Below are 48,417 nucleotides of genomic sequence, written 5' to 3'. Positions count from 1 at the left end.
CCGGCCGGGAGGCGGACCGTGAAGAGTGCGCCGCCGTCGTTGGTGACGGCAATGGTGCCGCCGAGCCGGTGCACGGCCTGCCGAACCAGTGCCAGCCCGAGACCGCGAGTTCCTGCCGTGCCTTTGGAGCTGGAGCCCAGCGTGAAGATCGTGCCGAGCTGGGCCTCGCTCAAGCCGGGCCCACTGTCGCCGACCTCGATGTCAACAAAGCCGGCGTCGTCGCCCGCTGTGTGGATCGAAAGCGAGACGGACCGTTCCTCCGAGGAGGCGGCGGCATCGAACGCGTTGTCCAGCAGGTTGCCGATGATCGTGACGAGGTCCCTCGGATCCATGCCGTGGGTTTCGAGGGTGCCTGCAACATCGATGTCCAGGTGCAGCCCCCGTTCGTTCGCCTGCGCCGCCTTGCCCACCAGGAGCGCGGTGATGAACGGTTCGTCGATGGCGGCCACCACCTCATCGGTGAGCTGCTGCGACTGCTGAAGGTCCCTCGTCGCAAACTCGAGGGCCTCCGTCCCGCGATCAAGTTCGATGAGGGACACGATGGTGTGCAGACGATTGGCGTGCTCATGGGTTTGCGCCCGAAGCGCTTCGGTCAGGGTACGCATGGTCTGAACTTCGTCCGAGAGGGCCTCCAGCTCGGTGTGGTCGCGGATGGTGGTCACTGTGCCCAGGGGCTTTGTTCCCGACGCCGGGACGGCCGGTTCCTGGTTGACCACCAGCACACGGTCATCGGTGACATGGATTTCGTCCACCGCGCGGCGGCCGCTCGCCAGCAGCTCGCGAATAGAGGGCGAGAGTCCGACGTCGGACGCGGGCTTTGGCTCGCCCGGAACCGACGGCGGCAAGTTCAGCAGCGCTGCGGCCTGGTCGTTGTAGAGCACCAGATCCCCCCGAAGGTTGGTCAGCGCCAGGCCGTCACGCACGGAGTGCAGCACTGAATCGTAAAACACGAACATGCGCGAGAGCTGTTCGGTGCCAAGGCCGAGCGTTGCCCGGCGAAGGTGGCGGCTCAGCACCAGGGAAACGATTGTTCCGGCGGTGAGCGCACCGGCTGCAATGAGCCAGACGAGCGGCAACTGCGCATTGCGCGCAATGGACACGGTGTCCACGGTGACACCGGCCGAGACCAGGGCGGTGACGGTGTTATCCGGTGTAGTGACCGGGACAATCGCACGGACTGACGGTCCCAGTGTCCCCGTGAACAACTCGACGTGAGGGACTCCGCCAAGCGCCTGCTCAACCGATCCGATGTACTGGCCGCCGATCTCACTGGGGTTTCGGTGGGTGTAGCGGGTGCGGTCGGTGTCCATAATGGTCACGAAATCGACGCCGAGCTCATCCATCACTTCCGCTGCGTAGGGCTGCAGGAGGTCCGAGGGATTCGGTGACTGCACCGCTTCAAGGACGAAGGGATCGTTGGCGAACGTCGTGGCGACTGCGAGCATGCGCGCCGATGCGGAATCGAAGGTGTTGTCCTCCGCATCGAGGTAGAGGACCCAGGAGATGGTCGTGGTCAGCGCGAGGACGAAGACGAGTTGGCCAATGAAGAACTGACGTGCCAGGCTCCAGTTCCTCACTCGGATCACGCTCCTTCCGCCTGCGACGGCGCCCGTTCTTCTGGCAGTTGCCCAGCATTGTTCACGGTCCGGCGAACAGTATGAACGCAATCGTGACCGGCATCACTCTAGCGCTCACGATGGTTAGGAACCGGCCATCGGGCCGCCTACCAGCATAAGGAGTAAATAGCATGGCGAAGATGCCTGCACAGTCTGCCGCTTCGGTCGACAAACCCCGCAAGAAGGTGGATAAGACCCACTTTCTCTACATTGCCGTCATCGTCGCCGTCATCGCCGGCGCAATTCTTGGCCTCGCTGCGCCTGAGGTTGCCAAATCACTCAAGCCCATCGGCACGGCCTTCATCGGTCTGATCAAGATGATGATCGCCCCGATCATCTTCTGCACCATCGTGCTGGGCATCGGGTCCATTGCGAAAGCGGCAACTGTCGGCAAAGTCGGCGGTCTGGCCCTCGGATACTTCATGCTGATGTCCACGTTCGCCCTGGGAATCGGCCTCGTGGTCGGAAATATCGTCAAGCCCGGTGCAGGCCTGGACATTTCCGGCGCCACCTATGAGACGGAGAGCAAGGAAGCTGAGGGAACGGTTGACTTCCTGCTCGGCATCATTCCGGACACCCTGCTGTCCTCGCTGACCGGCACCAGCATCCTCCAGACACTCTTCGTCGCCCTGCTGGTCGGTTTTGCGCTGCAGAAGATGGGAACGGCCGGTAAGCCGATCCTGCGCGGCATCGGCCACATCCAAGCGCTGGTCTTCCGCATCCTCATCATGGTCATGTGGCTCGCACCGATCGGCGCCTTCGGGGCCATTGCCGCCGTCGTCGGTGAAACCGGAGTCCAGGCCATTGTGAGCATGTTCACCCTGATGGCCGCGTTCTACGTCACCTGCATCATCTTCATCGTCGTCATCCTCGGCGGTCTCCTCAAGATCGTCACCGGCATCAACATCTTCAAGCTGATGAAGTACCTGGGCCGCGAGTACCTGCTCATCTTCTCGACCTCGTCCTCGGAAGCAGCACTGCCCCGCCTGATCGCGAAGATGGAGCACCTGGGTGTCTCCAAGCCGGTAGTCGGTGTCACGGTTCCTACCGGCTACTCCTTCAACCTTGACGGCACCGCCATCTACCTGACCATGGCATCGCTGTTCGTTGCCTCCGCCCTCGGTACCCCGCTGGCGCTCGGCGAGCAGATCTCGCTGCTGATCTTCATGATCATCGCGTCGAAGGGTGCAGCAGGTGTCACTGGCGCAGGCCTGGCCACCCTGGCAGGCGGCCTGCAGTCGCACCGCCCCGACCTTGTGGACGGCGTCGGCCTCATTGTGGGCATTGACCGCTTCATGTCCGAGGCACGCGCACTGACCAACTTCACCGGCAACGCCGTTGCCACCGTGCTGATCGGTACCTGGACCAAGGAGATCGAGCGCGGTCAGGTGGACGAAGTGCTGGCCGGCCGCCTGCCCTTCGACGAAGCGACCATGACTGCCGGTCACTTCGAAGATGCCAAAGCGGACACCGCCGAGGACGGCGCAGAAACCAAGACCGACATCGCCGAAGCCCACATCACCGGCCGCGAAGCGGAAAGGGTCGGCGCCACGCGCTGATCCCCCCGTTGAATTGTCAGGACACGCCCCTTTTGCAGGCTCATAGGGGGCGTGTCCTGCTGTTTCATTGACCTCCACCGCCAGCCAGGCTCTCAAGCTTGAACCTCAAGTTGAGACTCAAGGCTCGCGCACCGCGAACACTACATTTCCACGGCTCCGGAGGGGAGCGGTTGTAACGTGGGGAAGCAAGCGAACAGTAACTTGTTACTGGACAAGCACTAGACGGAAGCGTGGATAGATACGTGAGTAGCGAACAGGGTTCCACAACTCTGAAGGACGCAACCGACTCAGAGATTGGCCCCACCGGACGTCCGGTCACCGAATTTCCCGAACCGCCGGTGCTGGCCTCCCATGGCCCAGCCCGCGTCATCGCCATGGTGAACCAGAAGGGTGGTGTCGGCAAGACCACGTCCACCATCAACCTGGGCGCCGCGCTCGCAGAAGCGGGCCGACGTGTCCTCCTCGTAGACTTCGATCCGCAGGGTGCGCTCTCCGCGGGCCTCGGCACCAACCCGCATGAGCTCGACGTCACCGTCTACAACGTCCTCATGGACCGCAAGGTCAACATCGAGGACGCCATCCAGCGCACCGGCGTCGAGAACATCGACCTCCTCCCCGCGAATATCGACCTCTCCGCCGCCGAGGTGCAGCTGGTCAATGAGGTCGCCCGCGAGCAGGTCCTGGACCGCGCATTGCGCAAGGTCGAGGACAACTACGATGTCATCCTCATCGACTGCCAGCCATCACTCGGTCTCCTGACAGTCAACGCGTTGACCGCGGCGCATGGTGTCATCATTCCGCTCATCTGCGAGTTCTTCGCGCTGCGCGCCGTTGCGCTGCTGGTTGAAACCATCGAGAAGGTTCAGGACCGCCTCAATCCGCGACTACAGGTCGATGGCGTCCTCGCAACCATGTACGACGCGCGGACCCTCCACAGCCGAGAGGTCATCGCCCGTCTCGTGGAAGCCTTCGGAGACAAGGTCTTCGAAACGGTCATCAAGCGCACCATCAAGTTCGCTGATGCCACCGTCGCCGCAGAGCCGATCACCACCTACGCCGGTAACCACTCCGGCGCGGATGCCTACCGCAACCTCGCCCGGGAGCTCATCTCCCGCGGCGGCGCGCCTTAGCAGGCACCCCGCCTGATGGCGCAGGACGCTCACGACGACGGCGGCGCCCCCCTCGCGCTGCCGGAGCCTGAGAAGGCCGGGCGGTTCGAAGTCCGGCTCGACAACTTCAACGGACCGTTTGACCTTTTGTTGAGCCTCATCTCCAAGCATGAGCTGAACATCACCGAGATTGCCCTCGCGAAGGTCACCGACGAGTTTATCGGCTACATCCGCGCTTTCAGTGCAGCCGGGGACAGTTTTTCACTGGACGAAGCAAGCGAATTCCTTGTCATCGCCGCGACCCTCCTGGATCTCAAAGCGGCGCGGTTGCTGCCATCGGGGGAAGTTGAGGACGAGGAGGACATCGCACTGCTCGAGGCCCGTGACCTTCTCTTCGCGCGCCTGCTGCAATACAAGGCATTCAAGGAAATCGCCCGGCAGTTGGGCACGCGCCTCGCCGAAGAGGCCGGACGCTTCCCGCGTGAGGTAGCGCTTGAACCGCAGCTCGCCGCAATGATGCCCGAGCTCACCTGGCGAATGTCGCCGTCGGACTTTGCCGCGATCGCCGCGAAAGCGCTGGAGCCCCGCGAACCGGCGCCTACCGAAGTGGGCATTGGTCACCTCCACGCTCCGGCAGTAAGCGTCCGCGAGCAAGCCGACATCATCGGGCACCGCCTGCGGGAGCAGGGAGTCCTGTCCTTCCGCCAGCTCACGGCAGACGCGGACTCACTTGTTGTCGTCGTCGCCCGTTTTCTTGCCCTGCTGGAAATGTTCCGGGACATGGTCATCACCATGGACCAGGCCGCGCCGCTGGGGGAGCTGACTGTCCGGTGGTCGGCGGGGGAGCGGGACTGGTCAGCGGAGCGCATCAGCGAGGAATACGATCAGGACGTGTCGCCGGTTGTGGATGAGAACGCAGAAGGAGGAGTCCGTGAGCGAGCGAACTGAAACACCTGACGGCACTCGCGGTGAGCCGGGCGAGGGGTCGGTGACTGACGTCGCCTCTTTATCCGGCGGAGTGCCGGCCGCAGTCGAGGCCGTGCTCCTTGTCGTTGAGGAACCGGTGACCGAGATGCAGTTGGCCACAGCGCTGGAAGTTCCTGTCCAGCAGGTGCAGGAAGCGCTCGCGGAATTGATGGCCGAGTATGACGGCTATACTGGTCAGGGCCCGGAACCCGGACCAACGCGGCGTCGGGGTATTGAGCTCCGAAATGTCGCCGGCGGGTGGCGGTTCTATACGCGCAGCGAGTTCGCTGCCGTCGTCGGACGGTTTGTTCTCGACGGACAGAGTGCGCGGCTTTCGCAGGCAGCTCTGGAAACCCTCGCCGTCATCGCCTACCGGCAACCGGTCTCACGCTCGCGGGTGTCGGCAATCCGCGGGGTGAATGTGGACTCCGTGGTCCGCACCCTTGTTCAACGTGGACTTGTCGCCGATGTTGCTACCGATCCGGAGACCGGCGCGGTGCTCTACGGAACAACACCGCTTTTTCTGGAAAGATTGGGTATTGGCACCGTTGCCGATCTGCCCAAGCTTTCTCCGCACCTGCCCGGACTGGAAAACCTGCAGGACTTCGATCACACCACGTACTGACGTACAACAGCTAAGGACTTTCAATGACACAGGCGCCCCGCTCCGGATCCGGAAGGAACCGCGACGGCCGTAATCCTGCCTCCGATTCCGGGGGCAAGCCCGCCAGGGACGCCGGTGACGCGAAGCCCGCACGCGCAGGCAGGGAGTACGACGGCCCCAAACGCACCGGTGCTCCCAAGAGTGCGGGCGCAGGCGGTTACAAAGGAGCCGGTGCTGGCAAGAGCGCAGGCGGTTACAAGGGTGCCGGTGCTCCGAAGAGTGCGGGCGCAGGCGGTTACAAGGGTGCCGGTGCTCCCAAGAGTGGCGGCGCAGGCAAGGGCGCTCCGAAAGCAGCGCGCAGCGGTCAGCGTGGTGCTTCCGCCGGGTCAGCGCCCTTTGGCAAGGAGCGGTTCGGCCGCAATCTCGGCGCAGTGCACCGCCCCCGCCGCCCCAAGGCTCCGCCCGTCGACCGGCTCGATGTGCACAATCCCGACGGCGTCCGCCTGCAGAAGATCATGGCGTCCGCCGGCGTCGCCTCCCGCCGGGTGTGCGAGGACATGATCCGTGACGGCCGCGTCGAGGTTGACGGCACCATAGTGACGGACCTCGGCGTGCGCGTCGATGCATCGACCGCAGCGATCCACGTCGATGGCCTCCGTCTTCAGCTCAACGAGACCATGATGTACTACGCCTTCAACAAGCCCAAGGGTGTCGTTTCCACTATGGAAGACCCCGAAGGCCGCCCCTGCATCAGCGACTTCCTGAAGAACCGCAAGGGCGAGCGTCTCTTTCACATCGGCCGCCTCGACGTCGCAACCGAAGGCCTGCTGCTGCTGACCAACGACGGAGAGCTGACCAACCGCCTGACGCATCCGTCGTTCGAGGTGCCCAAGACCTACCTGGTGCAGGTCCGTGGCCCCATGGCCCACGGCATCGGCGCCCAGATGAAGGAAGGCATCGAGCTGGAGGACGGCATCGCCCGGGTCGATTCCTTCAGGCTTGTCGATTCCACTCCTGGACACGTGCTCGTGGAGGTCGTTCTCCACTCGGGCCGCAACCGCGTGGTGCGCCGCTTGTTCGATGCCATCGGGCACCCGGTCGAGCGTCTGGTCCGCACCCAGTTCGGTCCAATTCGCGTCGGCGACCAGCGTCAGGGCAGCATCCGCGTTCTCGGCCGTCAGGAAGTTGGGCACCTCCTGGCCGCTGTGGAGATGTAGCCGATGACCGTAACAAACGGAGGCACACACCTGTCGGGGCCCGTGCTTATCGTCGGCACCGGGTTGCTCGGCACCAGTATCGGGCTCGGTCTGCGCGCGCGGGGAATCGATGTTGTCCTGTCGGACATCTCCCCGTCCACCCAGGCGGTGGCGCAGGACATCGGAGCCGGCCGGCCGCTTGAGCCGGCTGATGCCGCATTCGCGCCGGAACTCGTGGTTGTTGCAGCGCCGCCTGACGTCACCGGTGCGCTCGTGATTGATGCGCTGGCAGCCTATCCGGCCGCCGTCGTCGTCGATATTGCAAGTGTCAAGGATGCGGTGCTGAAGCCGGTTCTGGAAGCAGCCGACGACGACGCCCTCTCACGCTATGTAGGCACCCACCCGATGGCGGGGCGCGAAAAATCCGGGCCGGTAGCGGCCCGCGCTGAGCTTTTCACGTCCATGCCGTGGGTGATCTGCGCATCCCAGCGCAGTGCGCCGGAAGCGGTACGCACGGCCGAGGCCCTGGCTATCGACCTGGGCGCAGTCGTATCGCGGATGTCCGCCGAGGAACATGACCAGTCAGTTGCGGTTATTTCACATCTGCCGCAGGTGTTGTCGTCCCTCCTGGCGAGCCGGCTGCAGGACACGCCCGCACACGCGCTGTCCCTCGCCGGGAACGGGCTCCGGGACGTGACGCGTATCGCCGCGAGCGACCCCCGGCTGTGGGTCCAGATCCTGTCGGCGAATGCCGGCCGGCTCGTGGAGATTCTCTACGGGGTGCGCGAGGACCTGAACCGGCTGATCAGGACGCTCGAAAATCCGGCGGGGGAGGGCGCCCGCCTGGACATGGCACAGCTGATGGCCGAAGGAAACATCGGCCAGGCACGTATTCCAGGCAAGCACGGCACACCGCCGGAAGCCTTTGCCCGGCTTACCGTGCTGGTCGATGACGTTCCGGGGCAGATCGCGCGGTTGCTCACCGACATCGGGGAAACCGGAATCAACCTTGAGGACCTCCGCCTGGAACATTCACCTGAGCGGCAGGTGGGCATGGCCGAGGTCTCCGTACTGCCCGGCAAGCGGCACGAGCTCACCGATTTCCTGACGAACCGCGGTTGGAAGGTGGTCCAGTGACTGCATCTCTCGCCCACTTCCGATTGGGCAAATCACTTGTCGTGGCCATCGACGGGCCGTCCGGTTCGGGCAAGTCCAGCGTCAGCCGGGAAACTGCCCGACGGCTTCACGCGGCCTACCTCGACACCGGCGCAATGTACCGTGCGGTGACACTTCACTGCCTCGAGAAGGGCGTCGATTTCTCCGACGCCGGCGCGGTGGAACGAGCCTCCCGTGAACTCGATCTGTCCATCAGTACCCGGCCGGATACCGAGTCAGTATTGATCAGCGGAATCGACGTCACGGACGCCATCCGCGAACCGCAGGTTTCGCAGGCCGTCAGCGCCGTCGCGACCACCCTCGGTGCGCGCAGCGAACTGATCCGCCGGCAGCGCCAGATCATTGCCGACTCCCACCACCGCATCGTGGCAGAAGGCAGGGACATCACCACCGTCGTCGCCCCTGACGCGGAAGTACGCATCCTGCTGACCGCCAGCGAGGAGGCGCGGCTTCGGCGACGCGGGGATCAACTCGGCGGTACCCAGACAGTCGAGCAACTGAAGCAGCAGGTCCTTGCGCGTGACGCAAAGGACTCCTCAGTGGTGAATTTTCAGCAGGCCGCAAACGGTGTAGTTACCGTTGACTCATCGGACCTGGATTTTGAGCAGACAGTGGCGGCGGTGCTCGACGTCGTTCGCACTGTCGCCCACCAATAAAACGAAGGATCGCGAAATATGAGCGAGAACCAGACCGGACTTGAGGAAGAGTACGAGCCCACGGGCGAGGACTCCGTAGCCGAACACATCCACGCCCTGGATGATGCGGAGGCTGAGCGTCGTGCTGAATCGCTGCGCGCCGGTCTGGAGGACTATGAGCTGGACGAGGAGGACGCAGCCCTCCTCGCGCAGGAGTTGGGCGATTACGACGACGACGCCCCGGTCCGGCTGGATCCGGTCCTTGCGATCGTCGGGCGTCCCAACGTCGGCAAGTCGACGCTCGTTAACCGCATCCTCGGACGCCGCGAGGCAGTCGTGGAGGACACTCCGGGTGTCACGCGTGACCGCGTGATGTACTCGGCCACCTGGAACGGCAACGACTTCACGCTGGTGGACACCGGCGGTTGGGAACATGATGCGCGCGGTATTCACGCTCGCGTCGCCGACCAGGCTGAGGCCGCCGTCGACCTCGCCGATGCCGTGCTGCTTGTTGTGGATGCAACGGTCGGGGCTACCGCCACCGACGAGGCGATCGTGCGGATGCTGCGGCGCAAGAAGAGGCCGGTCATCCTGGTCGCCAATAAGGTCGACGACATCCAGAATGAGGCCGATGCCGCAGCGCTCTGGTCGCTTGGCTTCGGCGAGCCGATGCCGGTGTCCGCGTTGCACGGCCGCGGTACGGCGGACATGCTGGACAGGGCTGTTGAGCTCATGCCGGAGTTTTCCGAGCACGGCGGACTGGAGCGTTCCGGCGGCCCGCGCCGGGTTGCGCTGATCGGGCGTCCGAACGTCGGCAAGTCCTCACTGCTGAACAAGTTGGCAGGTACCGAGCGGGTTGTCGTTGACCCGTTGGCCGGCACCACGCGCGATCCCGTGGACGAGATGATCGAGCTCGGTGGCCGTGTGTGGCGCTTCGTCGATACTGCGGGCATCCGCCGACGCCAGCATATGGCGCAGGGCGCCGATTTCTATGCGTCGCTGCGCACTCAGTCCGCGCTGGAGAAGGCGGAGGTCGCCGTCGTCCTCCTCGCGGTTGATGAGGTGCTCAGTGAGCAGGATGTGCGGATCCTCAATCTGACCATTGAATCCGGCCGTGCGCTGGTGCTCGCGTTCAACAAGTGGGACCTGCTCGACGACGAACGCCGCCGCTACCTGGAGCGCGAGATCGAGCAGGACCTGGCGCACGTGGAGTGGGCGCCACGCGTCAATCTTTCCGCGATGACCGGCTGGCACAAGGACCGTCTTGTACCTGCACTTGATCGGGCGCTCGAGTCCTGGGACAAGCGCATCCCCACCGGCAAACTGAACGCGTTCCTTGGTGAGCTCGTTGCAGCCCATCCGCACCCGGTGCGCGGTGGAAAGCAGCCGCGCATCCTGTTTGGGACGCAGGCCTCATCGCGTCCTCCGCGTTTTGTCCTCTTCACCACCGGATTCCTCGACCCGGGATACCGCCGGTTCATCACGCGCCGCCTGCGTGAGACGTTCGGTTTCGAGGGGACGCCGATCGAGGTTTCGATGCGCGTTCGGGAGAAGCGCGGACGCAAGAAGTAGATGCATCGTCGCCCTGCACCGGTTCGCTGGTCAGGGCAGCGATAGGATAGGATTCTTGAGGTGGTTCGGACCGTATGTCCGCGCCAATCGGGATGTGGCGCAGCTTGGTAGCGCACCTGACTGGGGGTCAGGGGGTCGCAGGTTCAAATCCTGTCATCCCGACAGCGAGGTCCCGGAAACTTACGGTTTCCGGGACCTTTTTCCTTCCCCGGGCGTCCTTCGGGGCGGAGTTTCCGCTCCCCGCTACCTGGACATGGCGCCGGTGATTTCCTGCGCTGAGAGCCTGCGTTCGCCTACGTAATAGAGAACTGAGCCGGCAGGCAGCGGCGAGTCCCATCCGGGATTGATGACGGCTCCTTCGTGTTGAACTGCAAGCACCGTCGTAGTGAACTTTCGCCCCAATGCTTCCTGCACCTGGCCGAAGTTCATGGTCGACAGCGTGTCAGGCAGCGTTGTGCTGTAGGTATTCCTGCCCCCATGGGACATCAGGTCCGCGTAGACAATTGCAATACCCGGGTCTTGGAGTTCTTCGATAGCGAGACGCGGTGAGTGCCACTGGACGCAGCGGACGTCGTCGTCCACGTAGGAGAAGTTGCGGGCGCGGCTCATATCCCGCAACGTGACAACGATGTGCGCGTCGGGGTTTACGTGCGTGGCAGCCACAGTGATGGTCAGCGCTTCATTATCATCCCGAGCGTCGATGAGGATCCGCGTTGCGCGATGGACCCCGGCACGCTTCAGCACGCCTTCTTCGGCGAGGTCACCGCGGACAAAGCCGAGGTTGGCGTGGTCCGACATGGGGTTTTCGGCGACGTCTTCCCAGGTGCATAGCGCCACTGGGTCAGCGCTGTCTGCCAGGATCTCCTGCACCAGCCGTTCGGTGCGGCCGGGCGTGTAGCCGACAATCACCAGGTGGTCCGACATATCGAGGTCTGACTGACCCTTCATGCGCCGTCCTTTCGCGTTTTCGATCGCGGTTGCGATGCGGGTGAATAGCGTGGTCAGGGTAACGATGCCGCCGATGATGACGTAGACGCCAACAAGGTGCCCGCCGACTGTAGTGGGAAAGAAATCGCCGTAACCGACAGTGGAAGCCGTAACCATGAACCACCACCAGTAGTTCTCTGGTGACGTGATGGTGTTGCTGGATGGCTCTGCCCATGCCATGAGCGGCCAACTGGTCAGGAACACTGTAAGGATAATGAGACCCGGCGCCACCCAGATGCGGGAGCGGCCAAGTCGGCGAATCAAGCGGGAGAGTACAAACGGCACCCGGCGTTCCTTCCTGGGGATGGGCGATCACTTTCTGACCCTATGCCCTTGGGCCCGGCACGCTTCGAGCCCGTGAAGATTCAGTGGAACGTGTCCGGGCGTGAGAAGTTGGATGTGTGAATAATGTCCCGAAGAAGGCAAAGCCGGCGCGGCCGCAGCTTATTTTTGATGTCGTGAGTGCTTCCTGGCTGACCCCTCACATGGTGCGGGTGACACTTGGTGGACCTGCATTCGACCAGTTTCAGCGCAAGGACGTCACTGACAGCTATGTGAAGCTCTTGTTCGCGAAGCCGGAACTCGGACTTGAGCCGCCCTACGATCTCGCTGCGCTTCGTGAACAGCTGCCGCCCGAGGACGTTCCGGTCACCCGTACCTACACGGTTCGGCAGGTCAATTCGATTGACCGGACCATCGACATCGATTTTGTCGTTCACGGTGATGAGGGCTTGGCCGGTCCCTGGGCGGCCCAAGCAAAGCAAGGAGACCCGATCGCATTGATGGGCCCGGGTGGAGCCTACGCTCCTGACGCGAATGCCGACTGGCACCTATTTGCCGGTGATGAGTCAGCGCTGCCTGCCATTGCCGCGGCCCTTGAGTACCTGCCGGAGGAGGCTGTGGGCGTTGCTTTCCTTGAGTGCGGCGGAAACGACGACGTCCTCGAGCTCTCGAAACCGTCCGGTGTAGAGATCGTTTGGGTTCACCGTGACGCGCGTGATGACAGGACGAAGTCGCTACTCGCCGCTGCGGTCACCGGATATCAGTGGCCGACTGGACGCGTACAAGTCTTCGCGCACGGCGAGCGGGAATCCATGAAGGCGCTGCGGGACGTCTTCCTCAAGGATCGCGGATTGTCCAAAGACCAGCTCTCGTTGTCCGGATATTGGGCTGCTGGGCGTACCGAAGACAAGTTCCAGGCCGAGAAGCGCGAGCCGATTGGTGTGGTCCTCCCTACGTGACCCTTTCGACATGCTCGATCTGCGGCATGCTCGATCTGCGGCGTGCCGCGTCGGGTGCGTTCGTGGTCCTGCAGAGTATGTTGGACGCATGGCATCCGAGGCGACAGTCTTATCCGTTGATGGGCCGCACGGCACCCGCGAAGTACGCATCTCGAGTCCCAGCCGTGTCATGTGGCCGGCACTCGGACTGACGAAGCTTGATCTGGCGAAGTACCTCATCGATGTAGGCGATGCCTTCATTGCGGCCAATGGAGACCGTCCGCTCGCGCTGCAGCGTTTTGGGGACAACATCGATGGTGACCAGTTCTTCTCGAAGAACCCGCCGAAGGGTGCACCGGACTATATCCGCTCCGTGAAGGTCGAGTATCCGAGTGCGCGGTCCCACCCGCAGCTGGTGATAGATGAGCCGGCGGCAGCGGTGTGGGCAGCCCAGATGAATACCGTCGTATTTCACCCGTGGCCGTCCCGTGCCGACAACTCGGACAACCCAGACCAGCTGCGCATCGACTTGGATCCTCAACCCGGCACCGATTTCGACGACGCCGTGCCGGCTGCGATGGAGCTGCGGAAAGTGCTGCAGGAGGCCGGGCTCAACGCATTTTTGAAGACGTCGGGTAACAGGGGGATCCACGTGTACGCGCCTATTGAGCCCGTGCGGGAGTTCCTTGATGTACGGCATGCGGTGATTGCTGCTGCCCGTGAACTTGAGCGGCGTATGCCTGAGCAGGTGACCACCTCCTGGTGGAAGGAGGAGCGGGGCGAGCGGATATTCGTCGACTTCAATCAAGCGAACCGGGACCGCACTATCGCAGGTGCATATAGCCCGCGGGCGCTCTCACACGCTCCGGTTTCCTGTCCCATAACGTGGGAAGAGCTTGAGAGGATACACCCCAAGGACTTCACGATCCTGACGGTGCCGGATCGGCTGCGTACGGTCGGTGACCCGTGGGCCGACTTCCACGAGAAGCCAGGGACTATCGACACGCTGCTCGAATGGTGGCAACGGGATCTGGATTCCGGTCTCGGGGAGCTGCCGTTTCCGCCCGATTACCCCAAGATGCCGGGGGAGCCCCCAAGGGTTCAGCCAAGCCGGGCGAAGAAAGACAAATAGGTCTGGCTAACACCCCCACGCTGACGGGTTTTCTGCGCAGGTGCCGTCCACAAGCCGGTTATCCGAGCGCCAGATACTGATCAGGTGCGGGTCTGATTGAACCGCGGCTTGTCCCGCGATAGGAATCCATGGCCCGCCATTGACCGAATAGTCCCCATTGAAGCGGGTAGTGAGGACCAGGTTGTAGTCCCCGGTCTCGCCGTAGGCATGACTGGTGGGTGTTTCCACCAAGAGCCAGTCCGACTCGGGGACGGCGTTCCCGGCGGTTTGGGTGGTCCGGGTAGTGCCGTCGCCATAGTTCCAGTCGTAGGCCACCGGCCAGGCACGGATCCGCACCTGGTCGCCGAGGGTTTCGAAGGCAAACTCTTGTTCTTCAACGTCCGCCCAGAAGTTGTTGTGTCCGCCCAGTAGCCCGAAGTTGTTCGGCTCTGAAATTACGGCAGCGGCGATGATCGGCTGACTCTGGAAGTCCTCGAGAGTGATGACTACCGCCGGTTCCGCCACCTCTCCGCCGTTCGGCGGCTCTGGCGCAGGCGAGCCTGGATAGAGGCAGGTTGTGTTCCCGGTTGAAGTCTCCGTCGGGGGAGTCGTGGAGCTGTCGATAGCAATCCACTCGACCATGGCACCGTCGGGTTCAGAATCGCATTCAGCGTCAATGGTCACGCAATCTGCAGGGCTAAGGAAACTTTCTACACCCTGCAGACACACACGCTCGTATGTATAAGTCACATAGGGGTCGGGCAGCGCTACTGGTGCTTCGCTTCTTGGCGCTTCTGCACTGCCAGTGTCATTGCCAGATGCATCTTCATTCCCTTGCGAGAAGTTTCCTATGCCGACGCCAGTATCAGGGAGGAAACCGACGTCGGGACCAGCGTCCAGAGTTGACCACGCATTCGGTGAAAATAGAAGACTCGAAGCGGTGAGTATAAGGACGCTCGAAACGGTAGCTGCGATTCGTCTCATCGCTATGCGCCCGGCGTGCCAAGATCGAGCATCAGCCAGGAACCCTCAGCGAACACTGCCACCGTTTGCCGTGCCGTTGGCTCGCTGTAAGGGTCTCCCTCCCGAATCACCTCACCTGAAGAGTCGTAGTAAGTGGCAGAGTCCTGTGTTACGAAGGCGAACGAGGAGATGGAACCTGAGGTGTTAGGCACGAATTCGGATTTGAAGGTCTCCAGATTGACGTCACCTCCTCGTAGCCAACCGCCGTCCACGTACACACTCGCAATGGACTCCTCGATGTTGTCGCAAGAAGTGCAACCTTCATCCGTCACCGCATTCAGCGGCTCGAGATCGTTCGTCGCGTATGCGTAGTTCAGCAGCTCAAACCACCACTCCGTAAACGCCTCCAGCCCCTCCACCGTATTCTCGTCCGCAAGGGCCGGCTTTTCCGGAACCGGAATGTTCACGGCGGGCCCGGCTGCGGAAGCGGGAGACGGCGTCGGCGTGGGCGTGGCTGATGGTGCCTCAGACGCCGAAGGTACTGCTGACGCCGATGGAGATTCCGACGGCGTCTGAGCTGCGCCGGGATCAACACCTGAGCACCCGGCGAGAACAAGAACTGAAAGGGCGGCGCCGGCAAGGGCACACGCCAGGCGAGACTGATTCATAAATTCCCCGAACCTGTGATGAAGTAAGCTGCCAACCATCCTAACCAGAGTCGGTTGACACGCCAGCAGTTATCCACACACAGGGGTAACGACGCCTAGGCGAGCACCTCGCTGAGGTCGTATGCCGCCGGAATTTCCAGCTGCTCGAACGTACAGGACCGCGCTTCCCTGTCCGGGCGCCACCGATCAAATTGCACCGTGTGCCGGAACCGGTCGCCCTCCATCTGGTCGTACCGCACCTCCATGACCCGTCGCGGATGCAAGCGGACATACGAAACATCCTTCGCGGAAGCGAACCGGCTCCGGTCCGTCTCACCGCGAACAATCGCGCCGTCCTCATCCCGGATGACATCGGGCTCAAGCTCGTCAATCAGTTCCAACCGTCGCTTGTCGGAGAATGCGGAGGCGCCGCCGACATTACGCAACTCACCGCCGTCGTCGTACAGGCCCAAAAGAAGCGAACCAACACCCTGACCGCTTTTGTGTACGCGGTAGCCAAGTACAACGACGTCGGCAGTGCGCTTGTGCTTGACCTTGAGCATGCGGCGTTTATTCGGCTCGTAGGCAGCCGCCAGCGGCTTGGCGACCACACCGTCCAGCCCGGCACCCTCGAACTCGACCAGCCAACGCCGAGCGAGCTCGACCTCGTCGGTCACCTGTGAGAGGTGCACCGGTTCGGAAAACATTTCAGCAATTCCCTCCAACGCCTTTCGGCGCTCTGAGAAAGGGACATCCAACAGATTGTGTTCGTCAAGACCGAGCAGATCAAAGGCAATGAACGACGCCGGTGTCTCCTTGGCGAGCAGGCGGACCCTGCTGTCGGCTGGGTGGATCCGCTGCGACAGAGCTTCCCAGTCGAGGCGCTCAGCTCCAGGTTCACCGCGGCGGACAACAATCTCTCCGTCGACCACGCACCGCTCAGGTAGGTTCTCGAGCAGTGCCTCTACGAGCTCGGGAAAGTACCGGGTGAGCGTCTTGGACCCGCGGCTGCCGATTTCACACTTCCCGTCCTCCACATGGATAACCGCGCGGAAGCCGTCCCACTTCGGTTCGTAGCTGAGTCCGCCGGGAACGCTGTCTGGCTCCGGGACAGCGTCCACGGCTTTAGCGAGCATCGGCTGAATCGGGAAGGGCAGGTCAGTCATGGATCGATCCTGTCTCATCGAGATCTGAATTTCCATGGACACGGCATATGTGCAGCGCGGTGACGCTGGAATTGAACGTTCCGAAAGAGGTGACGCACGGCATGGGCACTGTGCCTATACTCGTTCCTAAGGCCCCCGATCGGAAGAGAAGGGGCCGCCGCTTATTTACCGCATGCCAGGAATCATCCGTCCGGTGCCCACGAAAGGCCGACAATGAGCAACATTCCCGAAGACCTTTACTACACGGCTGAACACGAATGGGTCACAGCCCCCGACAACAATGGCGTTGTTCGTGTCGGCATCACCGACTTCGCCCAGGATGCGCTCGGCGACGTCGTTTATGTCCAGATGCCGGAGGCCGGCTCCAAAGTAGGTTCATCCGATGTCATCGGTGAAGTTGAATCCACCAAGAGTGTCAGCGACATTTACGCCCCGCTCACCGGCGAGGTCGTCAACCGTAACGAAGCGCTCGACGGCGAGCCTGCCCTGATCAACACCGATCCATACGGCGACGGTTGGCTGCTTGAAATCAAGGTGGAGGACAGCTCGGTGGTCAAGGAGCTTCTCAGTTCGTCGGAATACTCACAGCAGGTAGGCTAGGGTTACCGGCTCAGGCAAACAGATGGTGGCCAGCCGGGTAACCGGTTGGCCACGAGTTTTGGGGAAGGAAATTTTCAATGGTAGGCGAGAACAACGCAGCCGCACAGGACGCTTCGGGATCGCATGTGCCTTCACCTGAAACCACCACAATAGGACTGCCGCCGCAGACCTCCACGTCGGTGGAACCGCGGCTCACTCGCGAGGAACTCGCGGCCGTTGCCGCCCTCCCGGCCGGATCGGCACTGCTGATAGCACACACCGGACCGAATGCCGGTGCTCGTTTCCTTTTGGACGAAGATGTCACGACGGCCGGACGCCACCCGAACGCTGATATTTTCCTCGATGACGTCACGGTTTCTCGCAAGCATGCTGAATTTCGCCGTGAAGCAGAGGGCTTCCGGGTTGTTGACTCCCGCAGCCTCAACGGCACCTATGTCAACAATGATCGCGTAGACAGCGTGGTGCTGCGCAACGGTCACGAAGTGCAGATCGGCAAGTTCCGCCTCACTTTCTATGCTGCCGGGAGCGTGTCGCAGCCGCAGGGTCAGGTCTAGGGACTTTCATGCCCTCCTCCCAGCCGTCCCGGCGACCCGTGGGTGTAGCCCCGGAGCGTGTCAGCGGGAACGTACTGAATATCGGGGAGGTCCTCACTGAGCTGGCCGGGGACTTCCCGCACATCAGTGCCTCCAAGATTCGGTTCCTGGAGGAAAAAGGCCTAATCACTCCTCAGCGCACCCGTGCGGGCTATCGGAAATATACGCCTGTCGACGTCGAGCGGTTGCGTTTTGTCCTGGCCCTCCAACGCGATCAGTACCTGCCGCTTAAAGTCATCAAGGACTACCTCGACGCGGTGGACCGGGGAGAGCGCCCCGAGAACCTGCCCGGCGGTCTCACTCTCGCGCCGCGGATGGTCTCGGAGCAGCTAGCCCGCGAGCTCGGATCGCACGCTCGCCGGCTCACGCGGGAAACCCTGGCCGCGGAGGCAGGTGCACGCCCGGAACTGGTTCGGGACCTCATGGCGTTCGGTCTCATCGCCGAGGTGGAGGGCCGTTTCGATGAACACGCGCTGAAGATCACTCGTGCGTGCGTCCAGTTGGAGTCCCACGGAATCGAGCCGCGGCACCTTCGTCCTTTCCGTGCTGCAGCGGACCGTGAACTCGGTCTTGTTGAGAGCGTCGTCGCCCCGGTCGCCTCCCGCCGGGACGTTGCATCCAAGGCCCGGGCTGCAGAAACCGCTCGCGAAATCAGTGAGCTGTGTCTGAACCTCCACAGCGCCCTCGTCCAGGGTCAGATTGCGCGGATGGAAAATTAGGAGGCAGACATGATCGAGATGGATGTTGTGGGCGTTCGCATCGAGCTGCCGTCCAATCAGCCCCTCGTGCTGCTCAAGGAATCCGCAGGCACGCGCCACATCCCCATCTGGATCGGTGCGCCTGAGGCCAGTGCAATCGCCTTCGTCCAGCAGGGCATTGTTCCGCCGCGGCCCATGACTCATGATCTCCTGGTCAGCATGGTGGCAGCACTGAACCACACCGTAACTGAGGTCCGGATCGTTCGGGTTGAGGATACGGTGTTCCACGCTGAGGTGGTGTTTGAGGACGGAACCACTGTCAGTTCCCGTGCGTCAGATGCCATAGCAATCGCACTGCGTGTGCCATGCCCGATCTACTGTGCCCCACAGGTCATGGAGGACACCGGGGTGGAGATCGCAGAAGCTGACGACGACGACGGCGAGGCGGCTTCCCCCGAAGGCCAGGCTAACGCTGAGCGTGAATTGAAACAGTTCCGCGAGTTCCTGGCCGACGTCGAACCCGAAGACTTTGAGAAGTAAGCAAAAACGACACGGTTGGATTGTTATGTACGGCATCTTTGACCTCGGGCACCCGGAGATCTAACGTCGAAGCATACAGTTCCCATTGCACTAGCTGTAAACTCAGGGCAACACTCAATAAACCCCTGTGGACCTCGGCTTGCGCCACTTCCCCCCGGGAACCAGAACGAGGAGGCAACACGTGAGTCCGAAAGGCGACGCCGGTACGGGTGCCAACGCGGCCGCTACGGGTACTGCGATACCTGCCAGCGCACAGGGCCTGCTCTTCACCGAAGACCTCCCTGTGTTGGATGAAGACGCGGGTTACCGCGGCCCCACAGCCTGCAAAGCCGCAGGCATCACTTATCGCCAGCTCGATTACTGGGCGCGCACCGGCCTGGTTGAACCGGCGGTCCGGGGCGCCAAGGGATCTGGATCCCAGCGGCTCTACGGTTTCCGGGACATCCTGGTGCTCAAGGTTGTTAAACGTCTGTTGGACACCGGAGTTTCACTTCAGCAAATTCGCAGCGCCGTTGAGCACCTGCGGGAGCGCGGCGTCGAGGATCTTGCGCAGATCACATTGATGAGTGACGGCGCGAGCGTATATGAGTGCACGTCTGCAGACGAAGTGATTGATCTTGTCCAGGGCGGGCAGGGAGTCTTCGGCATCGCCGTCGGGCGTGTATGGCGGGAAGTTGAAGGCAGTCTCGCAGCGCTACCCAGCGAGCACGCAGCCGACCAGAACTTCCCGGATGACGAGTTGAGCAAGCGACGGGAAGCCCGCAAAATCAGCTGACCGGAAGTGTGCATTGTGCCCCGCCCCGAGCGGGGCATTTTTGTGTCCTGCGTCAGGATTGAATAGATCGCAGGCCGTGCTTTAGCGGCGCGCCACGCGATTGCGCATACGGCCGGAATCGAGCAGCGCACGGAGCAAATCATCGAAGTACCCGGCGGCCTGCTTGGCCGATTCACCCGGCCAGTGGTGCACCGCGTGCGCCGCGCCCTGGATCTGCTGCCAGTTGGCCTGTTCTGCGATGGTTGGGCTGAGCAGGAGGTCGCCGAACATCTGCTTCATCTCGTTCAACCGGAAGGTGTGCTCATTGGAACCGGTGCGCACCCGGTTGGCCACTATCCCTGCGGGTGTGAGGTTCGGTGCAAACTCGTTCTTGAAAAGTTCAATGGCCCGCATGGTCCGTTCAGTGCCGGCAACGGAGAACAGTCCGGGCTCGGCAACAAGCAGAACCCTGTTGCTCGCAGTCCAGGCCATGCGCGTGAGGCCGTTCAGCGAAGGTGGGCAGTCAATCAGGACAAGGCGGTAATCCTCGACCCGTTCCAGCAGCATCGACAGGCGGCGTAAGTCGCGCTTTCCCAAGTCGGGGCGGTCGTAAATGCCAGAGTACGCAGAGCCGATCGCGACATCGAGGACGGGAGCCGTGCCGTTCGAGCCGCGCTTGACGGCGTTACTCACCCAACCGCTTGGCGCCACATTGGCTGCAAGATCTCCCCGACGTGCATTCTTCAGCAGACGGCCGATGTCAGTCTGGTCGCCGGCTTGAACACCCAGTCCGGTGGTGGCGTCCGCGTGGGGATCGAGATCAACAACAAGTGTGGGGATTCCAGCGGACATCGCCGCCGATGCGAGTCCAAGGGTGACCGAGGTCTTGCCGACCCCACCTTTGAGGCTGCTGATGCTCACTACTTGCACTTGTTGAACCAATACCTAACGTTGAGATGCCCGGATCGCAGGATCTATGGTGCCCGCACACCTATTCATCATAGGTGGACCGATAGTTCCGACGAACTCGGCTCTACGGTGGGGCGCGACAAGAAGTTACCGGCTCGTGAACGCAGATTACTGTGACCAGAAAGACCAAATGTAGGCTGGGGACGCTAAGTTGTCGTTCCATCGAACCCGCAAGAGCACAGGAGAGCAATGTTCTCGAAGATTCTGGTAGCCAACCGAGGCGAAATCGCCATTCGTGCGTTCCGGGCGGGTTTTGAAACCGGCGCCAAGACGGTAGCGGTTTTCCCGCAGGAGGACCGCAACTCGATCCACCGGCAGAAGGCCGATGAGGCGTACCTGATCGGTGAGGAAGGCCATCCGGTTCGCGCGTATCTGGACGTCGATGAGATCGTTCGGGTAGCCAAGGAGGCGGGCTGCGACGCAATCTATCCTGGCTATGGTTTCCTTTCGGAGAACCCGAATCTGGCACGCGCAGCGGCCGACGCCGGGATCACCTTCGTCGGCCCGCCGGCTGATGTGCTGGAGCTGGCCGGCAACAAGGTCCGTGCGTTGGAAGCAGCCCGTCAGGCTGGTATCCCGGTCCTGAAGTCCTCGAAGCCGAGCTCGGACCTTGAGGAGCTGGTCGCGGCGGCGGATGAGATTGGTTTCCCGATCTTCGCCAAGGCGGTCGCCGGTGGCGGTGGGCGCGGTATGCGCCGGGTGGACAAACGGGAGGACCTGCGCGAAGCACTTGAGGCGGCGATGCGCGAGGCAGACTCCGCGTTCGGTGACCCGACCATGTTCCTTGAGCAGGCGGTCCTGCGCCCGCGGCATATTGAGGTTCAGATCCTCGCCGACGCCGAGGGCAACGTGATGCACCTGTTTGAGCGGGATTGTTCCCTGCAGCGCCGTCACCAGAAGGTGATTGAGATCGCTCCGGCACCGAACCTTGATGAGAACATCCGTCAGGCGCTGTACCGTGACGCGGTCGCGTTCGCGAAGGCCTTGAATTACGTGAACGCGGGAACGGTGGAGTTCCTCGTGGACACGGTCGGTGAGCGCGCCGGGCAGCACGTCTTCATTGAGATGAACCCGCGTATCCAGGTGGAGCACACGGTGACGGAGGAAGTCACCGACGTCGACCTCGTCCAGTCACAGCTACGCATAGCAGCGGGGGAGACGCTGGCGGATCTTGGCCTGTCGCAGGATTCAGTGCGGCTTCGGGGTGCTGCCCTGCAGTCCCGGATCACCACGGAGGACCCGGCGAACGGGTTCCGCCCGGATGTCGGGAAGATCACCGCGTACCGGTCGGCCGGCGGCGCGGGTGTGCGCCTGGATGGTGGCACGGTCTATGCGGGCGCTGAGATCAGCCCGCACTTCGACTCGATGTTGGTGAAGCTCACCTGCCGCGGCCGGGACTATGAGTCCGCGGTCCGCAGGGCACGCCGCGCGCTGGCGGAGTTCAGGGTGCGTGGAGTGTCGACGAACATCTCATTCCTGCAGGCGGTGCTGGAGGATCCGGACTTCATCGCCGGTAACGTCGCCACCTCGTTTATCGATGAGCGCCCCGAACTGCTCACGGCCCGGGTCTCCGCTGACCGTGGCACGAAACTGCTGAACTGGCTCGCTGATGTCACCGTGAATAAGCCCAACGGGGAACTCACGGTTGAGCTTGACCCGGCCGAGAAGCTACCGCAAATCACCGAGCCGGAGCAGGACACGGCGAAGCGTCCGGGAAGCCGGCAGCGGCTGCAGGAATTGGGTCCGGAGGGTTTCGCTGCGGAGTTGCGCGCGCAGACGGCGTTGGCGGTCACTGACACCACGTTCCGGGATGCTCACCAATCCCTGTTGGCGACCCGGGTCCGTACCCGTGACCTTGCCGCGGCAGGTGCGGCGGTCTCGGCGAAGATGCCGGAACTGCTCTCTGTTGAGGCGTGGGGCGGGGCTACCTATGATGTCGCGCTGCGCTTCCTGGGCGAGGACCCGTGGGAGCGGCTCGCTGCGCTGCGCGCTGAGATGCCCAACGTGTGTCTGCAGATGCTGTTGCGTGGCCGCAACACGGTCGGCTATACCCCGTACCCGGAAGCGGTCACCGAAGCGTTCGTGCAGGAAGCCGCAGCGACGGGTATCGATATCTTCCGGATCTTCGATGCCCTGAACGATGTTTCGCAGATGGAACCGGCGATCCGCGCTGTCCGGGATACCGGAACCGCCGTCGCCGAGGTGGCCCTGTGCTACACCTCGGACATGCTCGATCCGGAGGAAAAGCTCTATACCCTGGATTACTACCTCGACCTTGCGCAGCGCATCGTCGACGCCGGTGCGCACATCCTTGCAATCAAGGACATGGCGGGGCTGCTGCGCCCGGCGGCGGCGGCGAAGCTTGTCACCGCGCTGCGTGAGCGGTTCGACCTGCCGGTCCACCTGCACACCCATGACACCGCGGGTGGTCAGTTGGCCACCCTGCTGGCGGCTTCCAACGCCGGGGTCGACGCCGTCGATGTCGCCAGCGCTTCATTGGCCGGAACCACCAGCCAGCCCTCTGCCTCCGCCCTGGTCGCAGCCCTCGCGCACACCGAACGTGACACCGGCATGTCGCTGGAGGCTGTGAGCTCCCTGGAGCCGTACTGGGAAGCAGTGCGGCGGGTGTACGCCCCGTTCGAGTCCGGGCTGCCCGGGCCGACGGGCCGTGTCTACCGGCACGAGATTCCTGGCGGTCAGCTCTCCAACCTCCGCCAGCAGGCCATTGCCCTGGGTCTGGGTGAGCGGTTCGAAGCCGTCGAGGACATGTACACGGCGGCGGACCGGATGCTCGGCCGGCTGGTGAAGGTCACCCCGTCCTCCAAGGTCGTCGGGGACCTCGCCCTGCAGCTCGTGGGCTCGAACGTGGACCCTGCCGCGTTCGAGGAGAACCCGCAAAGCTACGACATCCCGGATTCCGTGATCGGGTTCCTCAGCGGTGAACTCGGCGACCCGCCCGGAGGCTGGCCTGAACCGTTCCGCACCAAGGCCCTGCAGGGACGCACCATCAAGGTCCGCGACGCGGACCTGGCCGCCGAAGACCAGCAGGCACTGGAGGGGGACTCGGCGACCCGCCGCGCCACGTTGAACCGGTTGTTGTTCGCAGGGCCCACGAAGGACTTCCAGACCACTCGGGATACCTTTGGAGACGTGTCCGTCCTGGACACCCGCGATTACCTCTTTGGGTTGCAGCAGGGCAGCGAGCACGTCATCGAACTCGAGAAGGGTGTCCGCCTCATCGCCACCCTCGAGGCAGTCTCTGAACCGGACGAGAAGGGCATGCGGACCGTGATGTGCACCCTCAACGGGCAGATGCGCCCCGTCGTCGTACGCGACCGCAGTGTCCACAGTGACGTCAAGGCCGCCGAGAAAGCCGACCCTGCCCAGCCCGGTCACGTCGCCGCACCGTTCGCGGGCGCCGTCACAGTCAGCGTGGCTGAAGGTGACACCGTCCAGGCAGGTGACACTGTCGCAACCATTGAAGCAATGAAGATGGAAGCAGGCATCACCACCACCGTCGGCGGAACCGTCAAACGGCTCGCTATCGGCGCCATCGAACAGGTACAAGGCGGCGACCTCCTCCTGGTCATCGATCCCTCCTGAAAGGTGCCTGCGCTAAGGTGATGCAGAATCCACCTGTGGTGTCCCGCTGCGGGTGTTATGCGAGCGTGAGGAATTATGGCGAACGAGAAGAAGCCGGCAGAGCGGTCCAAGGACGGGGTCGGCGTGCCGCAGGAGTCGGATGAGGCCGTAATGAATGGAGACCAGTCCGCTGGCGAGACGGCTACCGGCGGCGCCGGCACGGCACAGTCAGACGAGCAGGCGGGCTCGGATGAGTCGCAACACCCAGCACCGGAAGCGGCCGGGGAGTACACGCTGAGCTCTGAGGACGACGCCGCTTCACCGGATGGCGCTGATCTGGGCGGTCCTGCTGTGGTCCAGGCGCCGCTGCCGGACCGCCTGCCGCACATCGGGATCACCCCCGCCACGGATGGGCAGCGCCCGGGACAACATCCGACCGATCCTTCCGAGCTCACCCTGGCCGACAGCAACATCCGGCTCTCCGAGGATGAGGAGTTGACCGGTTGGCAGCCGTCAGGCGGACGTGGCAGCGAACTACCCGCTGTCCCTCAGGCTGTTACCCCCGCATCCCCTGACCGCAGCGCGCGGCGGAACAGGGAAGAGGGTCCGGAGCCGGCGTCGTCGCTCACGGCAGACAGGCTGCTGACGTCACAGCAGCGTGCCCCCATCAGCGGATGGCGGTACTGGCTGTACAAGGCGACCTTCGGCTACCTGAACCTCGGCGATTCGGACGCCGTGCGCATCCGCCGTGCGCTTGAGCACCGGGTGAGCGTCCGGTTGGGGGAGCGGACCCGGTACGTCCCGGTGCTTTCCCGCAAGGGCGGCGTCGGGAAGACAACAGTGACTACCCTGCTCGGAATGGCTCTGGCAGAAATCCGCGAGGACCGGATCATTGCCATGGACGCCAACCCGGACCGCGGCACGCTCTCCGACCGGTCGCCGGGCAAAGCCGACTTCACCGCGCGCCAACTGGTGCAGAACCGGTTCATGGTCGATTCCTTCGCACAGCTGTCCAGTTATGTTGCACGGGACGGCTCGCGCCTTCACGTGCTCGCCTCCGACACCGATCCCGCTGTTGCCCAGGCGTTCGATGACGCTGATTACCGCGCGGTGACGGACATCCTCGGACGGTACTACTCGATCGTCCTCACTGACTCCGGCACCGGTATGGTGCACTCGGTTATGAAGGGGACCCTCGAGAAAGCCGACGCCGTCGTCCTCGTTTCAGGCGGCAGCGTCGACGAGGCGCGCCTTGCGTCCGAAACGCTGTCCTGGCTTGAAGCGCACGGCCGGCATGATTTGGTGGCCAAGGCAATCGTGGTGGTCAACATGTCCTCCGGGAACCGCACGGAGGTCAACGTCAACGAGATCGAGGAACACTTCCGTTCCCGTGTCGGCACTGTTGTGCGCATCCCGTATGACCGCCATCTCGCCGAGGGCTCCCGCGTGGAGCTTTCCAAACTGCAGACCCGCACCAGGGATGCAGTGGTTGAGCTCGCCGCGCTTGTTGTAGATCAGCTGCACTGACCCGTGACCCACTACGACCTCGCGATTATCGGGTCCGGCTCCGGCAACACCATCATCACGCCTGAGTGGGATGACAAAAGAATCGCGATCATCGAAGGCGGGACTTTCGGCGGAACCTGCCTGAACGTGGGCTGCATCCCGACCAAGATGTTCGTCTACCCGGCGGAGCTGGCCCGTGCAGCTGACGAGGCCGGCCGCCTCGGAGTGGACCTGCAGCACACCGGAACACGCTGGACAGACCTGCGGGACCGGATTTTCACCCGCATCGACAGCATCTCCGACGCAGGGCGTGTCTACCGGGCCGATGAACTGCAGCATGTTGACCTGTACGAGGAAGACTTACGTTTCACCGGCGACCACTCTCTGAGAACGAACGCCGGCACCGAGATCACTGCTGATCAGGTGGTCGTCGCGGCAGGCTCGCGGGCAGTGATTCCGGACATTCCAGGACTGGACCTGCCACAGGTCCACACCTCGGACACCGTCATGCGGCTGGAGGAACAGCCACGAAGGATGCTGATTATCGGTGGCGGGTACATTGCAGCCGAGTTCGCGCACATCTTCTCTGCCCTCGGCACCGACGTCACCCTTGCGGTGCGGTCGGGACACATGCTGCGCTCCCTCGACGACACCATTTCCGAACGTTTCACGGAGAAGGCACTGGCGCAGTGGAAGGTTCTTACCCGACACCAGGTCGACAGAGTGGACGCCAACGCCGACGGATCGGTCACCGCTAACGTCACTGGACCTGACGGAACCGCTCTGTCTGTGGAAGCCGACGTCGTGCTCGTCGCGACCGGACGCACGCCGAACAGCGACCGGGTGGGTGCAGCGGCGGTCGGTTTCGACGAAACCGAAGACGGCCGGATTGCGGTTGACCCGTTCCAGCGAGTGCTGAGGGACGGCAAGCCCGTACCCGGAGTCTGGGCACTCGGGGACATCTCAAGCCCCTTCCAGCTCAAGCACGTCGCTAACCATGAGGCGCGGGTGGTATCCCACAACCTGCTTCATCCGGAGGCCCTGCATACCAGCGATCACCGTTATGTGCCCGCAGCCGTCTTCACCAGGCCACAGATCGCGACCGTGGGTCTTACCGAAGAGCAGGCACTGGAACGCGCGGAGCGAACTGGTTCACGCGTTGCGGTGGCCGTCCAGCAGTACGGGTCAACCGCCTACGGGTGGGCGATGGAAGACACCACGGGCATCGTGAAGGTGCTCGCGGAGGAAGACAGCGGCATCATCCTCGGCGCACACATCATGGGACATGAAGCCTCGAACCTGATCCAGCCGATCATTCAGGCAATGCACTTCGGCCTGGACGCGTTCACCATGGCCCGCGGCCAGTACTGGATTCACCCTGCGCTGACCGAGGTGGTGGAGAACGCCCTGCTTTCGCTGAAGGCGCCCTCCACCTGAGAACCTACGCCTGCTGCATGCGCTGCTGCGCGTAGATTTCCTCAACCACCGTGGAGTAGTCCTTGAGCACCTGCGCGCGCTTGATCTTCATCGACGGCGTGAGATGACCGCTTGCCTCTGTGAAGTCGTGCTCAACGATGCGGAATACCTTGATCGCCTCCGCCTGGCTGACCGACTCATTTGCGGAATCCACGAGCGCCTGGATTTCTGCGCGGACCGCGGGATGATTCGCCGCTTCAGCCATCGTGGTTCCGGCAGGAAGGTCGTGACGCTCAAGCCATCCGGGCAAAGCTTCCTCATCGAGGGTTATCAAAGCGGAGATGAACGGCCTCTGATCTCCCACAACAACACACTGGGACACGAGCGCGTTGGCGCGGATGGTGTCCTCCAGCTGTGCCGGGACGACGTTCTTGCCGCTGGCCGTCACAATAATTTCCTTCTTGCGCCCCGTGATGCTCAGGAAACCGTCCTCGTCGAGTTGCCCAATGTCGCCGGTGTGGAACCAGCCGTCGGTGAAGGCTTCCTCCGTGAGATCGGGACGCTTGAAATAGCCTTTCAGGACGCAGACGCCCTTGGTGAGGATTTCACCGTCGTCCGCGATCCTGACTGCGTTGCCCGGCAGCGGCGCACCCACCGTGCCGATCTTGATCTTCTGCGGCGTGCTGACTGAGATGGGCGCCGTGGTTTCAGTCAGCCCGTACCCCTCGAGCACCATCAGCCCGATGCCATGGAAGAAGTGGCCGAGCCGGTCGCCCAGCGGCGCGCCGCCTGACACAGCATGCTGGACCCTGCCGCCCATAGCGGTCCGGATTTTGCCATAGAGCAGCTTGTCGAAGATGGCGTGCTTGACCTTCAGGCCGAGGCCCACCTTGCCCGCCTGGTCGGCTTTCGACCAGGCGATCGCGACATCGACGCCGGCATGGAAAATCTTGCCCTTGCCGTTGTCCTCGGCCTTCAGCATGGAGTTGTTGTAGACCTTCTCGAACACGCGCGGTACAGCCAGAATGAAGGTCGGCTTGTAGCTTTGCAGGTCCGGAAGCAGGTTCTTGATGTCCGGTGTGTGCGCAACGGTGGCGCCGGCGGCAACGCAGAGCACCGAGATGAACCGGGCGAAGACGTGCGCGAGGGGCAGAAACATGATGGTCTGCGCGCCCTCGTGTGCAACTTCGGGCAGTGCCGCCGCCGCGTTCTCCGACAACTCAACGAAGTTGCCGTGCGTCAGTTCGCACCCCTTGGGCTTTCCGGTTGTCCCGGACGTGTAGATGATGGTCGCTACATCGTCGAGACCCGCGATCAGGCGCCGCTCCTCAAGCGCTGCATCATCAATGGCCGCCCCGGCTTCCCTGAGGGTATCGAGCCCGCCGCCGTCAAACTGCCACACATCGCGGAACCCCTCCAGGTTCTCCGAGGCAACTGCCTGACGCACCACGTTCTCGTGGCGGCCAGACTCCACGAAAGCAGCGACTGCACCGGAATCACCAAGGATCCAAGCGACCTGCGACGGCGACGACGTTTCATACACAGGCACGGAGACAGCCCCCGCGAACCAGACGGCAAAATCAACCAGAGCCCACTCATACCGGGTACGCGCCATGATCGCGACGCGGTCGCCCGCTTCCACACCTGACGCCATCAGGCCCTTGGCGATCCTGCGAACATCGGAAAGGAAGTCCGTTGCGCGGATATCGGACCATTGCCCTGAGGCGTCCTTCGTGGCAAAAAGGGCAGGATTGCTCTGTTTCTCCGCCTGCTTCACCACGAGGTGCGTAGTGTTGTTGTCCCGAGGGACCTTCACCTTGACCGGAACGCTGAATTCGCGCACGGGAATCTCCTTTGATCTTCATCACATCCTGTGAGTGGCCCTAGCCTATAGCTTTTCCCGGGAGCTCTTACTCTCCAGTAATGTACAAAACGGTAACGGTGAACCGCAGTCAGCAACGCGGTGCAGTCCCAGAACGACGGCGGGAGGCCGGTACCCATGCAGGCGGAACGAGAAGAGCGTCCCACGGCAGGCGGAAACCGTTTCGGCGGCGGAAGCCGCCAACCCCTTGGATCGCCGGTTGCCGGCTCCCGTTACGCGGCGCGCCCGTTGCGTGCACGGGGTCTTGCCATCGGCATCGACATCGGCGGGACCAAGGTTGCAGCCGGGGTCGTGGATCCGGACGGCACCATCGTGGCCTCTGCCCGCAGGGAAACTCCCGGCCAGGATCCGCGTGCAGTGGAAAGAGTCATCGCTGACCTGGTGCGGGAGCTTGGAAGCGGTCGCCGCATCCGGTCAGTCGGGATCGGCGCCGCCGGGTGGATGGACCTCGACAACGGGACGGTCCTGTTCAGCCCGCACCTTGCCTGGCGCAACGAACCATTGAGAGCCAACCTGGAGAAGGCGCTGCGGCGGCGCGTCACCGTGCTCAATGATGCCGACGCCGCCGCCTGGGCCGAATGGCGTTTCGGTGCAGGGCGTGGGGAACCGCGGCTCGTCCTCATCACGCTGGGCACCGGAATAGGCGGCGCAATGATCATGGGCGGTGTGCTTGAGCGCGGACGCCACGGCGTGGCGGGGGAGTTCGGCCACCAAATCATCGTGCCGAACGGGCATCGCTGCGAGTGTGGAAACCGTGGTTGCTGGGAGCAGTACGCCTCGGGCAACGCCCTGGGCAGGGAAGCCCGCGAGCTGGCGTCCGCCAATTCACCGGTGGCGCAAACGCTGCTGCGGGAGGTGAATGGCAACATCGACGCCATCACCGGAGCAGTGGTCACACGCCTGGCGCTTCGTGGCGACCCGGTGTGCCGGGAGTTGATTGACGACGTCGGTCAGTGGCTTGGCCTTGGCCTCGCGAATCTCGGTGCCGCCCTGGACCCGGGGACCTTTGTCATCGGTGGCGGACTCGGCGCCGCCGGGCAGCTCCTCATTGACCCGGCGCGGCGAACCTTCGAACGTAATCTGACCGGACGCGGCTTCCGTCCCGCCGCCATGATCACCTCAGCAGCGCTGGGTCCGGATGCCGGCCTCGTCGGCGCCGCGGACCTCTCACGGATCAGATACCGAGCATTGTTGGGCAGGGCTTACGGAAATGCGCCGTCGGGACGTTTCCGTGAGCGGCGCTAAGCCGCCGGCGGCAAGTTAGACCTCCGCGCCGTCGTCGTCGTAATCACGGGTTTTCGGAAGGCGGAAAATCAGGAACGTCACGCTCGCAATGAAGATCCCGACGATTCCCAGCATCACGGTGGTGGAGACTGACCGCCAGAACATTGCAATCAGCATGAGCGCTACTGGGCCGCCCACCGCGCACAGCCAGGCCAGCACCACGAGGGGATCTCCCACGCCGAGGGCCGGAGGTTCGGGCGGCTGGTAGGTGCCGTCATCCTCATGTTCGGATGCCGAGTAATCCCGGGGGCCGGGCGGCGCCGGTGCAGGCTGGTTGTCGAAGATCGCCCGAACGCGCTCCTCGGCGGTGGGTGCAGGTCCTGATGCCTGACGTTCGGGAAGTTCACTGCTGGGGCTTTCTTCCAACCGCGCGACGAGGTCCTGCCAGACGGCGTCGTCAGTGGATTCGTTAGGGTCCTGTGCTCGGGGACTCATGCGGTGGTACCTGCTGTCACGTGCTCGATGAATGCTGCGGAGCGCTCGAAGATGAGCTCCTGGTCGTGGTCCATGGTGGCCACGTGGTAGCTGTTCTCCAACCGTATTACTTCCAAGTGTGCGCTCCCAATGCGCCTTTGTAGAACTTCCAGGCTGCTTTCCGGCACAATCCTGTCCACATTGGACCGGAAGACCAGCGTGGGTGCGGTGACCTGGGGGAGCCGGTCGGTGGTGTCGCGAAAAAGCTGCGCAAGCTGGTGGACTGCAGCGACCGGCGTACGGGGATACGCCCGTTCGTCCATGCCCTCCTTCCGGATGTCATTGCCGATCGAGGGGACCGACCGGAGCAGGTACTTCAGTACGCCGGCGTAACGGGCGCGCGGATCGCCCATGGTGAGGCCGGGATTTACGACGACGACGCCAGCCACCGGTTCCAGCGCCGCCAACCGCAGAGCGAGGGCACCACCCATCGACAGTCCTGCCACGACCACCGCGTCAGTATTTTGAGCCAGATCCTGATACGCCGTGTCGATCCCCTCGTACCAGCGCTCCCAGGGTGTCCTTGCGAGCTCCTGCCAGGTGGTGCCGTGCCCGGCCAGCAACGGGAGCCGCACGGCAAAGCCGTAATCAGCCAGATACCGGGCCCAGCCAGCCACGCTCGCCGGCGAGCCGGTGAAGCCATGGCTCAGAAGAACCCCAATACGTGCGTTATTTCCTGAACCGTTCGAGGAGAACGCTGCGAGAGTGGGGTCGGCCGTCATGATTCCAATGGTGTCATCGCGTTCCGCGGACTGCCAGTGACGTCCCGCACACTGTCCGCCCGTAGAGTAGTGTTCCAAGAACCCGTTTGCGGAAGGCATGGTTTTGCCTGTTCCCAGGTAATCGGAACATCCACGCAGGAAGGCTGGCAGAGTGTTCTACTGGATCATGAAGAGGATCTTTATTGGTCCACTTGTGAATCTCTTGTTCAGGCCATGGGTCAAGGGACTGGATAACATTCCGGCAACCGGTGCAGCTGTCATCGTGAGCAACCACCTATCTTTCTCGGATTCGATCTTCCTTCCACTTGCAGTGCCGCGTCCTGTGGTGTTTCTGGCTAAATCCGAGTACTTCACAGGCAAGGGCCTGAAAGGAAAGCTGACCGCTGCGTTTTTTCGGCTGACAAACCAGCTGCCGATGGATCGTTCCGGGGGCGCCGCGTCCGCCACGTCGCTGTCGGCAGGAGAAGAAATCCTGAAGTCCGGTGCGTTGCTGGGTATCTATCCCGAGGGAACGCGTAGCCCGGACGGCAGGCTTTACCGCGGAAAGACCGGCGTTGCCAAGCTGATCCTCGCAACCGGGGTACCGGTCATTCCGGTTGCCATGATCGGTACGGACAAGGTGCAGCCCATCGGAAGACGGATCCCGAATATTCGCCGTGTGGGCATCATCGTCGGGGAGCCGATGGACTTCCGGCGCTATGCAGGGATGGGCGAGGACCGCTTCATTCAACGTTCCGTGACCGATGAAATCATGTATGCGCTCATGCGGCTCTCCGGTCAGGAGTATGTCGACGTCTACGCCAGCAGCGTCAAGGAGCGTCTCGCCAGCGCGAAGACGGCAGGCAGGAAGACCAGCAAGAAGGCGGAGCGGATCGCGGATCCGTCCCGTCAGGCCGCCGTCCGGCTGGAAGGCTCTGCTCCGGCAGACGTATTTCAGCCGTCGTCGGACACCTCCTTGCCGCCAAGTACCGAAGGTCCGTTGCCCGGTGAAGTACGAACCATCGGACATGACCCTGGCGAGGCCTCTGATGAGACGCCGGACCCTCCTGCCGCACCCCGGCGAACACGGAAAAGGCACGAGGGCGATTCCAGCAGCCGGGCTATGTGACGGGACGGGCGCTGCCGCATGACAGGGGAGTCCGCCGGCATCGGGTATAGCCATTAGGCTTAAGTAGTGACCGAAACAACCGTTACCTCCGCTTCCCGTTCAGCAGCACCCGATCATGGGCTGGATATCTGGCGGGAGCTGGCGATCTCCCAGCAGCCCAGCTGGCAGGACTCCACCGTTCACCGGTCTTCTCTCGACGAGCTCTCCACGCTGCCGCCGCTTGTTTTCGCAGGTGAGGTGGATGTGTTGCGTGAGCGGCTCGCCGCCGCTGCCCAGGGTAAGGCGTTCCTCCTGCAGGGGGGCGATTGCGCGGAGACTTTCGAGGGCGCCACCGCAGACAGAATCAGCGCTCGTGTAAAGACCATCCTCCAGATGGCCGTAGTCCTCACGTACGGTGCCTCGCTTCCTGTCATCAAGATGGGACGCATGGCCGGCCAGTTCGCGAAGCCGCGTTCATCGAACGATGAAACCCGCGAAGGCGTGACCCTACCGGCATACCGCGGGGACATGGTGAACGGGTATGACTTCACACCGGAGAGCCGTGGTCATGACGCCTCCCGGATGGTGCGGGCGTACCACACCTCCGCATCGACGCTCAATCTGATTCGCGCCTTCACCCAGGGCGGATTTGCAGACCTCCGTCTCGTCCACCACTGGAATAAGGGCTTCACTGCCAATCCGGCCCACTCGCGGTACGAATCGCTGGCGCGCGAAATTGACCGCGCCGTCCGCTTCATGGAAGCCTGCGGCGCCGATTTTGATGCCTTGACCCGCGTCGAGTTCTTCGCCAGCCATGAGGCCCTGCTGCTTGAGTATGAGCGCGCATTGACCCGCACCGACTCACGCACAGGCCTGCCTTATGACACGTCGGCACACTTCCTGTGGATCGGCGAGCGAACGAGGGATATCGACGGCGCTCACATTGATTTCCTGTCACGCGTACGCAACCCGATTGGGGTGAAGCTTGGCCCCGGTACGTCGCCGGATGATGCGTTGGCACTCATTGACAAGCTGGACCCCAACAGGGAGCCGGGCCGCCTCACGTTTATCACCCGGATGGGCGCCAAGAATATCCGCGAGAAGCTGCCCAACCTCGTGTCAAAGGTGACTGATTCCGGCGCCAAGGTCCTCTGGGTAACTGATCCAATGCACGGCAACACGGTCACTTCCCCCAACGGGTACAAGACCCGCAATTTCGACGATGTCATGGATGAGGTGCGCGGTTTCTTTGAGGTACACAACGAACTCGGCACCTTCCCGGGCGGCCTTCACGTTGAGATGACCGGTGATGACGTCGCGGAGTGCCTCGGCGGAGCGGACCCGATCGATCAGGAAGCGTTCCTCGACCGCTATGAGTCCGTGTGTGATCCACGCCTGAATCACATGCAGTCCCTCGAGATGGCTTTCCTTGTGGCCGGGGCGCTGTCCCGACGCTAACCGGCGCAGCTACCTTCGCCGGTGCTTCGATCTCACGTCACGGTAATGGTGACCGTTGATCCTTCGGGATGCTCGCCCGTGAGGTCCTGGCCGGCAACGAGGCCCAGCACCGGGCGGCCGAAGGCGTAGTTCACCTTGACCGTGAACCCGGCCTCCTCCAGTGCGGCGATGGCTTCCGCCTCACGTTCGGAGAATACGTCGGGAACAGCAATGATGCGCGGGCCGTCGGAGAGAGTCAGCGTCACTGACCCGCCCGGAGGCAGCTGCCCCTCTGCCGGTGTCTGTACCAGGACGGATCCGGCCGGTACTTTGATGTCATTGACCGGCGCGGGCTCGATTAGCGGGGTCAGCCCGGCGCCCGCCAGGATGCTGACCGCTTCTTCCTCCGGCAGGCCCACAACGGAAGGAACCGAGACCGGCTCCGGTCCCCGTGAAACCGTCAGGCTCACGGGGGTGCCCGCGGGAACCTGTTCACCTGCTGCTGGAGTAGTCGCGATCACCGCGCCGTCGGCAACGGTGTCACTGAACTGCGGCGTCACTTCTCCTACTTCGAAACCGGCGGCGACCAGTGTGGCCGCCGCTGTTGCCTCAGCGAGACCGACGACCTCCGGAATCGCGAAAAGTTCCGGTCCCAGCGACACCAGGAGCTGAATCTCCTCCCAGGGCCTCACCGTAGCGGTTGCCTCCGGCTCGCTGGCGATCACAAGGCCCTCCGCGACGGAATCAGAATAGGACGGCTCCGCGCTCGAGGATAGGCCGGCCTGGGCCAGCAATGCCTGCGCTGCGCTTACTGAGCGGCTGGAAACATCGGGAACGGCCACCAGCGCGCCCGGACCCACACCGAAGAACCAGCCGGCTATTGCCGCCAGCGCTGCGAGCAGTGCGAGCAAGAGAATGAGAAAGGCATTCCTGCGCCGTGCATTGCCTGGCCGCAGGGTCTTTTCCGGGCGCTGTACGGCCCGTGCCTGCTCTTTGCGGTAGGTCTTGAAGTCCCTCGCAGCGAGCTTCTCTCGTGCGGCTGAATCCAGCTGCCGCTGCGGCATGGATCCTGCAACCGGCGTGGAGCCCAGGACTGTGGTGTGGTGGGAACTGTTTCCCAGCACAGTTGTCGGAGAGCCCGGAGCGCCGATGACCTCCGTTGGATATGGATGCGATCCCGCTACGTCTGTGGACGAGTGCGCTGCGCCGATGATCTCCGTACGTTCGGCGCCGTCGGAGGCCGCTGCTTCTTCGCCGCCTGGTGCCGAACCGGCGCGGTGGTCGCTGCCGTGGTCGAGCTCGTCATCGCTCAGGGTGGTTCGAATGTGCCGCAACTCGCCGAGGAGGGCATTGCCGTCGATAGGGCGTTCTTCGGGATCAACCGCGGTGCACCAAAGCACCAGTTCGTCGAGGTCCTCTGCCAGTCCCGGAACGATCGTGGAGGGCGCGGGAACCCGCGAGTTCACGTGCTGGAACGCAACCTGGATGGGCGCTTCACCGGAGTATGGCTGCCTGCCCGTGAGGAGCTCGAACAGGACGATGCCAGCCGAATAGATGTCGCTGCGCGCGTCCGCGGCTCCGCCTGTCACCAGCTCCGGTGGGAAGTAGGCCGCCGTGCCCACCAGCGTTCCGGTATGGGTTGCGGCCGAGACCGCACGGGCAAGACCAAAATCGGCAATCTTGATTCCACCGCGTTCGGACAGCAGGACGTTCTCCGGCTTGACATCCCTGTGAATGAGCCCGGCATCATGTGCCGCTCCCAGTCCCTCAACCACTGGATCAAGAATCGCGAGAGCCTGGCGGGGCGTCAGCCGTCCCCGTTCGGTGAGGAGGTCCCGGAGGGTCTTGCCCGGTACATACTCCATTACGAGGTAGGCGACGCTTTGCCCTGGTCCGTCTTCCACGCCCTGGTCCAGTACCCCGACCACGTGCGGGTGCGAAAGCCTGGCCGCTGACTTCGCTTCGCGCTCGAAACGCTCGAGGAAGCGCTCGTCTTCTGCGAGGTGCGGATAGAGAACCTTCAGCGCGACGTCGCGTTCCAGCCGTTCGTCGGTGGCAAGGTAGACGGTCGACATGCCGCCGCTCGCCAGCCGTGAACGAACGTGGTAGCGCCCGTCTACAACGGTGTCTACCAGTGAGTCCTTCGGCCGCTCCCGCACTCTTCGATACTAAGTGAAGCAGCGGCCGGCGCCCGCACCAACACAGGTCGGTCGGGCGCCGGCCGCTGAACCCGCAGGGGGCGGTGGTCGCCTACCGGAAGTTTTTCTGGTGCGCCTTGATCGCTGCCACATAATTCTTGGTGTCTGCGAACATGCCGTGGGTTTTCACCGAATACTGGCCCTGGTAGTAGGACGCGATCGCTGTATCCAGGTTGGGGCTGGTCCGGATCAGCGCCTTGATGATCGCCACACCGGCGGTTGCATTGTCATAGGGATCCAGCAGATTCAGCTTCCGGCCAACGAGATCGGAAGCCCATTCGCCGGACATCGGGATGACCTGCATGGCACCGATGGCGTTCGCCGGTGAGACAGCCCGCTGATTGAACCCCGACTCCTGGTAGGAGAAGGCGAGCGCAAGGCTTGGGTCTACGCCCATTTTGCGGGCAGTGTCAGCGACAATCGCTTTCATCTGGGCCTGCGAGGGAACCGGAAGGCCGTTCAGCGTGTGCTTGTTCTTATTGGCTTCCGCAACCACTGCATCCGGGTAGGTGTAGTGGAGGAAGGTCGATGGAACGAGGTCCGCCGGCTTCTGTTCCGGGGCAGCCTTGGACCCACCGGGGATCGTGAGCTTCTTTCCGGGGTAGATGATGGTGGTGGCGCTCAACTTGTTGGCGGAGAGCAGCGCGCTGAGGCTGACTCCATGCCTGCCGGCGATGCCGCCGAGCGTATCGCCGGCCTTGATCGTGTACGAGCCGCCGGCCGTTGGGGCGGACGGCTTCGGTGCTGCGGGCTTCGGACTTGTCTGAACAGCTACGCTCGACCCGCCGGTCAGCTTGATTTTCTGGCCAGGATGAATGATCGAGCTCATGGAGAGCCCGTTCGCCGAAAGGATGGATCCCAGACTCACATTGTGGCGGGCAGCGATCGCACCCAGCGTGTCACCTGGTTTCACCACATAAGTTGCTCCGGATGCCGATGCGGCGGGCTTTGGAGCTGACGGCTTGGGGGTTGTCGCCTTGGGCGCCGGCGCCGGCGTTGCGGATGAACCCGAGAGCTTGATCTTCTGGCCCGGGTGGATGATGGACGTCATCGACAGCCCATTTGCCGTCAGAACCGACGAGAGGCTGACACCGTGGCGGGCAGCGATTGCTCCCAGAGTATCGCCGGACTTCACTGTGTACGTTGCGGAGGACTGCTGCTTGGGCGGAGCAGTCTGCTTCACCGGAGCCTCAGATGCCGACGAACCCGCCAGCTTGATCTTCTGGCCGGGGTGGATGATGGAGTTGACCTTCAACCCGTTCGCTTTCAGGACCGCGTGCATGCTCAGCCCGTGACGGACTGCGATGCCGCTGATGGTGTCTCCCGCACGGACCACGTACGTTGTGGCGCTGCTCTGCATGGGAACAATCCGCGGTACCTGCGTTGCCACCAGGGCCGCGGGAATCATGGCGCCGGTCGCACTGGCAGCGGCCGGCATGGTCTTCAATGGCTGGTACGCGCTATGGCCTGCGGCCGGCGCGGCGGCTGCCGGTGCTGCAAGTGCAAGCGACGAAAGAACGACGGCGGGTATCGCTGCGGAAGACACTGCGATACCGATTCCACGGTTTCGGAAAGGCGTGGTGCAGGCGGCTGGCACGTTCAGCGGCGATGACGGGCGCTGGGCGGTCATGGTCTGTCCTCATCTGTAATGGCGGGCTGGGCCGCATGGCAGGGCAGGGAGCAACAGTCGATGCCGCCGTAATCCCCGAACCCCATGGTGCAGTTGATACACAAGTTGTTACTGTTACCTGTGTGACTTATGTGAATCTACACCATGGGTCGTTTACCACAACAGCTCAAAAAGTCTCAGTATTTGCGCAGTTTCGGCGCGTCGGTGATTCCATCCTGACTGCAGCTGCTGAGTGGAGTTAGGGCAGCAAGGCGTGGCACGCTTAAGGGCGTGAATACACTGGAGAACCTCGTGGGCAGCTGGCTCACCCTTCCCGATGTCGCGGAAGCGCTTGATCTGTCCATCACCAAGGTTCATGGACTCATCAATGAGCGGGCGTTGGTGTCGGTTCGCGTTACTGATCGTGGAATCCGCTCAGTGCCTGCGGAATTTATCGATGACGGGCACGTCCTGGAAAGCCTCAAGGGGACGGTCGTTGTACTCGGCGACTCAGGGTTCTCGGATGAAGAGATCATTCGCTGGCTCTTCACGGAAGACGAGTCTCTGCCGGGCCGGCCGGTCGATGCGCTGAAAGCGGGGCGCAAAACCGAGATCCGCCGCCGTGCGCAATCCTCGGCGTGGTAGCCGCCCTGTTCAGGCCACTCGCGTAACGGCAGCTTCCGCAAGAACGGAGAGCGCGTCTCTGCAGGGCGGATCGAGGGGGAGTGCCTCCAGCGATTTGTAGCTGGCGCGGGCACGTTCGGCTATCAACGCCTCCACCTCGTCGCGGGCACCTGTTGCGTCAATGATGCGCTGCAGTTCCAGCACTTCGTCCTGGCTCAGGCCTTCTCGGCCAAGGCCGGCATTGAGGGTCCTGGCCTGGTCTGCGCTGCAAGCCTGCAGCGCCTTGGCAATCAGCACCGTTCGCTTTCCCTCCCGCAGGTCATCGCCGGCGGGCTTGCCGGTGAGCGCCGGGTTGCCATACACGCCCAGGAGATCGTCCCGCAGTTGGAAAGCTTCCCCGAGGGGGAGTGCAAAGCCGGAGTAGCCGGCAAGCAACGACGGCGATGCTCCCGCGAGAGCGCCCCCAATGCACAGCGGATGCTCCGTGGAGTATTTGGCGGATTTGAAGCGCACGATGCTCAGTGCCTGCTGAACTGCAACATCCGGGTGCCGATCAGGCCCGACTGCCTCTTCCAGGAGATCCAGATACTGGCCGGCCATGACTTCCGTGCGCATCCTGTTGAATATTGCGCGGGCTTCAGCGGTTCGCTCAGGTGCGGCGGTGATCGAAGCGAATGCTTCTTCGCTGAGAGACAGGCACAGGTCACCCGCGAGGATCGCAGCGCCGGTTCCGAAATGTCCGGCATCCAGATGCCAGCCGCCGTCGTCATGAAGGGTCTCGAACTGTTTGTGCACACTGGGGGCTCCGCGCCTGAGATCCGAGCGGTCAATGATGTCGTCATGAATGAGCGCAGCTGCCTGAAACAGTTCCAGGGACATGCCCGCCAGAACGACGCCGTCGTCATCCGCTGCGCCTCCGGCGCCTCGCCAGCCCCAGTAGCACAGCAGCGGACGCATCTTCTTGCCACCGGAGGCCAACCGTTCTATCGCATCGACAAGCACTGCACTGTCGGACGACACCGTTTCGAGGATGGACCGCTGCGCTGAGAGGAAGCGGGAGGTAGCTTCGGTAAGCGACTTCCTGAAGCGATCCTGCTCATCCTGCACGGGAGTGGAAAGAGCAGCGATACCGTCAGTCATAGGCTCAGTCTAGGTGCTGCCCTCCCAGGCGAAGCTGCTTCAGGTGCATCCCGCCCACCGATTCCGTGGGCGCGCAGCAGTAGGATGGTTCGCATGCCCGTCCGTTCCGACCTCGCGGGAATCGAGGACGCGGATTGCACAATCCTCCATGTGGACATGGACGCCTTCTATGTCTCAGTGGAGTTGCTTTCCCGCCCAGACCTGCAGGGCAAGGCTGTTATCGCCGGCTCGCCGTCAGGTCGGTCGGTGGTGCTGTCGGCCTCCTACGAAGCACGGCGGTTCGGGGTGCGCTCCGCGATGCCCATGGTCAACGCCCTGCGGCTCTGCCCCCATGCCGTCGTCCTCGAACCGCACCACCACCTTTATGCCGAGGTGTCGGCGTCCGTCATGGAAATCTTCGGCTCAGTCACGCCTATGGTGGAACAGCTGAGCGTCGACGAGGCTTTCCTCGACGTCGCCGGGTCGATCCGGCGACTGGGTTCACCCAGGACAATCGGCGAGCTGATCCGAACAATGATCCACCGGGAACTTGGAATAACGGCGAGCGTGGGTATTGCCTCCACAAAGTTTGTCGCGAAAATTGCTTCCACCCGCGCGAAGCCGGACGGGCTGCTGCTGATTCCAGCGGCGCGAACCGTGGAATATCTCCACACCCTTCCGGTGTCGGCGCTCTGGGGTGTCGGCGCCAAAACCCAGGAGGTTCTTGCACGGTTGGGGATCAGGACCGTGGAGGACGTCGCGCGCACTCCCGCGTCGGTCCTCCAGCGGACTCTCGGCGCCACCGGTGCCCATGTCCACCGGCTTGCCTGGGGGCAGGACCCCCGTCCGGTAACCGTCAGCAGGCAGGAGAAAAGTATCGGTGCCGAGGAAACGTTTGCATCCGATGTCGATGACGATGATCTCCTTCGGGCAGAACTGCTTCGCCTGTCGCACCGCACAGCCACGCGCCTTCGTTCCGCAGGGCTGCAGACAGGAGGGGTGTCACTGAAGGTTCGCTACGCTGACTTCTCCACCCTGACCCGGTCACGGCGCCTCCCCGAACCTGCCGACAGCGCGCATGCCTTATATGCGGCAGCGTGTCAGCTCCTGGAATCGCTGGGTGAGCGCCCGCTGAGCGTTCGGCTCATCGGAATCCGGGCGGAGCGGCTCGAAGGCGCTGCGGGCACTTCACATCAGCTGACGATCGACCGCCAGGATGACAATTGGCGCCTCGCAGAGCAGGTACTCGACAAGGTGAACGGCAAATTCGGTGCGTCGATGGTCTTGCCTGCGCGGCTGCTCAAACCGCCGTCCGGCGCGAGGGGCGGGCACCCTGCCGACGGGCAGCCAAAACGCCGGGATACCGGCGGGCAGGGGCCGGCCGGCGGGTGACTGTGGCTTTCCCTTCGGGTGATTGCAAACTATCCTTAGCAGTAGGGATCAATTAGGCGTTGACCCACTCAGATCAGCATGCTGAAGCGCATCGCGGCGGCAGCAGCCGGGAACCAGTTCACGGCTGAACTCGTTGTTGGGTTTGAGGGATTCGGTATTAGTAGCAAGGAGGCAGTGATGGCACTCTCGGAACACGAGCAGCGGCTGCTTGACCAGTTGGAACAACAGCTTCATGCCGACGATCCCAAGTTCGCCCACTCCATGGCATCAAACACCGGTCGCTCGATGTCCACGCGCCGCATCGTGCTCGGATCGCTTGTGACCGTCGCTGGCTTGGCGGTCCTGCTTTTGGGCATCTGGAATCAGTTCATCCCGGTAGGAGTGGCGGGTTTCCTCATCATGGGTGCCGGCGTGTACTACGCCACCACAAGGTCGAAGGTGGACGGCGCGGCCCCTGGTGCCGGTAAAGTCGCAAAGGCCTCCAGTTCTCCGCGTGGCAGTTTCCTCAGCAGTCTCGAAGAAAAGTGGGACGAGCGTAAACGGGACCAACCCTAAACCACCCACTTCCTCCACTTTCCCCCACAGGGCCGGCCGAAAGGCTGGTCCTGCGGCATTTAATGCGGTTCGACCCGGAACTGATCAATCGCTGACCCTGTTGCCCCCCAACTACCCTCCACTCTCCACCACACGCCAGATACCGCACAGCTACGCGGATTTCCCGGGCGAACGAATCGAGAAACGCTCGGAGGGACATTGACTGTGGAGGATTGTGGAGTAAAGTGGAGGCTATAAGAGCGTAGTGGCAGCGCTTGGCTCTCATGACGGACGGGCGGTGGCGAATGTTCCTCGGAACACACTCGCCGCGGTTGGACGAGAAGGGACGGTTGATCCTTCCGGCCAAGTTCCGCGACGAGCTGAGCGAGGGTTTGGTTCTGACCCGGGGGCAGGAGCGCTGCATCTACGTTTTTAGCCAGCGGGAGTTCGTCAAGGTCCATGAGCAGATGCGTGAGGCGCCAATCTCATCGCGTCAGTCCAGGGACTACATTCGGGTATTTCTGTCGGGTGCCTCGGATGAGGTTCCGGACAAGCAGGGCAGGGTAACCATCCCCCCAATGCTGCGGACCTACGCAGGGCTGGACCGGGAGCTCGCAGTGATCGGAGCGGGAAGCCGCGCGGAGATCTGGGATGCGACCGCCTGGAATGACTACCTCGAAGAGAAGGAAACCGCCTTCTCTGAAACAGACGAAGATGCACTGCCGGGAATTATCTGACAGCTGCGAACAAGCGAGACACAGAGCAGTACAGCAAGACCGAGTTGACCGAGGATCTTCGATGAGACCTCCAGCCGCCCAGCCGGCCGACTACCTGGATCACCTTCCCCGGAGCCAGGCAGGCGGAAGCCCGGAGCGGATGGGGATCTGATTGAAGTACCACGGCAACGGATTCACGCAGGCTCAGCCTGAACAGGACAGCAGGAAGGAGCGGGTGAATGGGGGAGGAGCGTCCCACTCAGGAGCGGCATACTCCCGTTCTGCTGGATCGGTGCATCAATCTCCTCGCTCCCGCGATCGAGGCCGCCGGTGAGGGGGCCGTCGTCGTCGATGCGACCCTCGGCATGGGTGGTCACTCCGAGGCACTGCTTCAGCGGTTCAGTGAACTTCACCTCGTGGGTATCGACCGCGACCGGCAGGCCTTGCGGCTTGCCGGAGAGCGGTTGGCACCGTATCGGAACCGCACCGACCTCGTCCATGCGGTGTACGACGAAATCCCTTCGGTCCTCGAAGACCTCGGCATCGCACGGGTCCACGGTGTGCTCTTCGATCTCGGTGTCTCGTCCCTTCAACTGGACGAGCGTGACCGCGGATTCGCCTACTCCTATGACGCCCCCCTCGACATGAGGATGGACACGAGCACCGGGCAGAGCGCCGCGGATGTCGTCAACACCTACTCCGAGGAAGAGCTGCGACGCATCATCCGTACCTGGGGCGAGGAGAAGTTCGCAGGACGGATTGCGTCCGGAGTCGTCTCGGCCCGGGAGGCAAAGCCGTTCACCACGACGGGCGAGCTGGTCGAGGCAATCCGCTCCGTGGTTCCCGCGGGAGCGGCAAGGACCGGAGGTCATCCGGCGAAGCGGACCTTCCAGGCTCTGCGTATCGAGGTCAACGAAGAGCTCACCGTGCTGACGCGTGCTATTCCTGCCGCACTCGAATCGACGGACGTGTTGGGAAGAGTGGTTGTGATGTCCTACCACTCCCTTGAGGACAAGATCGTGAAAGCCGCGTTCTCCGCGGGAACGCGATCGTCCGCACCCGTCGGATTCCCGGTGGAGCTCGAGGAACACAAGCCTTACCTCAAGACATTGACCAAGGGCACGGAGGCTCCTACCGACCAGGAGATCGCTGACAACCCGCGCGCCGCATCGGCAAAGCTCAGGGCAGTGGAACGCACCAGATCCAACACAACAGACAGGAACGCGAGATGAGCCAATCAGTGCAGCAAAGGCCGTCTGTGCGTCACAGCGCTCATGCAGCGGCCGGCGCAGTAGCCGGAAACACCGCCCGCGCGCTGCAGCACCCGGCAGTGTCCAGTCCCGCGGTGCAGCCGGGACGGGAACGACGCCGGACCCCACTCTCGGTGGTCCCGGCCGCACCCACGCGTGGCCGGGTCCCATTCGCTGTGTTCTCCATGGCCGCGCTGATCGCAGCCCTGGTGGTGGTGCTCATGCTGAACATCTCCGTCTCGAGCAGCCAGTACAAACTGGTCTCGCTGCGCGGTGAAGAGGTTGCACTTGCCGAGCGGAACCAGGCGCTGACGCAGCAGCTGGAGAACCTCCGCGCACCGCAGAACCTCGCATCAGCGGCGCACGAACTCGACATGGTGGCCTCCCCGACTTTTGGGACCATTGATGTAAATTCGTTGGCAGTCACCGGAAGCCCGGAGCCAGCCAAGGAGTCGGATGCACCGCCAGTTCTCGTGCCGGCACCTGCCGTGAACGTGCCGAGCCAGGCCGCCGCGCCGACGCCTGCGAATGAGCCGGCGGAACCGTCCGCACCAGCGGAACCCGCCGTACCGGACGCGGCCGCCGCACCGGAAGCGACCGTCGACGACGGGACAATCCCCGCACCGGCGCAGACTAAGCCCGGACAGTAAGAGACCGCAGTACACCAACGCAGCGAGGAATCACGGTGGCACCAGCCGACAACCCCCAACATGAAACATTACGGGTCGCGCTCGGAGCCGCAAGGCTCAGGGTCGGACTGGCCTTTGTCCTGATTCTGCTGCTGGTCCTTGGGGTTCGCCTTTTCCAGGTCCAGGGCCTCGACCCCGACGGAATGGCGCAGGTCGGCCTGAACAAGCGACTGGTTACCCAGCAGGTGCCGGCACTGCGTGGCAGCATCCTTGATGACGAGGGCAACGAGCTGGCGCACACGGTGCAGCGCTTCGATATTGTGGTTGACCAGACGCTCAGCGGCGGTGAAACCTTCGACCGGTACAACCGGGAGACCGGTAAGCGGGTTGAGGACATCCCCATGGAGCAGGGGTTCGAGGAGCTCTCAACAATCCTTGGAGAAGACGTCGCCACGCTCAAGTCCTCCATCCTCGGAGACGCCAAGTTTGCCTTCGTTGCGCGTTCGGTGACGCCCGACATCAGGAACCAGGTGCTTGCTGTCGGGATGCCGGGAGTCTACGCCGACCCCACGACACTGCGCACGTACCCATCGGGAGCAGTAGCGGGCTCGATTCTCGGGTTCATGAGCGGTGACGGACGCGCCCTGAGTGGAATCGAACTCACCCAGGAGGAACAGCTGACGGGGACACCGGGCAGCCGCACCTTCGAGATCGGCGGCGACGGTATACGCATTCCATACGCGACCAACGAGGACGTGCCCGCACAGGATGGCCAATCGGTGCGGCTGACCATCGATCAGGACCTCCAGTACTTCGCACAGCAGACCATTGCCGCGCAGGTCGAGGACTACAACGCCGAATGGGGCAATATTGTTGTTGTGGAGGCCAAAACCGGTGCCATCAAAGCGATGGCAGAGTCAACCACGCCCGACCCCAACGACTATGCGGCGACTGCTCCTGAGTTCTGGAAGCCGCTGTCAGTCACCGCCTCCTTTGAGCCGGGTTCCACCACCAAGCTGATCACCATGGCTGCCGCGCTGGAGGAGGGGATCATCGAACCGACCAGCAGGTTCGAAACACCGCCCACCTATACCGTGGACGGGCAGACCTTCAAGGACGCGTTCGAGCACGGGACGGAAAAGCGCACAGCGGCCGGTATTTTCGCCAAGTCCATGAACACCGGAACGGTCATGATCGGTGAGCAGCTGAGCAAGCAGCAGCGCTATGACTGGCTGCGAAAGTTCGGCATCGGCGAACCGCTCAATGTGGGGCTCAACGGCGAGACGGCAGGGATCCTCCCGACGCCGGACTCGTGGGATGAACGCCAGCAGTACACCGTCCTCTTCGGTCAGGGACTCGCGCAGACCGCATTGCACACCGCCATGGTGTACCAGGCCGTCGCCAACGACGGCGTCCGACTGCAGCCCCGCCTCATCGACGCCTACATCGATGCAGACGGCACCGAGCACGTCGTTCCGCAGGCAGAGGGTACAAGGGTGGTGTCCCAAGAGACGGCGGATCAGCTTCACACCATGCTGGAAACCGTCACGGTGGAAGGGTCCGGAGCTTCTGGAGCACTCGAGCAGTACCGGGTGGGCTCCAAGACGGGTACCGCTGAAGCGCCCAGTCCACAGGGCGGCTATGACGGCTACACTCTCTCCTACGCCGGAATGGCCCCGATGGAGGACCCGCAGTACATTGTCGTCGTCACCCTTCAGCGGCCTCAGGGTGACCTGTACTATCTGGTTCCGGGGGAGTCCTTCCAAAAGGTCATGAAGTATGTTCTGAACTCGAACAACATCCCACCCTCGACCGGTAAGCCCGAGACTTACCCGGTCAAGTACTGAACCGCGTAAGCAGGCCCCAACGTGTCCACAAATGAAGAGTCCGCTGCGCTCATGCGTCCGGACGCCGTCGTCCCCCGCACCATGGATGAGGTGCTTGCCGAGCTCCCGTCGGAGCTCGCCCGCGTGCAGCTCGTAACCGGACCCCACGACGGCGGTGCGCCCGCTTCGATCACGGGCGTCACCATTGATTCCCGGGAAGTTCGTGCCGGCGACCTCTACATTGCACTGCCGGGCACGGGTCGCCATGGGGCTGACTTCACCGGTCAAGCCGTTGCGGCCGGAGCCACGGCAGTGCTCACGGATGACCAGGGAGTGGCTGTCGCCGAGCCGGCGCTGAGCGGCTCGAGGATTCCGCTGTACCGGGCAGCACCGGTGCGGGATTACGTCGGACCACTTGCCGCCGTCGTTTTCAATAGCCAGCCGGCCGGCAGCCGTCCCGTGCTCTATGGGGTGACCGGCACCAATGGGAAGACCACCACGACCTACTTCCTGACTGCACTGGAGTCGGCGCTCGGCAGGAGTACCGGACTGATCGGAACCATCGAGATCCGGGTAGGGGAAACGGTTATCCCGTCCATCCTCACTACGCCCGAATCTCCGCAGGTGCACGGCATCCTGGCGCTGATGAGGGAGCGGGGTATCGAAGCTGCTGCCATGGAGGTTTCCTCGCATGCCATTGAGTACCGTCGTGTCGACGGAGTGCACTTTGACGTTGCGGGCTTCACCAATCTGACCCAGGACCATCTGGATCTCCACGGAAGCATGGAAGAGTACTTCGCCGCGAAGGCTGCCCTGTTCCGGCCGAACCGGACCCGCCGCGCCGTCGTCCTGATCGACGATCCCTGGGGGCGCCGCATCGCGGACCAAGCCGGCGTCGAGACGCTTACGGTGTCAGTGACCGGTGCGTCGGAGGCGGATTGGAACGTCTCGGAGATACAGCGCACCGGCCTCGGACATACCTTCACACTCATTGGTCCGCAGAGACAGCAGTTGCGGCTTCGCTGCGGCCTCCCCGGCACCTTCAACGTAGCCAACGCCGCTCTGGCTGCGGTGATGGTTCTGGCTTCGGGCGTTGAGGCGGATACGCTCCAGCGGGCTGCGGACGCGCACGATCCGTTCACCACCCAGGTACCCGGCCGCATGCAGCTGATTGCTGAGCGTCCTGCTGCCATTGTTGACTTCGCACACAATCCCGACGCGTTGGAGCTTACGCTCGACTCGGTGCGCGTGCCGGACGCCGGCTCCCGTGTGATCGTGGTTTTCGGCGCTACCGGGCAGAGGGACGTCTCGAAGCGCCCGATCATGGGCGCCACGGCAGCCAGGCGGGCCGACGTCGTGATCATCACGGATGACGATCCCCATGATGAGGACGCGGCCAGCATCCGTGCGGACGTGCTTGAGGGTGCTCGCGTTGCACGGGACGGCGAGAACCTGTCGTGCGAAATCATTGAGGTGTTCCCGCGTGCTGCGGCTATTGATCGAGCGGTGGCTCTTGCCCGGCAAGGCGATGTGGTCCTTGTCGCCGGGCGTGGCCATGAGGTGTGGCAGGAGGTCAAGGGCGTGAATCTTCCACTCGATGACCGGGTTGAGCTGGCGGCCGCATTGACACGGCACGGATTCTCTGCGCTTTCCGGCAACAGGATAGAGTCCTAGATCGTCATGATTGAATTCAGCGCAGCCGACATCGCGGCAGTCACAGGCGGAACGCTCTCCCTGTCGGCTCAAGGGGCTCCTTCTTTGGTTGTCCATTCAGCCACCACCGACTCTCGGGAAAGCCGCCCGGGTGGTCTCTTCATCGCAAAGCCGGGTGAGTCCACAGACGGCCATCACTTCGTCTCCAGTGCCTTCGCGAACGGTGCGGTCCTGGCCCTTGTCGAGCGGCCGGTAATGGACGACGCCGGCACTGACTTCCCCGCTGTGGTGGTGCCCGATGCCGTGGAGGCAATGGGCCGGCTCGCCGGAGAGGTGGTGCGCCGCCTCCGTGCGCACTCACCACTGACGGTCATCGGCATCACGGGTTCAGCGGGCAAAACCACCACGAAGGACGTACTTGCGCAGCTTCTCCGCCAGGAGGGGCCCACCGTTTCCCCCATCGGCTCGTACAACGGTGAGATTGGGGTTCCGCTGACGGTTTTCTCCGCCGAGTACGGCACCCGCTACCTGGTCATTGAGATGGGCGCCACGGGCGTCGGGCACATCGAGTACCTTGCCTCCATGGTGCAGCCGGACATCGGAATAGTCCTGTGCGTCGGATCCGCGCACGCGGGTGAGTTCGGCGGCGTCGACATGATTGCCAAGGCCAAGGGGGAGCTGCCGCGGTCCCTTGGTTCAAACGGTGTGGCCATCCTTAATGGTGATGACCGGCGGGTACTGGCGATGGCTGATCAGACCCAGGCACAGACCGTCCTCTTTACCGAGGACTCCACCT

42 protein-coding genes and 1 tRNA gene (1 of these 43 cut by a window edge) are annotated in these 48,417 nt (G+C 63.1%); 31 read left to right on the top strand and 12 right to left on the bottom strand.

The window, feature by feature from the left end; all coding sequences use genetic code 11:
• On the bottom strand, positions 1-1,577 hold a 1,577-nt coding region (locus P4U43_RS05750), incomplete at its 3' end, for a sensor histidine kinase (protein WP_277357854.1).
• Positions 1,578-1,747: 170 nt separating this feature from the next.
• Between P4U43_RS05750 and P4U43_RS05745 the strand changes: the two genes are divergently transcribed.
• The 9 genes from P4U43_RS05745 to P4U43_RS05705 all read left to right on the top strand — a co-directional run bounded on the left by P4U43_RS05745 (position 1,748) and on the right by P4U43_RS05705 (position 10,595).
• A complete protein-coding gene (locus P4U43_RS05745) occupies positions 1,748-3,175 on the top strand; it encodes a cation:dicarboxylate symporter family transporter (protein WP_277357853.1) in 1,428 nt (475 codons plus the stop codon).
• A gap of 242 nt (positions 3,176-3,417) precedes the next feature.
• Complete coding sequence (locus P4U43_RS05740; RefSeq protein ID WP_056547036.1) at positions 3,418-4,305, top strand: ParA family protein; 888 nt, start codon at positions 3,418-3,420, stop codon at positions 4,303-4,305.
• A gap of 15 nt (positions 4,306-4,320) precedes the next feature.
• The gene (locus tag P4U43_RS05735; RefSeq protein WP_277357852.1) at positions 4,321-5,232 is read left to right on the top strand and encodes a segregation and condensation protein A; all 912 of its coding nucleotides are present in this window, start codon (positions 4,321-4,323) and stop codon (positions 5,230-5,232) included.
• Positions 5,216-5,875, top strand: coding sequence for an SMC-Scp complex subunit ScpB (scpB, locus tag P4U43_RS05730; RefSeq protein ID WP_404800706.1), 660 nt, complete (start codon positions 5,216-5,218; stop codon positions 5,873-5,875). Before P4U43_RS05735 ends, scpB begins: the two co-directional genes overlap by 17 nt.
• Before the next feature lie 23 nt (positions 5,876-5,898).
• Positions 5,899-7,071, top strand: coding sequence for a pseudouridine synthase (locus P4U43_RS05725; RefSeq protein WP_277357851.1), 1,173 nt, complete (start codon positions 5,899-5,901; stop codon positions 7,069-7,071).
• 3 nt (positions 7,072-7,074) lie between these two features.
• Entirely contained in the window at positions 7,075-8,187 is a 1,113-nt protein-coding gene (locus P4U43_RS05720) for a prephenate dehydrogenase (RefSeq protein ID WP_277357850.1), read from the top strand.
• On the top strand, positions 8,184-8,882 hold the full coding sequence (gene cmk / locus P4U43_RS05715) for a (d)CMP kinase (protein ID WP_277357849.1): 699 nt from the start codon (positions 8,184-8,186) through the stop codon (positions 8,880-8,882). The genes P4U43_RS05720 and cmk overlap by 4 nt, the downstream gene beginning before the upstream one ends.
• A gap of 18 nt (positions 8,883-8,900) precedes the next feature.
• Entirely contained in the window at positions 8,901-10,433 is a 1,533-nt protein-coding gene (gene der, locus P4U43_RS05710) for a ribosome biogenesis GTPase Der (protein WP_277357848.1), read from the top strand.
• A gap of 88 nt (positions 10,434-10,521) precedes the next feature.
• A tRNA-Pro gene (locus tag P4U43_RS05705) sits at positions 10,522-10,595 on the top strand.
• Positions 10,596-10,676: 81 nt separating this feature from the next.
• On the opposite strand, the gene P4U43_RS05700 is transcribed toward P4U43_RS05705, so the two are convergent.
• Positions 10,677-11,705, bottom strand: coding sequence for an ion channel (locus P4U43_RS05700; RefSeq protein WP_277357847.1), 1,029 nt, complete (start codon positions 11,703-11,705; stop codon positions 10,677-10,679).
• 173 nt (positions 11,706-11,878) lie between these two features.
• Here P4U43_RS05700 and P4U43_RS05695 point away from each other — a divergent pair, with 173 nt between their 5' ends.
• Both P4U43_RS05695 and ligD read left to right on the top strand, forming a co-directional pair.
• A complete protein-coding gene (locus tag P4U43_RS05695; protein WP_277357846.1) occupies positions 11,879-12,661 on the top strand; it encodes a siderophore-interacting protein in 783 nt (260 codons plus the stop codon).
• A gap of 88 nt (positions 12,662-12,749) precedes the next feature.
• The gene (gene ligD, locus P4U43_RS05690) at positions 12,750-13,772 is read left to right on the top strand and encodes a non-homologous end-joining DNA ligase (RefSeq protein ID WP_056547061.1); all 1,023 of its coding nucleotides are present in this window, start codon (positions 12,750-12,752) and stop codon (positions 13,770-13,772) included.
• 6 nt (positions 13,773-13,778) lie between these two features.
• On the opposite strand, the gene P4U43_RS05685 is transcribed toward ligD, so the two are convergent.
• From P4U43_RS05685 to P4U43_RS05675, 3 genes are all read right to left on the bottom strand, one after another.
• Positions 13,779-14,435 (bottom strand): hypothetical protein, encoded by a 657-nt coding sequence (locus tag P4U43_RS05685; protein ID WP_277357845.1) that lies wholly within the window; start codon positions 14,433-14,435, stop codon positions 13,779-13,781.
• A gap of 302 nt (positions 14,436-14,737) precedes the next feature.
• Positions 14,738-15,382 carry a DUF6318 family protein gene (locus P4U43_RS05680; protein WP_277357844.1) on the bottom strand — a complete coding sequence of 215 codons (645 nt, stop codon included), beginning with the start codon at positions 15,380-15,382 and terminating at the stop codon, positions 14,738-14,740.
• A gap of 95 nt (positions 15,383-15,477) precedes the next feature.
• Entirely contained in the window at positions 15,478-16,527 is a 1,050-nt protein-coding gene (locus P4U43_RS05675) for an ATP-dependent DNA ligase (RefSeq protein WP_277357843.1), read from the bottom strand.
• Between the two features lie 213 nt (positions 16,528-16,740).
• Here P4U43_RS05675 and gcvH point away from each other — a divergent pair, with 213 nt between their 5' ends.
• The 5 genes from gcvH (at position 16,741) to P4U43_RS05650 (ending at position 19,733) form a co-directional block, all read left to right on the top strand.
• Positions 16,741-17,127: a glycine cleavage system protein GcvH gene (gene gcvH / locus P4U43_RS05670; RefSeq protein WP_277357842.1), complete on the top strand. Its 387-nt coding sequence runs from the start codon at positions 16,741-16,743 to the stop codon at positions 17,125-17,127.
• Positions 17,128-17,204: 77 nt separating this feature from the next.
• Positions 17,205-17,681 carry an FHA domain-containing protein gene (locus P4U43_RS05665; RefSeq protein WP_056547075.1) on the top strand — a complete coding sequence of 159 codons (477 nt, stop codon included), beginning with the start codon at positions 17,205-17,207 and terminating at the stop codon, positions 17,679-17,681.
• An 8-nt stretch (positions 17,682-17,689) separates the two neighbouring features.
• Positions 17,690-18,439: a transcriptional regulator FtsR gene (gene ftsR, locus P4U43_RS05660; protein WP_056547078.1), complete on the top strand. Its 750-nt coding sequence runs from the start codon at positions 17,690-17,692 to the stop codon at positions 18,437-18,439.
• A gap of 9 nt (positions 18,440-18,448) precedes the next feature.
• Positions 18,449-18,958, top strand: coding sequence for a bifunctional nuclease family protein (locus tag P4U43_RS05655; protein ID WP_277357841.1), 510 nt, complete (start codon positions 18,449-18,451; stop codon positions 18,956-18,958).
• A gap of 181 nt (positions 18,959-19,139) precedes the next feature.
• Positions 19,140-19,733, top strand: coding sequence for a MerR family transcriptional regulator (locus tag P4U43_RS05650; RefSeq protein ID WP_056547084.1), 594 nt, complete (start codon positions 19,140-19,142; stop codon positions 19,731-19,733).
• Positions 19,734-19,814: 81 nt separating this feature from the next.
• Here the strand turns inward: P4U43_RS05650 and P4U43_RS05645 are convergent, their stop codons facing one another.
• Positions 19,815-20,642, bottom strand: a complete 828-nt coding sequence (locus P4U43_RS05645; RefSeq protein WP_277357840.1) for a ParA family protein — start codon at positions 20,640-20,642, stop codon at positions 19,815-19,817.
• Positions 20,643-20,870: 228 nt separating this feature from the next.
• On the opposite strand from P4U43_RS05645, the gene P4U43_RS05640 reads away from it, so the two are divergent.
• The 3 genes from P4U43_RS05640 to P4U43_RS05630 all read left to right on the top strand — a co-directional run bounded on the left by P4U43_RS05640 (position 20,871) and on the right by P4U43_RS05630 (position 27,206).
• Complete coding sequence (locus tag P4U43_RS05640) at positions 20,871-24,284, top strand: pyruvate carboxylase (protein ID WP_277357839.1); 3,414 nt, start codon at positions 20,871-20,873, stop codon at positions 24,282-24,284.
• 75 nt (positions 24,285-24,359) lie between these two features.
• Positions 24,360-25,790, top strand: a complete 1,431-nt coding sequence (locus P4U43_RS05635) for a nucleotide-binding protein (RefSeq protein WP_277357838.1) — start codon at positions 24,360-24,362, stop codon at positions 25,788-25,790.
• 3 nt (positions 25,791-25,793) lie between these two features.
• Positions 25,794-27,206 carry a mycothione reductase gene (locus P4U43_RS05630; RefSeq protein WP_277357837.1) on the top strand — a complete coding sequence of 471 codons (1,413 nt, stop codon included), beginning with the start codon at positions 25,794-25,796 and terminating at the stop codon, positions 27,204-27,206.
• 4 nt (positions 27,207-27,210) lie between these two features.
• Here P4U43_RS05630 and P4U43_RS05625 read toward each other — a convergent pair whose 3' ends face one another.
• Positions 27,211-29,028, bottom strand: coding sequence for an AMP-dependent synthetase/ligase (locus P4U43_RS05625; protein ID WP_277357836.1), 1,818 nt, complete (start codon positions 29,026-29,028; stop codon positions 27,211-27,213).
• Positions 29,029-29,184: 156 nt separating this feature from the next.
• Between P4U43_RS05625 and P4U43_RS05620 the strand changes: the two genes are divergently transcribed.
• Positions 29,185-30,312, top strand: a complete 1,128-nt coding sequence (locus tag P4U43_RS05620) for an ROK family glucokinase (protein WP_277357835.1) — start codon at positions 29,185-29,187, stop codon at positions 30,310-30,312.
• A gap of 15 nt (positions 30,313-30,327) precedes the next feature.
• On the opposite strand, the gene P4U43_RS05615 is transcribed toward P4U43_RS05620, so the two are convergent.
• Together P4U43_RS05615 and P4U43_RS05610 are read right to left on the bottom strand one after the other, a co-directional pair.
• A complete protein-coding gene (locus P4U43_RS05615) occupies positions 30,328-30,786 on the bottom strand; it encodes a hypothetical protein (RefSeq protein ID WP_277357834.1) in 459 nt (152 codons plus the stop codon).
• On the bottom strand, positions 30,783-31,547 hold the full coding sequence (locus tag P4U43_RS05610) for an alpha/beta hydrolase (protein WP_277357833.1): 765 nt from the start codon (positions 31,545-31,547) through the stop codon (positions 30,783-30,785). Before P4U43_RS05610 ends, P4U43_RS05615 begins: the two co-directional genes overlap by 4 nt.
• Positions 31,548-31,698: 151 nt before the next feature.
• On the opposite strand from P4U43_RS05610, the gene P4U43_RS05605 reads away from it, so the two are divergent.
• Positions 31,699-32,655 (top strand): lysophospholipid acyltransferase family protein, encoded by a 957-nt coding sequence (locus P4U43_RS05605; protein WP_277357832.1) that lies wholly within the window; start codon positions 31,699-31,701, stop codon positions 32,653-32,655.
• A 66-nt stretch (positions 32,656-32,721) separates the two neighbouring features.
• The gene (locus P4U43_RS05600; protein WP_056547105.1) at positions 32,722-34,092 is read left to right on the top strand and encodes a class II 3-deoxy-7-phosphoheptulonate synthase; all 1,371 of its coding nucleotides are present in this window, start codon (positions 32,722-32,724) and stop codon (positions 34,090-34,092) included.
• 32 nt (positions 34,093-34,124) lie between these two features.
• Here the strand turns inward: P4U43_RS05600 and pknB are convergent, their stop codons facing one another.
• Complete coding sequence (pknB, locus tag P4U43_RS05595) at positions 34,125-36,230, bottom strand: Stk1 family PASTA domain-containing Ser/Thr kinase (RefSeq protein ID WP_277357831.1); 2,106 nt, start codon at positions 36,228-36,230, stop codon at positions 34,125-34,127.
• 91 nt (positions 36,231-36,321) lie between these two features.
• The gene (locus P4U43_RS05590) at positions 36,322-37,899 is read right to left on the bottom strand and encodes a lytic transglycosylase domain-containing protein (RefSeq protein ID WP_277357830.1); all 1,578 of its coding nucleotides are present in this window, start codon (positions 37,897-37,899) and stop codon (positions 36,322-36,324) included.
• A gap of 270 nt (positions 37,900-38,169) precedes the next feature.
• Here P4U43_RS05590 and P4U43_RS05585 point away from each other — a divergent pair, with 270 nt between their 5' ends.
• On the top strand, positions 38,170-38,523 hold the full coding sequence (locus tag P4U43_RS05585; RefSeq protein ID WP_056547110.1) for an Rv2175c family DNA-binding protein: 354 nt from the start codon (positions 38,170-38,172) through the stop codon (positions 38,521-38,523).
• A 9-nt stretch (positions 38,524-38,532) separates the two neighbouring features.
• Here P4U43_RS05585 and P4U43_RS05580 read toward each other — a convergent pair whose 3' ends face one another.
• Positions 38,533-39,642 (bottom strand): polyprenyl synthetase family protein, encoded by a 1,110-nt coding sequence (locus P4U43_RS05580; protein WP_277357829.1) that lies wholly within the window; start codon positions 39,640-39,642, stop codon positions 38,533-38,535.
• Between the two features lie 93 nt (positions 39,643-39,735).
• Here P4U43_RS05580 and dinB point away from each other — a divergent pair, with 93 nt between their 5' ends.
• The 8 genes from dinB to P4U43_RS05540 all read left to right on the top strand — a co-directional run.
• Entirely contained in the window at positions 39,736-41,013 is a 1,278-nt protein-coding gene (dinB, locus tag P4U43_RS05575; RefSeq protein ID WP_277357828.1) for a DNA polymerase IV, read from the top strand.
• A gap of 177 nt (positions 41,014-41,190) precedes the next feature.
• Complete coding sequence (locus P4U43_RS05570; RefSeq protein WP_277357858.1) at positions 41,191-41,568, top strand: DUF3040 domain-containing protein; 378 nt, start codon at positions 41,191-41,193, stop codon at positions 41,566-41,568.
• Between the two features lie 284 nt (positions 41,569-41,852).
• A complete protein-coding gene (mraZ, locus tag P4U43_RS05565) occupies positions 41,853-42,284 on the top strand; it encodes a division/cell wall cluster transcriptional repressor MraZ (protein WP_056547768.1) in 432 nt (143 codons plus the stop codon).
• A gap of 218 nt (positions 42,285-42,502) precedes the next feature.
• Positions 42,503-43,495, top strand: a complete 993-nt coding sequence (gene rsmH / locus P4U43_RS05560) for a 16S rRNA (cytosine(1402)-N(4))-methyltransferase RsmH (RefSeq protein ID WP_277357827.1) — start codon at positions 42,503-42,505, stop codon at positions 43,493-43,495.
• Positions 43,492-44,163 carry a hypothetical protein gene (locus P4U43_RS05555; RefSeq protein WP_277357826.1) on the top strand — a complete coding sequence of 224 codons (672 nt, stop codon included), beginning with the start codon at positions 43,492-43,494 and terminating at the stop codon, positions 44,161-44,163. The genes rsmH and P4U43_RS05555 overlap by 4 nt, the downstream gene beginning before the upstream one ends.
• A 35-nt stretch (positions 44,164-44,198) precedes the next feature.
• Positions 44,199-45,989, top strand: a complete 1,791-nt coding sequence (locus P4U43_RS05550) for a peptidoglycan D,D-transpeptidase FtsI family protein (RefSeq protein ID WP_277357825.1) — start codon at positions 44,199-44,201, stop codon at positions 45,987-45,989.
• Between the two features lie 51 nt (positions 45,990-46,040).
• The gene (locus P4U43_RS05545) at positions 46,041-47,642 is read left to right on the top strand and encodes a UDP-N-acetylmuramoyl-L-alanyl-D-glutamate--2,6-diaminopimelate ligase (protein ID WP_277357857.1); all 1,602 of its coding nucleotides are present in this window, start codon (positions 46,041-46,043) and stop codon (positions 47,640-47,642) included.
• Positions 47,643-47,648: 6 nt separating this feature from the next.
• Positions 47,649-48,417 carry the 5' portion of a UDP-N-acetylmuramoyl-tripeptide--D-alanyl-D-alanine ligase gene (locus P4U43_RS05540; RefSeq protein ID WP_277357824.1) on the top strand. Its footprint extends 755 nt past the window's final position, so only the first 769 of its 1,524 coding nucleotides appear in the window; the start codon lies at positions 47,649-47,651; its stop codon lies beyond the right edge, outside the window.

This window comes from Arthrobacter vasquezii (assembly GCF_029455255.1).
Classification (GTDB): Bacteria; Actinomycetota; Actinomycetes; order Actinomycetales; family Micrococcaceae; genus Arthrobacter_D; species Arthrobacter_D parietis.
This window is presented reverse-complemented; position numbering and strand designations above follow the sequence as displayed.

What these genes read in the sequence shown, in the direction of transcription:
- P4U43_RS05545 (WP_277357857.1), top strand. Translation starts at nt 46,041, where the DNA reads ATGCGTCCGGACGCCGTCGTCCCCCGCACCATGGATGAGGTGCTTGCC.
- P4U43_RS05675 (WP_277357843.1), bottom strand. Translation starts at nt 16,527, where the DNA reads ATGACTGACCTGCCCTTCCCGATTCAGCCGATGCTCGCTAAAGCCGTG.
- P4U43_RS05655 (WP_277357841.1), top strand. Translation starts at nt 18,449, where the DNA reads ATGATCGAGATGGATGTTGTGGGCGTTCGCATCGAGCTGCCGTCCAAT.
- der (WP_277357848.1), top strand. Translation starts at nt 8,901, where the DNA reads ATGAGCGAGAACCAGACCGGACTTGAGGAAGAGTACGAGCCCACGGGC.
- P4U43_RS05580 (WP_277357829.1), bottom strand. Translation starts at nt 39,642, where the DNA reads ATGACTGACGGTATCGCTGCTCTTTCCACTCCCGTGCAGGATGAGCAG.
- ligD (WP_056547061.1), top strand. Translation starts at nt 12,750, where the DNA reads ATGGCATCCGAGGCGACAGTCTTATCCGTTGATGGGCCGCACGGCACC.
- P4U43_RS05640 (WP_277357839.1), top strand. Translation starts at nt 20,871, where the DNA reads ATGTTCTCGAAGATTCTGGTAGCCAACCGAGGCGAAATCGCCATTCGT.
- P4U43_RS05680 (WP_277357844.1), bottom strand. Translation starts at nt 15,382, where the DNA reads ATGAATCAGTCTCGCCTGGCGTGTGCCCTTGCCGGCGCCGCCCTTTCA.
- P4U43_RS05555 (WP_277357826.1), top strand. Translation starts at nt 43,492, where the DNA reads ATGAGCCAATCAGTGCAGCAAAGGCCGTCTGTGCGTCACAGCGCTCAT.
- rsmH (WP_277357827.1), top strand. Translation starts at nt 42,503, where the DNA reads ATGGGGGAGGAGCGTCCCACTCAGGAGCGGCATACTCCCGTTCTGCTG.
- P4U43_RS05590 (WP_277357830.1), bottom strand. Translation starts at nt 37,899, where the DNA reads ATGACCGCCCAGCGCCCGTCATCGCCGCTGAACGTGCCAGCCGCCTGC.
- P4U43_RS05620 (WP_277357835.1), top strand. Translation starts at nt 29,185, where the DNA reads ATGCAGGCGGAACGAGAAGAGCGTCCCACGGCAGGCGGAAACCGTTTC.
- P4U43_RS05735 (WP_277357852.1), top strand. Translation starts at nt 4,321, where the DNA reads ATGGCGCAGGACGCTCACGACGACGGCGGCGCCCCCCTCGCGCTGCCG.
- dinB (WP_277357828.1), top strand. Translation starts at nt 39,736, where the DNA reads ATGCCCGTCCGTTCCGACCTCGCGGGAATCGAGGACGCGGATTGCACA.
- mraZ (WP_056547768.1), top strand. Translation starts at nt 41,853, where the DNA reads ATGTTCCTCGGAACACACTCGCCGCGGTTGGACGAGAAGGGACGGTTG.
- P4U43_RS05725 (WP_277357851.1), top strand. Translation starts at nt 5,899, where the DNA reads ATGACACAGGCGCCCCGCTCCGGATCCGGAAGGAACCGCGACGGCCGT.
- P4U43_RS05665 (WP_056547075.1), top strand. Translation starts at nt 17,205, where the DNA reads ATGGTAGGCGAGAACAACGCAGCCGCACAGGACGCTTCGGGATCGCAT.
- P4U43_RS05635 (WP_277357838.1), top strand. Translation starts at nt 24,360, where the DNA reads ATGGCGAACGAGAAGAAGCCGGCAGAGCGGTCCAAGGACGGGGTCGGC.
- P4U43_RS05720 (WP_277357850.1), top strand. Translation starts at nt 7,075, where the DNA reads ATGACCGTAACAAACGGAGGCACACACCTGTCGGGGCCCGTGCTTATC.
- P4U43_RS05570 (WP_277357858.1), top strand. Translation starts at nt 41,191, where the DNA reads ATGGCACTCTCGGAACACGAGCAGCGGCTGCTTGACCAGTTGGAACAA.
- ftsR (WP_056547078.1), top strand. Translation starts at nt 17,690, where the DNA reads ATGCCCTCCTCCCAGCCGTCCCGGCGACCCGTGGGTGTAGCCCCGGAG.
- P4U43_RS05745 (WP_277357853.1), top strand. Translation starts at nt 1,748, where the DNA reads ATGGCGAAGATGCCTGCACAGTCTGCCGCTTCGGTCGACAAACCCCGC.
- P4U43_RS05615 (WP_277357834.1), bottom strand. Translation starts at nt 30,786, where the DNA reads ATGAGTCCCCGAGCACAGGACCCTAACGAATCCACTGACGACGCCGTC.
- gcvH (WP_277357842.1), top strand. Translation starts at nt 16,741, where the DNA reads ATGAGCAACATTCCCGAAGACCTTTACTACACGGCTGAACACGAATGG.
- P4U43_RS05610 (WP_277357833.1), bottom strand. Translation starts at nt 31,547, where the DNA reads ATGACGGCCGACCCCACTCTCGCAGCGTTCTCCTCGAACGGTTCAGGA.